Annotated in this window: 51 protein-coding genes and 1 pseudogene (2 of these 52 only partly in view); 27 read left to right on the forward strand and 25 right to left on the reverse strand. The window is 75.6% G+C overall.

The window, feature by feature from the left end:
- Positions 1-316, reverse strand: the 5' portion of a protein-coding gene (locus ACI790_RS05915) for a MarR family winged helix-turn-helix transcriptional regulator (RefSeq protein WP_456568859.1). It extends 161 nt beyond the left edge of the window; 316 of the gene's 477 nt are visible here — the first part of the coding sequence; it begins with the start codon at positions 314-316; its stop codon lies off the left edge, out of view.
- Between the two features lie 76 nt (positions 317-392).
- Between ACI790_RS05915 and ACI790_RS05920 the strand changes: the two genes are divergently transcribed.
- Positions 393-2,522: an MMPL family transporter gene (locus tag ACI790_RS05920; RefSeq protein ID WP_456568860.1), complete on the forward strand. Its 2,130-nt coding sequence runs from the start codon at positions 393-395 to the stop codon at positions 2,520-2,522.
- Between the two features lie 76 nt (positions 2,523-2,598).
- Entirely contained in the window at positions 2,599-3,486 is an 888-nt protein-coding gene (locus ACI790_RS05925) for a ketopantoate reductase family protein (RefSeq protein ID WP_456568918.1), read from the forward strand.
- 104 nt (positions 3,487-3,590) lie between these two features.
- Here ACI790_RS05925 and pheA read toward each other — a convergent pair whose 3' ends face one another.
- Positions 3,591-4,538, reverse strand: a complete 948-nt coding sequence (gene pheA, locus ACI790_RS05930) for a prephenate dehydratase (protein WP_456568861.1) — start codon at positions 4,536-4,538, stop codon at positions 3,591-3,593.
- Positions 4,539-4,648: 110 nt separating this feature from the next.
- On the opposite strand from pheA, the gene ACI790_RS05935 reads away from it, so the two are divergent.
- On the forward strand, positions 4,649-6,328 hold the full coding sequence (locus tag ACI790_RS05935; RefSeq protein WP_456568862.1) for a GGDEF domain-containing protein: 1,680 nt from the start codon (positions 4,649-4,651) through the stop codon (positions 6,326-6,328).
- A gap of 101 nt (positions 6,329-6,429) precedes the next feature.
- Positions 6,430-9,192, forward strand: coding sequence for a diguanylate cyclase domain-containing protein (locus tag ACI790_RS05940; RefSeq protein WP_456568863.1), 2,763 nt, complete (start codon positions 6,430-6,432; stop codon positions 9,190-9,192).
- A 15-nt stretch (positions 9,193-9,207) separates the two neighbouring features.
- Here ACI790_RS05940 and ACI790_RS05945 read toward each other — a convergent pair whose 3' ends face one another.
- Positions 9,208-10,272: an MFS transporter gene (locus ACI790_RS05945; RefSeq protein ID WP_456568864.1), complete on the reverse strand. Its 1,065-nt coding sequence runs from the start codon at positions 10,270-10,272 to the stop codon at positions 9,208-9,210.
- A gap of 265 nt (positions 10,273-10,537) precedes the next feature.
- Between ACI790_RS05945 and ACI790_RS05950 the strand changes: the two genes are divergently transcribed.
- Both ACI790_RS05950 and ACI790_RS05955 read left to right on the forward strand, forming a co-directional pair.
- On the forward strand, positions 10,538-12,013 hold the full coding sequence (locus ACI790_RS05950) for a diguanylate cyclase domain-containing protein (protein ID WP_456568865.1): 1,476 nt from the start codon (positions 10,538-10,540) through the stop codon (positions 12,011-12,013).
- Between the two features lie 106 nt (positions 12,014-12,119).
- Positions 12,120-12,716 (forward strand): TMEM165/GDT1 family protein, encoded by a 597-nt coding sequence (locus tag ACI790_RS05955; RefSeq protein WP_456568866.1) that lies wholly within the window; start codon positions 12,120-12,122, stop codon positions 12,714-12,716.
- A 39-nt stretch (positions 12,717-12,755) separates the two neighbouring features.
- Here ACI790_RS05955 and ACI790_RS05960 read toward each other — a convergent pair whose 3' ends face one another.
- Positions 12,756-13,643 (reverse strand): haloalkane dehalogenase, encoded by an 888-nt coding sequence (locus ACI790_RS05960; protein WP_456568867.1) that lies wholly within the window; start codon positions 13,641-13,643, stop codon positions 12,756-12,758.
- A 145-nt stretch (positions 13,644-13,788) separates the two neighbouring features.
- On the opposite strand from ACI790_RS05960, the pseudogene ACI790_RS05965 reads away from it, so the two are divergent.
- A pseudogene (locus ACI790_RS05965) lies at positions 13,789-14,540 on the forward strand (MerR family transcriptional regulator).
- A 42-nt stretch (positions 14,541-14,582) separates the two neighbouring features.
- On the opposite strand, the gene ACI790_RS05970 reads toward ACI790_RS05965, so the two are convergent.
- From ACI790_RS05970 to ACI790_RS05985, 4 genes are read right to left on the reverse strand one after another with little or no spacing between them, the layout of a single operon-like run.
- The gene (locus tag ACI790_RS05970; protein WP_456568868.1) at positions 14,583-15,560 is read right to left on the reverse strand and encodes a glycine betaine ABC transporter substrate-binding protein; all 978 of its coding nucleotides are present in this window, start codon (positions 15,558-15,560) and stop codon (positions 14,583-14,585) included.
- On the reverse strand, positions 15,560-16,375 hold the full coding sequence (locus tag ACI790_RS05975) for an ABC transporter permease (RefSeq protein WP_456568869.1): 816 nt from the start codon (positions 16,373-16,375) through the stop codon (positions 15,560-15,562). The genes ACI790_RS05970 and ACI790_RS05975 overlap by 1 nt, the downstream gene beginning before the upstream one ends.
- Positions 16,372-17,559: an ABC transporter ATP-binding protein gene (locus ACI790_RS05980; RefSeq protein WP_456568870.1), complete on the reverse strand. Its 1,188-nt coding sequence runs from the start codon at positions 17,557-17,559 to the stop codon at positions 16,372-16,374. The genes ACI790_RS05975 and ACI790_RS05980 overlap by 4 nt, the downstream gene beginning before the upstream one ends.
- On the reverse strand, positions 17,552-18,181 hold the full coding sequence (locus ACI790_RS05985; protein ID WP_456568871.1) for an ABC transporter permease: 630 nt from the start codon (positions 18,179-18,181) through the stop codon (positions 17,552-17,554). The genes ACI790_RS05980 and ACI790_RS05985 overlap by 8 nt, the downstream gene beginning before the upstream one ends.
- Positions 18,182-18,435: 254 nt before the next feature.
- Here ACI790_RS05985 and ACI790_RS05990 point away from each other — a divergent pair, with 254 nt between their 5' ends.
- A complete protein-coding gene (locus ACI790_RS05990) occupies positions 18,436-19,518 on the forward strand; it encodes an FUSC family protein (RefSeq protein ID WP_456568872.1) in 1,083 nt (360 codons plus the stop codon).
- Between the two features lie 119 nt (positions 19,519-19,637).
- Here the strand turns inward: ACI790_RS05990 and ACI790_RS05995 are convergent, their stop codons facing one another.
- The gene (locus ACI790_RS05995) at positions 19,638-21,140 is read right to left on the reverse strand and encodes a glycerol-3-phosphate dehydrogenase/oxidase (RefSeq protein ID WP_456568873.1); all 1,503 of its coding nucleotides are present in this window, start codon (positions 21,138-21,140) and stop codon (positions 19,638-19,640) included.
- A gap of 41 nt (positions 21,141-21,181) precedes the next feature.
- On the opposite strand from ACI790_RS05995, the gene ACI790_RS06000 reads away from it, so the two are divergent.
- Positions 21,182-22,834: an FAD-binding oxidoreductase gene (locus ACI790_RS06000; RefSeq protein WP_456568874.1), complete on the forward strand. Its 1,653-nt coding sequence runs from the start codon at positions 21,182-21,184 to the stop codon at positions 22,832-22,834.
- Positions 22,835-22,855: 21 nt separating this feature from the next.
- Here ACI790_RS06000 and ACI790_RS06005 read toward each other — a convergent pair whose 3' ends face one another.
- Positions 22,856-23,623, reverse strand: a complete 768-nt coding sequence (locus tag ACI790_RS06005) for an SDR family oxidoreductase (RefSeq protein WP_456568875.1) — start codon at positions 23,621-23,623, stop codon at positions 22,856-22,858.
- Positions 23,624-23,730: 107 nt separating this feature from the next.
- Here ACI790_RS06005 and ACI790_RS06010 point away from each other — a divergent pair, with 107 nt between their 5' ends.
- The 3 genes from ACI790_RS06010 to ACI790_RS06020 all read left to right on the forward strand — a co-directional run bounded on the left by ACI790_RS06010 (position 23,731) and on the right by ACI790_RS06020 (position 27,009).
- Positions 23,731-24,954 carry an arginine deiminase gene (locus ACI790_RS06010; RefSeq protein WP_456568876.1) on the forward strand — a complete coding sequence of 408 codons (1,224 nt, stop codon included), beginning with the start codon at positions 23,731-23,733 and terminating at the stop codon, positions 24,952-24,954.
- Between the two features lie 196 nt (positions 24,955-25,150).
- Positions 25,151-25,579 carry a hypothetical protein gene (locus ACI790_RS06015; protein ID WP_456568877.1) on the forward strand — a complete coding sequence of 143 codons (429 nt, stop codon included), beginning with the start codon at positions 25,151-25,153 and terminating at the stop codon, positions 25,577-25,579.
- Entirely contained in the window at positions 25,576-27,009 is a 1,434-nt protein-coding gene (locus ACI790_RS06020; protein ID WP_456568878.1) for a M20/M25/M40 family metallo-hydrolase, read from the forward strand. Before ACI790_RS06015 ends, ACI790_RS06020 begins: the two co-directional genes overlap by 4 nt.
- A gap of 169 nt (positions 27,010-27,178) precedes the next feature.
- Here the strand turns inward: ACI790_RS06020 and ACI790_RS06025 are convergent, their stop codons facing one another.
- Together ACI790_RS06025 and ACI790_RS06030 are read right to left on the reverse strand one after the other, a co-directional pair.
- The gene (locus tag ACI790_RS06025; protein WP_456568879.1) at positions 27,179-27,451 is read right to left on the reverse strand and encodes a hypothetical protein; all 273 of its coding nucleotides are present in this window, start codon (positions 27,449-27,451) and stop codon (positions 27,179-27,181) included.
- Between the two features lie 72 nt (positions 27,452-27,523).
- Entirely contained in the window at positions 27,524-28,453 is a 930-nt protein-coding gene (locus tag ACI790_RS06030) for a DUF5926 family protein (protein ID WP_456568880.1), read from the reverse strand.
- 57 nt (positions 28,454-28,510) lie between these two features.
- Here ACI790_RS06030 and ACI790_RS06035 point away from each other — a divergent pair, with 57 nt between their 5' ends.
- On the forward strand, positions 28,511-29,719 hold the full coding sequence (locus ACI790_RS06035) for a cytochrome P450 (protein ID WP_456568881.1): 1,209 nt from the start codon (positions 28,511-28,513) through the stop codon (positions 29,717-29,719).
- 146 nt (positions 29,720-29,865) lie between these two features.
- Positions 29,866-31,482 carry a long-chain fatty acid--CoA ligase gene (locus ACI790_RS06040; protein ID WP_456568882.1) on the forward strand — a complete coding sequence of 539 codons (1,617 nt, stop codon included), beginning with the start codon at positions 29,866-29,868 and terminating at the stop codon, positions 31,480-31,482.
- Between the two features lie 72 nt (positions 31,483-31,554).
- Here ACI790_RS06040 and ACI790_RS06045 read toward each other — a convergent pair whose 3' ends face one another.
- Entirely contained in the window at positions 31,555-31,884 is a 330-nt protein-coding gene (locus ACI790_RS06045; protein WP_456568919.1) for a rhodanese-like domain-containing protein, read from the reverse strand.
- 100 nt (positions 31,885-31,984) lie between these two features.
- Here ACI790_RS06045 and ACI790_RS06050 point away from each other — a divergent pair, with 100 nt between their 5' ends.
- A complete protein-coding gene (locus tag ACI790_RS06050) occupies positions 31,985-32,521 on the forward strand; it encodes a PH domain-containing protein (RefSeq protein WP_456568883.1) in 537 nt (178 codons plus the stop codon).
- Complete coding sequence (locus ACI790_RS06055; RefSeq protein WP_456568884.1) at positions 32,518-33,969, forward strand: PH domain-containing protein; 1,452 nt, start codon at positions 32,518-32,520, stop codon at positions 33,967-33,969. The genes ACI790_RS06050 and ACI790_RS06055 overlap by 4 nt, the downstream gene beginning before the upstream one ends.
- 102 nt (positions 33,970-34,071) lie before the next feature.
- Here ACI790_RS06055 and ACI790_RS06060 read toward each other — a convergent pair whose 3' ends face one another.
- Complete coding sequence (locus ACI790_RS06060; protein ID WP_456568885.1) at positions 34,072-34,797, reverse strand: response regulator; 726 nt, start codon at positions 34,795-34,797, stop codon at positions 34,072-34,074.
- A 62-nt stretch (positions 34,798-34,859) separates the two neighbouring features.
- Here ACI790_RS06060 and ACI790_RS06065 point away from each other — a divergent pair, with 62 nt between their 5' ends.
- The 3 genes from ACI790_RS06065 to ACI790_RS06075 all read left to right on the forward strand — a co-directional run bounded on the left by ACI790_RS06065 (position 34,860) and on the right by ACI790_RS06075 (position 36,949).
- Positions 34,860-35,597: a sensor histidine kinase gene (locus ACI790_RS06065; protein WP_456568886.1), complete on the forward strand. Its 738-nt coding sequence runs from the start codon at positions 34,860-34,862 to the stop codon at positions 35,595-35,597.
- A gap of 108 nt (positions 35,598-35,705) precedes the next feature.
- The gene (locus ACI790_RS06070) at positions 35,706-36,566 is read left to right on the forward strand and encodes a manganese catalase family protein (protein ID WP_456568887.1); all 861 of its coding nucleotides are present in this window, start codon (positions 35,706-35,708) and stop codon (positions 36,564-36,566) included.
- 101 nt (positions 36,567-36,667) lie between these two features.
- Positions 36,668-36,949 (forward strand): hypothetical protein, encoded by a 282-nt coding sequence (locus tag ACI790_RS06075; RefSeq protein WP_456568888.1) that lies wholly within the window; start codon positions 36,668-36,670, stop codon positions 36,947-36,949.
- A 158-nt stretch (positions 36,950-37,107) separates the two neighbouring features.
- Here the strand turns inward: ACI790_RS06075 and ACI790_RS06080 are convergent, their stop codons facing one another.
- The 6 genes from ACI790_RS06080 to ACI790_RS06105 all read right to left on the reverse strand — a co-directional run bounded on the left by ACI790_RS06080 (position 37,108) and on the right by ACI790_RS06105 (position 43,240).
- Positions 37,108-38,718, reverse strand: a complete 1,611-nt coding sequence (locus tag ACI790_RS06080) for a solute symporter family protein (protein WP_456568889.1) — start codon at positions 38,716-38,718, stop codon at positions 37,108-37,110.
- On the reverse strand, positions 38,711-39,112 hold the full coding sequence (locus tag ACI790_RS06085) for a DUF485 domain-containing protein (protein ID WP_456568890.1): 402 nt from the start codon (positions 39,110-39,112) through the stop codon (positions 38,711-38,713). The genes ACI790_RS06080 and ACI790_RS06085 overlap by 8 nt, the downstream gene beginning before the upstream one ends.
- A 268-nt stretch (positions 39,113-39,380) precedes the next feature.
- Positions 39,381-40,901, reverse strand: coding sequence for a sodium/solute symporter (locus tag ACI790_RS06090; protein ID WP_456568891.1), 1,521 nt, complete (start codon positions 40,899-40,901; stop codon positions 39,381-39,383).
- Between the two features lie 24 nt (positions 40,902-40,925).
- Positions 40,926-41,300, reverse strand: a complete 375-nt coding sequence (locus tag ACI790_RS06095; RefSeq protein WP_456568892.1) for a hypothetical protein — start codon at positions 41,298-41,300, stop codon at positions 40,926-40,928.
- A gap of 3 nt (positions 41,301-41,303) precedes the next feature.
- Positions 41,304-42,047, reverse strand: a complete 744-nt coding sequence (locus tag ACI790_RS06100) for a LytR/AlgR family response regulator transcription factor (RefSeq protein ID WP_456568893.1) — start codon at positions 42,045-42,047, stop codon at positions 41,304-41,306.
- 68 nt (positions 42,048-42,115) lie between these two features.
- Positions 42,116-43,240: a sensor histidine kinase gene (locus ACI790_RS06105; RefSeq protein WP_456568894.1), complete on the reverse strand. Its 1,125-nt coding sequence runs from the start codon at positions 43,238-43,240 to the stop codon at positions 42,116-42,118.
- A gap of 223 nt (positions 43,241-43,463) precedes the next feature.
- Here ACI790_RS06105 and ACI790_RS06110 point away from each other — a divergent pair, with 223 nt between their 5' ends.
- A complete protein-coding gene (locus ACI790_RS06110) occupies positions 43,464-44,777 on the forward strand; it encodes a Rieske 2Fe-2S domain-containing protein (RefSeq protein WP_456568895.1) in 1,314 nt (437 codons plus the stop codon).
- A 5-nt stretch (positions 44,778-44,782) separates the two neighbouring features.
- Here ACI790_RS06110 and ACI790_RS06115 read toward each other — a convergent pair whose 3' ends face one another.
- Complete coding sequence (locus ACI790_RS06115) at positions 44,783-44,935, reverse strand: hypothetical protein (RefSeq protein ID WP_456568896.1); 153 nt, start codon at positions 44,933-44,935, stop codon at positions 44,783-44,785.
- 106 nt (positions 44,936-45,041) lie between these two features.
- Here ACI790_RS06115 and ACI790_RS06120 point away from each other — a divergent pair, with 106 nt between their 5' ends.
- The 6 genes from ACI790_RS06120 (at position 45,042) to ACI790_RS06145 (ending at position 52,333) form a co-directional block, all read left to right on the forward strand.
- Positions 45,042-45,632, forward strand: a complete 591-nt coding sequence (locus ACI790_RS06120; RefSeq protein ID WP_456568897.1) for a hypothetical protein — start codon at positions 45,042-45,044, stop codon at positions 45,630-45,632.
- A 75-nt stretch (positions 45,633-45,707) separates the two neighbouring features.
- Complete coding sequence (locus ACI790_RS06125; protein ID WP_456568898.1) at positions 45,708-46,895, forward strand: sensor histidine kinase; 1,188 nt, start codon at positions 45,708-45,710, stop codon at positions 46,893-46,895.
- A complete protein-coding gene (locus ACI790_RS06130; protein ID WP_456568899.1) occupies positions 46,892-47,587 on the forward strand; it encodes a response regulator in 696 nt (231 codons plus the stop codon). The genes ACI790_RS06125 and ACI790_RS06130 overlap by 4 nt, the downstream gene beginning before the upstream one ends.
- A 228-nt stretch (positions 47,588-47,815) precedes the next feature.
- Positions 47,816-48,589, forward strand: a complete 774-nt coding sequence (locus tag ACI790_RS06135) for an ABC transporter ATP-binding protein (protein WP_456568900.1) — start codon at positions 47,816-47,818, stop codon at positions 48,587-48,589.
- Between the two features lie 13 nt (positions 48,590-48,602).
- A complete protein-coding gene (locus tag ACI790_RS06140; protein ID WP_456568901.1) occupies positions 48,603-51,065 on the forward strand; it encodes an ABC transporter permease in 2,463 nt (820 codons plus the stop codon).
- 62 nt (positions 51,066-51,127) lie between these two features.
- On the forward strand, positions 51,128-52,333 hold the full coding sequence (locus ACI790_RS06145; RefSeq protein WP_456568902.1) for an MBL fold metallo-hydrolase: 1,206 nt from the start codon (positions 51,128-51,130) through the stop codon (positions 52,331-52,333).
- A 114-nt stretch (positions 52,334-52,447) separates the two neighbouring features.
- Here the strand turns inward: ACI790_RS06145 and ACI790_RS06150 are convergent, their stop codons facing one another.
- A complete protein-coding gene (locus tag ACI790_RS06150; RefSeq protein ID WP_456568903.1) occupies positions 52,448-53,302 on the reverse strand; it encodes an Fpg/Nei family DNA glycosylase in 855 nt (284 codons plus the stop codon).
- A gap of 210 nt (positions 53,303-53,512) precedes the next feature.
- Between ACI790_RS06150 and ACI790_RS06155 the strand changes: the two genes are divergently transcribed.
- Entirely contained in the window at positions 53,513-54,091 is a 579-nt protein-coding gene (locus tag ACI790_RS06155; protein ID WP_456568904.1) for an AMIN-like domain-containing (lipo)protein, read from the forward strand.
- Positions 54,092-54,152: 61 nt separating this feature from the next.
- On the opposite strand, the gene ACI790_RS06160 is transcribed toward ACI790_RS06155, so the two are convergent.
- The 3 genes in view from ACI790_RS06160 to ACI790_RS06170 are tightly spaced (at most 7 nt apart) and all read right to left on the reverse strand, a layout consistent with a single transcriptional unit that may run on beyond the window.
- Positions 54,153-55,259 (reverse strand): GerMN domain-containing protein, encoded by a 1,107-nt coding sequence (locus ACI790_RS06160; RefSeq protein ID WP_456568905.1) that lies wholly within the window; start codon positions 55,257-55,259, stop codon positions 54,153-54,155.
- The gene (locus tag ACI790_RS06165) at positions 55,256-56,629 is read right to left on the reverse strand and encodes a sensor histidine kinase (RefSeq protein ID WP_456568906.1); all 1,374 of its coding nucleotides are present in this window, start codon (positions 56,627-56,629) and stop codon (positions 55,256-55,258) included. Before ACI790_RS06165 ends, ACI790_RS06160 begins: the two co-directional genes overlap by 4 nt.
- 7 nt (positions 56,630-56,636) lie before the next feature.
- Positions 56,637-57,280: the 3' portion of a response regulator transcription factor gene (locus tag ACI790_RS06170; protein WP_456568907.1), read on the reverse strand. The gene runs 73 nt beyond the window's last position; 644 of the gene's 717 nt are visible here — the last part of the coding sequence; its start codon lies beyond the right edge, outside the window; its stop codon occupies positions 56,637-56,639.

Here is a 57,280-nt window from a genome sequence, read left to right on the forward strand (position 1 = left end):
CGGAGTGCGACATCTCCAGCACGACCCGCCGCCGGTCCTCGGTGTCGCGCACGCGTCGCAGGTGCCCGGCCTTCTCCAGGCGGTCCACCAGCGCCGTCACCGACGCCGAGCGCAGCTCCACCGCCTCGCCCAGCCGTCCGGCGGTGAGCTCCTCGCCGCGGCGGGCGGCGTCCATGATCGCGACCAGCGCCCGGACGTCGGTGCGGTTGAGCCCGTGCCGCTGGGCGAACCGCTGGCCGACTGCATCCAGTTCGACGGTCAGCCGGCGAAGGAGCAGTGCCAGCTCCTGCCGCGCGCGCACATCCTCCTCGGACACCGGTCCTCCGTTCGCGCTCGGCCGGTTCCCGACCTAATCTCTCGATGATCGAGACTTTCGACCACCGAAGGACATCGTGCCTCGCCGTACCCGCATCCTCCGCTGGCTGATCCCGGCACTGATCGCCGTGGCCTGGCTGGCCATCGCCGGCCCGCTGGGATCGTTCAGCGGCAAGCTGGGCGAGGTCTCCGAGAACGACTCCGCCGCCTTCCTCCCCGACAACGCCGAGTCCACCCGGGTCACCGAGCTCCAGCAGCAGTTCCGCACCGAGCGGACGCTGCCGGTGATCCTCCTCTGGGAGAGCGAGGACGGCGCGCTCGCCCCCGCCGCGCCGGCCGAGGCCCAGGAGCGGGTCGACCAGGCGGTCGCGATCGCCGAGGACGCCGGCGCGCTCGCGGGTGAGCCGTCACCGGCGATCCCGTCCGAGGACGGCGAGGCGGCGCAGGCGGTCCTGCCGTTCGACCCGGACCTGGGCGACACCCTGGGCGAGGTCATCGGGGAGCTGCGCGACCTGCCCGCCGTCGACGGCACCACGGCCTACGTCACCGGCCCCGGCGCCATCTTCTCCGACTTCGCCGAGGGCTTCTCCGGCATCGACGGGCTCCTGCTGATCGCGGCGTTCGGCGTCGTCCTGCTGATCCTGCTGGTCGTCTACCGCAGCCCGCTGCTGCCGCTGCTGGTGATCGGCACCGCCGGTCTGGCGCTGGTCGTCTCCCTCGCGGTGGCCTACTTCCTGGCCAGGCAGGGCTGGATCGCGGTGAACGGCCAGAGCCAGGGCATCGCCTCGATCCTCGTCGTCGGCGCGGCCACCGACTACGGCCTGCTGCTGGTCGCCCGCTACCGCGAGGAACTGCGCCACGAGGAGTCGAAGTACGCCGCGATGCGGGTCGCGCTCCGGCAGTCGTGGGAGCCGATCCTGGCCTCGGGCGGCACGGTGATCCTCGGCGTCCTCTGCCTGCTCTTCTCCGACCTCGGCTCCAACCGCGGGCTCGGCCCGATCTCCGCGGTGTGCATCGCCTTCGCCATGCTGGCCGCGCTCACCTTCCTGCCCGCGGTGCTCGTGCTGTTCGGCCGCACCGCCTTCTGGCCGTTCCGCCCGAAGTACGGCGAGGCGCACGCCTCCGAGCGGGGCTGGGAGCGGGTGTCGGCCTCGGTCGGCCGCCGTCCCGGCCGCTACCTGCTCGGCAGCGGCGGCGCGCTGGTCGTCCTCGCGCTGTTCGTCCCCACCTTCGACGCCGACGGGATCCCGCTCTCCGAGGCGGTGCGCGGCGGTTCGGAGTCCGGGGAGGGCCAGGAGGCGCTCGCCCGCCACTACGAGGCCGGCGCGTCGAGCCCGGCGGTGATCATCACCCCCGCCGACGGCTGGCAGGACGTCGCCGACGCCGCGTCCGGGGTGGACGGCGTCGCCGAGGTCGCCCCCTTCACCGGCGAGCAGTCCGGCCCGCCCGGAGCCGGGAGCGCCGAGCCGTTCGTGGCGGACGGACTGGTCCGGATCGACGCCACGCTCGCCGACGCCCCCGACAGCGAGGCCGCCCAGGACACCGTCCAGGCCCTGCGGACGGCGGTGGGCGACGTCGACCCCGACGCCCTCGTCGGCGGATCGAGCGCCGGCGACCTGGACACCCAGGAGACCGCCGCCCGCGACCTGGCGGTGATCGTGCCGCTGGTGCTGCTGGTGATCACGGTCGTGCTGGCCCTGTTGCTCCGCGCGATCCTGGCCCCGCTGCTGCTCGTCCTCACCGTCGCGCTGAGCACGGCGGCGACCGTCGGCGTCAGCGCGCTGGTGTTCGACCACCTGTTCCGGTTCCCGGGCAGCGACCCGCAGGTGCTGCTCATCGGGTTCGTGTTCCTCGTGGCCCTGGGGATCGACTACAACATCTTCCTGATGACCCGGGCCCGGGAGGAGTCCGTCCGGCACGGGGCCAGGACGGGCGTGCTCCGCTCGCTGGCGGTGACCGGCGGCGTGATCACCAGCGCCGGGCTGGTGCTGGCGGCCACGTTCGGCGCGCTGACCGTGCTGCCGCTGGTGATCCTCATCCAGCTCGGGTTCCTCGTCGGCTTCGGCGTCCTGCTCGACACCTTCGTCGTCCGGACCCTGCTCGTGCCGGCCGCCGTCCACCTCATCGGCGACAAGGTGTGGTGGCCGAGCGCGCTGGCGAAGGGGCCGACGGCCCCGGCGGAGGAGCGGGAGCTGGAGCGCGTCTGACCGGCCGGGGAGCGGCGGAACGTGCACGAACCGCCGCTCCCCGGCCGGTGTGGGGCAGGCTGGCCACGTGGAGACCATGCGTGTGGCGGTGCTCGGGCCCGGCGGCGTCGGCGGGCTGCTGGCCGCGCTGCTCGCGCGGGCGGGCCACGCGGTCACCTGCCTGGCCCGGCCGGAGACCGCCGCGCACCTCGACCGCGACGGCCTGCGGGTCGACAGCGACCGCTTCGGCCGGCTGACGGCGCCGGTCCGCGGGGCCGAGCGGCTGGCCGCGCCGGTCGACGTCCTGCTGGTGACGACGAAGGCGACCCAGCTGGACGGCGCGCTCGACCGCGTGCCCGCCGACGTGCTCGGCGACGCCGTGGTGGTGCCGCTGCTCAACGGGGTGGAGCACCTGGCCGCGCTGCGCGGGCGCTACCCGGCCGCGCGGGTGGTCGCCGGCACCATCCGCGTGTCCGCCGCCCGCCCCGCGCCGGGCGAGGTCCGGCACGAGGGGCAGCTGTGCGCCGTCCAGCTGGCGCCGGGCGCCGAGCCGCTGGCCGGCGCGCTGGCCGCGGCGGGGGTGGACGTCGCCGTCCGCCCGGACGAGGCCGGCCTGCTGTGGGACAAGCTGGCCTTCCTGGCCCCGATGGCGCTGCTGACGACGGCCGCGGCGGCGCCGCTGGGGCCGGTACGCGAGCAGCGGGGCGAGGAGCTGGCCGCGGTCATCGCCGAGGTGGCCGGGGTGGCGCGGGCCGAGGGCGCGGCCCCGGACGCCACCGCCACCCGCGACTTCACCTGGTCGCTGCCCGACGGGATGCGGTCGTCGTTGCAGCGCGACGCCGAGGCGGGCAACCCGACGGAGCTGGAGGCGATCGGCGGCGCGGTGCTGCGGGCGGCCGACCGGCACGGCGTCGAGGTCCCGGTCATCCGGCGGATCGTCGAGGAGCTCCGCGCCCGGCTGGGCCGGCCCCCGGGGAGCACCTGAGCCGGTGGCCCGAGTGCGCAGTTGCTGCCGCCGACACGTCCGGACGCGCCGACGCGAGCGACCGGAAGTGCCCACTCGGCGAGCGGGGCGACGAGCGACGAGCCTCAGACCGAGCCGGCGCGCACCCCGGCCAGCCACGACCGCGCCTCGGCGAACGCCGCGTCCGACGACTCGTCGGGCACCGCCCGGTTCTCCCGGCCGTCGGCACGCGGGTAGGAGCCGAGGAAGCGGACGTCGTCGCAGAGCCGGTGCAGCGCGGCCAGCGCCTCCCCCACCCGCGGATCGGCGACGTGGCCCTCGCAGTCGAGCGAGAAGGAGTAGACGCCGAGCCGCTGCCGGGTCGGGCGCGACTCGATGCGGGTCAGGTTGATGCCGCGGACGGCGAACTCCCGCAGCACGTCCAGCAGCGCACCGGTGCGGTCACCGACGACGACGGTCAGCGAGGTCTTGTCGTTGCCGGACGGTGCGGGCAGCGGGCCGGGGGGCTGCACGAGCACGAACCGGGTGACGGCACCCGCGTGGTCGGCGACGTCGTCGGCGAGGACCTCGAGCCCGTAGCGGTCGGCCGCGATCCCCGCGCACACCGCGGCGTCCACCTCCCCGGCGGCCACCGCGGCGGCGGCCCCGGCGGTCGACGCCGTCGGCAGCGGGGCGATGCCCGGGAGCAGCTCGGCGAGCCGCCCGACCGTCTGCGCCAGGGCGTGCGGGTGGCTGCCGACCGACCGGACGTCGGCGAGCGACGTCCCGGGGCGGACGGCGAGGACGAACGCCACGTCGAGGTAGACCTCGCGGGCGATCACCAGGGGGTCGCCGTCGGCCAGCCCGTCCATGGTCGCGGGCACCGAGCCCTCGACCGAGTTCTCCAGCGGGACCAGGGCGGCGTCGGCGTCACCCGACCGGACCGCGGCCAGCGCCGCGGCGACACTCGGGCGGGGGTAGCGCCGTCCCTCCGGAGTGGCAATCGCGCTGCTCAGGGCCGCTTCGGCGAAGGTACCCTCGGGCCCGAGATAGGCGAACCGCGTCGGAGACGGAGTGGATGGCATCCCGGGCATCCGACGAGGGTAGTGCGCACGGTACGAGGCGGTCGCCCCACCCCGAGAACGGGTGCGGGGGCCGGACAGCACCGGCCCGCGTGGGCCGCCTACCCGGAGTGGAGGGATGCGTGACCCCCGGCCCGGCCCGTGTCGCCCCCGGTGCGCTCCAGGCTGCGCTGTGGCGGCTGCTCGACGCAAGCGACCGGGAGGATCCCGCGCCCTTCCTCGCGCTCCTCGACGAGACCGACGGCGCCTTCGCCGCCGCCAGCGGGGAGCCCGTGTGGAGCGCGTGGCGGCACGCGCTGGACGCCCGGCGGGCCATGCTCGACGGCGACGAGGCGTCCCGGGCCGCCGGGGTCACCGCCGCCCGCGAGCTGCTGGACGAGTGCCCGGTGTCGTCGGAGACGGCCCTGCTGATGGCCTACCTCGCCCACATCGAGATGACCACCGACCACCTCGACCACGCGATGCTGCTGTCGGTCGACGCCAGCCTGCTCACCGACGGGCAGTCCGCGCAGCCGTCCCGCCCCCTGCTGCAGGCGCACCGCTGGCTGTCGATGACGCTGTCCGGCCTGGACCTGGAGGAGCTCGCCGTCTCGCACGCCGTCCGCGGGCACCAGGTGGCGGCCGCGCTGCCGGACGTCGGTGACCGCGGCCGGCTGCTGCTGCTCACCGCCCGCCAGCACGTCGAGCTCGCCCAGACGCTGCGCCGCCGGGGCGAGAACGACCGCGCCGCCGAGCTGGCCGGCGAGGCGATCGCCCGCGCCGCCGAGGCCCGGGCGCTGGACTGGGACGCCGAGCAGGACGACGCCGACCTGCTGGACGTGGTGCAGGGGTGGGCGCTCGTGTGCAGCGGGGACCTCGACGCCGCGCTGGGCCCGCTGCGCCGCGTCCGCCGCTCGCTGCAGCGCGACGGCGGGCTGTGGCTGCGCGGCTACACCGACCTCGTGCTCGCCCGGCTGCTCGCCGCCCTCGCCCGGCGGGACGGCGATACCGCCGCCGGCGAGGAGGCGATCGACCTGCTGGTCGACGCCTCGGGGGCCTTCGCGGCCGCCGGTGACCGCCGCCGCTACCGGCAGAGCCTGCTGGAGCTCGGCCAGGGCTACGCCGACCTCGGGCGCCCGGCCGAGGCGCTGTACTGGCTGGAGGCCTACCGCGCCGACACCGGCCGCGCACACGCCCGGGGCCGGGAGCTGTGGGCCGAGATGTTCGTCCGCCGCAGCCGGCTGCGCGAGGCCGAGCGCCAGGCCGCCCTGCTGCGCCGGCACGCCCTCGAGGACCCGCTCACCGGGCTGGGCAACCGGCGCAGCGCCGAGCGGCGGCTGGGCGCGCTGCGGCTCGGCGAGGAGCCGCTGTCGCTGGCCGTCGTCGACGTCGACCGGTTCAAGGAGGTCAACGACGACACCTCGCACACCCACGGGGACGCCGTGCTGCGCCGGGTCGCCGACCTGCTGCGCGAGCACAGCCGGACCGGCGACGAGGTGTACCGGTGGGCCGGCGACGAGTTCCTCGTCGTGCTGCCGACGGCGACCGAGACGCAGGCCGTCGTGGTGATGGAGCGTCTCCGGTCCGCCGTCGCGGAGGCCGACTGGACCGACCTGCGGCTCTCCGGGCCGGTGACGGTCAGCATCGGCGTGGCGACCGCGCCGGCGGTCGCCGAGGGGCAGCCGAGCACCGTGGTCGGCTGGCGGGCGCTGTTCGACACCGCGGACCTGCACCTGTTCTCGGCCAAGCGCCTGGGCCGCAACCGGGTGCGCGCCCACGGTCCCGCCGACGCGGCCCCCGCGGACCGCGGGGCGAGTGCGTGAGCTTTCCGCACGCGTGGGACGGGAGGGACGAGACGGACGGAGGACGGCGCGTTTCCAGTCACCTGCTCGACACTGTCGGTGACGACATGCACAGTGCGGTCGTGCCACCGGGAGCCCTGCACCACCGGGTGACCGCCGCCCTCAGCAACTGGCAGCTCGACGACGCCGAGCAGCTGCTCGCCGGGGTCGAGCGTGATCCTTCGCCCTACGTCGCCGCCGCTCCGGCCGCCGACGCGCCCGAGGGCGCCCCCGTCTCGCTGGGCCGCGCCTGGGCCGACACGCTGCGCGCCGAGCTGCTGGTGCGCCGGCTGCGCGTCGCCGGGTTCACGCTGGTCGGCGAGCCGGTGTCCGCCGACTCCCCCGGCTCGCCCCCCGAGCCCGCGCTCGACCTGCACGCCGGCGTCGCCGAGCTGATCGACGGCCCCGGCCCCAGCGACGGCGAGGAGACCGACCCGCGGTCGGAGTCGGCCTCCCGCGCGGCGCTCGCGATCGCGCTGGTCCGCTCGGCGAAGGCCGCGTTCGACGCCACCGACGACGGCCTGCAGCGGGCCGCGGGCCTGGCCCGGCACGCCCGCATCGAGCTGCTGTCCCGGCGCATCGACGCCGCGATGGACGAGGCCGTCGAGGCGGCGAGCCTGCTCGACCCGGCGCTGCCGCCGAGCACGCTGCTGGTCGAGACGCTGGGCACCCTGGCCGGCGTCCTCGCCGACCTCGAGCTCATGCCGCTCGCGCTGGACTACCAGCGGCGGGCGCACGAGACCGCGCAGGCGGCCGCCGCCGACCCGGACCTGCTCGCCCCGGACGGCACCGACCCCGACGTGCTGGTCGCCGTCGCCGCCACCCGGCTGGGCGAGCTGTGCGCCGAGCTCGGCGAGGGGCTGCTCGACGACGGCGCCCCCGAGTCGGCCGCCCCGTACTTCGCGGAGGCCCGGCAGCTGGCCGAGCAAGCGCTGGTGCAGCTGCCGCCGGACGCCGACGGCGTCGTCCCCGCCCAGGTCGTGCACGGCTGGGCGCTGGTCGGCATGGGCGAGCAGGCCGCCGCGACCGGGCCGCTGCGCGCCGCCGTCCGGCTGTCCGCGGCGGCCGCCGACCGGGACCGGCTGGCCTCGGCGCAGCTGGCCCTCGGCCGCGCGCTGCGCCGCCAGGGCGACGGCCGGGCCGCCGACGAGCACCTGGTGGCCGCGCTGGCCCTGGCCACCGAGCACGGCCTGCCCCGGCTGCGCCGGGCCGCCCTGCGCGAGCTGTGCACGCTGCACGCGGACCTCGACGACGCCGGCCGCGCGCTGCCCTACCTCCAGGCCTACCTCACCGACGAGCTGGACCGGGTCGACGAGCGGCGCACCCGCTGGGTGGAGCTGTTCGGCCGGCGCAAGAGCCTGCTGGAGACCGAGCGGGCCGCCGGGCAGCTGCGCCGGCAGGCCTACGAGGACCCGCTGACCCACCTGCCCAACCGGCGCTACGCCGAGGCGCGGCTGGACGGCCTGCTGGCCGCCGGCGACGTGCCGGCGCTGGCCGTCGTCGACGTCGACCGGTTCAAGTCGATCAACGACACCATCGGCCACCCCGGTGGCGACGCCGTGCTGCGCTCGATCGCCGAGCTGCTGGTCGCCGGGGTGCGCGACACCGACGAGGTGTGCCGCTGGGCCGGCGACGAGTTCGTGATCCTGCTGCCGGAGACGACCGCCGAGCAGGCCGAGCGGGCGCTGGAGCGCATCCGCGCCTCGGTCGCCCGCTACCCGTGGTCGGAGCTCGGGCTCGACGTGCCGGTGACGATCAGCGCGGGCATCGCGTCGGCCACCCGGGGCGACGACCGCAAGACGCTGTTCGCCGCCGCCGACGGCGTGCTCTACGACGCCAAGCGCAGCGGCCGCGACCGCGTGGTGCGGCTCTCCGCCCTGACCCAGACGCGGGCCGACCCGCTCGGGCCGCCGGCCGGCGGTGCCCCGGTGGCCGGCGCCCCGGTGGCCGCCGTCCCCGCCGCCGTCCCCGCCGCCGTCCCCGCCGCACCGGCCACTGCCGCGCCCGGCGCCGTGCTCGCCGATCCGGTGGACGACGTCGTCCGCGCCGTCACCGCCGTGCGCGAGGAGGCCGCCGGCTTCGCCGCGCTGCTGGGCGGCGCGTTCCCGCCGCTGGGCACCGCGCGCCCCGGTGAGCCCCTGCTCGCCCCGGTTCCCGCGGCCGCGGAGCCGGCCGGTGCCGAACCGGCCGGACCCGAGCCGACGGCGCTGCCCGTCCCGCCGGCGAGCGCCGCCGAGCCGGCGGTGGTCTGGGCTACGGGCCGGACGACCGAGCAGGTCCTCGCGCTGGTCCGCGAGGCCCGCCGTGCGCACCCCGACCGCCCGGCGCTGGTGCTGCGCGCCGCCGCCGACACCCTCGTCGCGCTCGCGACGGAGCACGAGTCGGCCACGACCATGGACGTCGCGGCCATGGCGGCGGCGGTCGGCCCGCTGCCCGCGCCGGTCGGCCGCACGACGGTGCTCTGCGCGGGCGGCGCCGACGCCCCGGTCGCCGCCGAGGCGGCGTTCGTGGCCCGGGTCGCCGGCACCGAGGCCGTGCGCGTGGACGACGTCGCCGGCCGGACGGGCACCCTGCTCGAGGACCGGTCGCTGCTCGACGGGATCGACTGCCTGGTCGTCGTCGCCGGGATGGACGCCTCGCTGGCGACGATCGCCGGCTCGCTCACCGACGTCCCGGTGATCGCCGTGCCCACCTCGGCCGCGCAGCCCAGCGCGCTCGGCGGGCTGGGCGCGCTGCTGACGATGCTCAACTCGTCCGCGCCCGGCGTGGCCGTCAGCAGCATCGACAACGGCTACGCGGCCGGGGTCTTCGCCGCGCGCGTGGCCCGCCGCGCCGGACACGGCTGACCGCCTCGATCCCCGTCACCGCCGGTCGCGGAGCCCGCCGGCCACCGCGGGGACGACGGCCAGCACCAGGAGGGCCACCGCGAACATCCTGCCCAGGGCCCACGCGAGGAAGACCAGCAGCGACGCCAGCTCCGTGCCGGCGCCGGCCACCGAGGTGAGCGTCGCGCGGTACGGGCCGCTGATCCGCCGCTGCAGCTCCGCCTCGGCGGCCACCAGCACGGCCACGTACAGACCGTAGGCCGCGGCGAGCAGGCCGAGCGCCACCGCCGGCGGCGCCACGGAGGTGAGCAGCAGCCCGGCGCCCGAGGCCGCGAGCAGGGCGGCGAGGGTCCGTGCCCGGGGCCGGCCCGCCCGTCCACCGAGCGCGGCACCGGCTGCCCCGCTGAGGGAGACGGCCAGCACGATCCCCGGGACGGCGGCCGTCGGCACCCCGCGCTCGGCCGCCAGCACCGGGAAGAACTCCTCCATCCCGTCCAGCCCGCCGACCAGCGCCACGGCGGCGAGAGCGGCGAGCAGGGCCGGCCGGCGCACCGCCAGGACCAGGCCGGTGCGCAGCGGCTCCTCCTCGGCATCGCCGTCGGGCCGCGGCTCCGGAAAGCGCAGCGCCAGCGCCGCCGCGGCCAGGCAGACGAGCACGCTGACCCAGCCGACGAGGCGGTAGCCACCGAGGGCGTGCAGCCCGGTCGCGGCGAGCGCCGTCGGCACCTGCACCAGCAGCTCGGCCGCCGTCATGGCGCCGTTGACCCGGGCGAAGGACTCCGCCGCCCCGACGTCGGCCAGCCCGTCGTGCACCAGCGCCTCGGCGGCGCCCGAGGTGCAGGCCCCGGCCACGCCCCAGATCGCGAAGCCGGCCAGGAACGCCGGGAACGAGGGCAGCGCCGTCCACAGCGCGAACGCCGCCGCCTGCAGGCACCCGCCGAGCACGAGCGAGCCCCGGCGCGACCACCGGTCGGCCAGCAGGCCGGCCGGCACCTCGGCCAGGAGCGCCGTCAACGACCAGGCGGCGAACAGCAGCGACAGCTGGGCGCCGGAGAGCCCGGTCTCGAGGAAGAGCAGCGCGTAGAGCGGGTAGAGAGGCACCAGCTCCGAGAGCGCGGCCCAGCCCACGGCCAGCCGGGCCAGGGCCCGGGCCGCGGGTGGTGCGGGGAGGGATCAATGTCGGTGCATGGCCGGGACGGTAGCCGCGCCCGGCGCCGTCCGCAGCAGGTCTCCCTGCGGAGCGGGAACGGCTCCCCTTGACCCGTGCGGGGGAAACTGTTCCGGTACCCCTCAACACAGCGGGGCATCGGGCCGTTGCCGAAAAGGTGGGACCGCCCGGTCCCGCCTGCCCCGGAGGGACGCATCGATGACCGGCACGACCGAACCGGGCCCCGAGGGGTCGGGGCCCGGTCTGCCGGCGTCCGGGTCCCCCCTGCCCGGCATGGACGCCGACCCGGAGCTCGACGGCCTGGTGCGGGTCGCCGCCGCGGTGCCCGGGCTGCGCTACGCCACGGTGATCACGATGGACAGCCCGGTGCTGCGCGCGGTGTCCCTCCACGGCCGCAGCCGCGTCTCCTGGCCCCGGGACGCCTCGGTGAGCGCGGTGCTGGCCGCCCGCGGCCCCGGCGTGCACACCGTCGACGACCTGTCGGCCGAGCCCGAGTTCGCCACCAGCGCCTGGGTGGACGGCGGCCGGGCCCGGTTGCGCGGTTTCGCGTACGCGCCGGTGGTGCAGGACGGCGCCACCGTCGCCGCTCTCGTCGTCTTCGACGAGGTGCCGCACCGGTTCACCGCCGACGAGCGCGACCGGCTGGCCGACCTCGCCGCCCTGGTCGCCTCGCTCTTCCGCGCCCGGCAGCAGGCCCGCGAGCTCGCCGACCTCGCCGCCGCCACGCATCTCGCGCACCAGGAGCTGGCCCGCTCCACCGCCTTCACCCGCGCGCTGCTCGAGGTCCTCCCGGTCGGCGTCGTCGGCAGTGACACCGCGGGGCGGGTGACCCTGTTCAACGCCGCGTCCCGCCGGTGGCACGGCATCGACGCCGATCCGGCCGTCGAGCCGGCGGACATGGCCACCGCCTTCCGGCTCACCGACCCCGGCGGCCGCCCCCTGGAGCCCGTCGAGGTGCCGCTGAGCCGCGTGCACGCCGAGGGCCGGATCGACGACGTGGAGATGGGCATCGCCGGGCCGGACGGGCTGCGGCGCATCTCGTCCTCGGGCGTGCAGGTGCGCGACGAGGCCGGCGAGCTGCTCGGCGCGGTCGTGACCCTCTCCGACGTCACCGAGCAGCGGGCCCTGGAGGACGCGCTGCGCGAGGCGGCCCTGCACGACCCGCTGACCGGCCTGCCCAACCGCAACCTGCTGCTGGACCGCCTGGAGCAGACGCTCGCCGCCGCGTCCCGCGCCCGGCAGGCCATGGCGGTGCTGTACTGCGACCTCGACGGCTTCAAGCCGGTCAACGACACCGCCGGTCACGCCGCCGGCGACGAGGTGCTCGTGGACGCCGCCCGGCGGCTGCAGTCCGCCGTCCGGCCCGGCGACACCGTGGCGCGGATCGGCGGCGACGAGTTCGTCGTCCTCTGCCCGGAGGTCGGGTCGGAGCGCGCGGCCGGGGTGATCGCCGACCGGATCGCCGGGGCGTTCGGCGCTCCCCTGCGGCGGTCGTCCGGGGACGAGCACCAGGTGGGCATCAGCATCGGGATCACGATGTGCGGCCCGGAGGACACCGCCGACTCCGCGCTGGCCGCCGCCGACGCCGCGATGTACCGGGTGAAGGCGACCCGGCGCACCGCGGAGGTCCCCGCGCCCCGCGCCGCCGTCCCGGCGGCCGCCGACCGCGGCTGAGCGCTCCGGCGCCCTGCACGGCGCCCCGACGGCGGTCGCTACGGTCTGACCGTCGACAGTGACTGCCCGAGCCCCGCCCGGCAGTGCCGAGCGAGGAGTGTCTTCCGTGATCTGGTCGGTCGTCCTGGCCGCGTTCGTCCTGGTGCTGCCGGTCGAGCTGCCCGACAAGACGCTGTTCGCCAGCCTCGTGCTCGCCACCCGGTTCCCGCCGCTGCCGGTCTTCGTCGGCGTCGGGACGGCGTTCGGCCTCCAGGTGGCGATCGCGGTCACCGCCGGGTCGCTGCTGTCGCTGCTGCCCGAGGCCCTGGTCACCGGCGTGGTGGCCGTGCTGTTCCTGGTCGGGGCGATCATCCTGTGGCGCAGCGCGACCAGCGGCGCCGAGGACGGCGGGGAGGCCGCCGGCACCCGCGAGCAGGTCTCGTTCCTCCGGGCCGCCGCGATCTCCTTCGGCGTGCTGTTCGCCGCCGAGTGGGGGGATCTCTCCCAGCTGGCGACGGCGGGGCTCGCGGCCCGCTACGACGCCCCGGTGTCGGTCTTCGTCGGCTCCTGGGCCGCGCTGCTCGTCGTCTCCGGGCTGGCGGTCTTCCTCGGCAAGAAGCTTGCCGACCGGCTGCCGATCGCGCTGATCCGGCGGATCGCCGCCGGCCTGTTCCTCGTGTTCGCCGGCGTCGCCCTCGTCGAGACCGTCCGCGCGCTCACCTGATCCGGCCGCTCGGCATCCGGGCGCTCCGCATCCGGGCGCTCAGCGGAGCGTCGGGATCCAGTCGGCCACCGCGCGGCCGATCTCGTGCGGCGAGTCCTCCGGGACGAAGTGGCTGCCCGGGACGGTGACCTCGGTGAGCGCGGGCCAGCCGCGCACCACCTCGCGCTGGCGGCCGATCAGGATCGAGCCGGGATCGGCGTCGAGGAACAGCTTCGGGACGTCGCTGCCCGCCAGCCACGCCCCGTACCGCTCCACCCGCTGCACCACGGCCGCCGGCTCCCCCTCGATGGGGAGCTGGCGCGGCCACTCGAGGGTCGGCCAGCGGTCCTCGCGCCGGGCGAACGGCGCGCGGTAGCGGTCGTGCGCCTCGGGGGTGAGCCCGCGGGCCACCGAGGCCGGCAGGATCTTCTCGACGAAGACGTTCTTGTCCAGCACCGCGGCCTCGCCGTCGGGGCCACGCATGAGCTGGAAGATGTTGCGGGCGCCGGCCGGCCAGTCGTCCCAGGTCACCGGCGTGACGATCGCCTCGGTGAACGCGATGCCGCGGACCGCCTCGGGATGGCGGGCGGCCCAGTCGAAGCCGAGTCCGGAGCCCCAGTCGTGCAGGACCAGCGTGACCCGCTCGGTCGCCCCCACCGCCGCGAGGAACGCCTCCAGGTAGGTGGCGTGGGTGGCGAAGTCGTAGGTGCCCGGGCCGGGATCGGGCAGCTTGTCCGACTGCCCCATGCCGATCAGGTCGGGCGCCAGGCAACGGCCGAGGTGCTGCAGGTGCGGGATGACGTTGCGCCACAGGTAGGACGACGTCGGGTTGCCGTGCAGGAGGACGATCGGATCCCCCTCGCCGGCCTCCACGTACGCCATCTCGGCGCCCTGCACCTGCACGCGGCGGCGGGGGAACGGGTCGTCGGGGGAGACGTCGTCGGCCATGTACCGATCCTCACACGGGGTACCGGCGGGGCGCCCGGTGGCGGGCGACACCGGGGCGAGGTTCCGTCGAGCGCTTGACCCTGACGCGGCGTCAGGCTGTTGCCTTCTCCTCGTCGGAGAAGGGAGGGGTCCGATGACCGGTGGGATGAGCGTCGGCGACACCGCCGCGCTGGCCGGCGTCACGGTGCGCACGCTGCACCACTACGACCGGATCGGCCTGCTGTCGCCGTCCGGGCGCACGCCGGCCGGGTACCGACAGTACTCGGCGGCCGATCTGGAGCGGCTGCACCGGGTGCTGCTCTACCGCGAGCTCGGGTTCCCCCTCGAGGAGGTCGCGACCCTGCTGGACGACCCGTCCGCCGACCCCGCCGAGCACCTGCGCCGGCAGCACCGGCTGCTGCGGGACCGGCTGGAGCGGACGTCGGCGATGGTCGCGGCCGTCGAGAAGGAGATGGAGGCACGGAACATGGGGATCTCACTGACCCCGGAGGAGCGCTTCGAGGTGTTCGGCGACTGGCTGCCGGAGGAGTACGCCGCCGAGGCCGAGGAGAAGTGGGGCGAGACCGAGGCCTGGGCGCAGTCCCAGCAGCGGACGCGCGCCATGTCCAAGGACGACTGGCTGCGGGTCAAGGGCGAGTCCGACGAGGTCGAGCGCCGGTTCGCCGAGGCGCTGCGGGCCGGCGTCCCGGCCGACTCGGAGCAGGCGATGGACGCCGCGGAGGAGCACCGGAGCAGATCAGCCGGAACTTCTACGACTGCTCCCCGGAGATGCACGCCGGCCTGGGCCGGATGTACGTCGAGGACGAGCGGTTCACCGCGTACTACGAGCGGATCGCGCCCGGCCTGGCGCAGTACGTGAGCACCGCCGTCCAGGCGAACGCCGCCCGCCAGGGCTGAGGCGCGGCGCCCCGGTGGCCGGGCGCCGGGGTGCCGCGGCGGTCAGCCGCGGGTGACCAGCCCCTCGGACACCAGCCAGTCCAGCGCGACGTCGGCGGGCTCCTCCCCGCCGACGTCGACGCGGCTGTTGAGCTCGATCATGACCTCGTCGGTGAGCCGCGGGCTGATCTGCGCGAAGACGTCGGCGATCTCCGGGTTCTCCTCGAGGACCTCGGTCAGCACCACCGGGGCGGCGTTGTAGGCGGGGAAGTAGCCCCGGTCGTCCTCGAGGACGGTGAGGTCGAGGGCCGCGATCCGGCCGTCGGTGGTGAAGACCTCGCCGAAGTTGCACGCCCCGTCGTCGGTGGCGGTGTAGACCGCCCCGGTGTCCAGGACGCTGACGTTGTCCCGCGGCACGCCCTGGGGATCGCCGAGCGGCATGCCGTACGCCTCGAGCATCGGCTCGAACCCGTCGCCGCGGGTGGCGAACTCCGACTCCACGCAGAACGTCCGTTCCTCCACCGGCAGGGCGGCGACGTCGGAGAGCGTGGCCACCCCGCCCAGCTCCTCGACCGCCTCGGAGCGGACGGCGAAGGCGTAGGTGTTGTTCAGCGGCGCCGGCGGCAGCCAGGTGAGCCCGTTGGCCGCGTCGGCGTCCCGCACCGCCTCGTACTGCTCCTCCCGGTCGGGGATCCCCTCGGGCATCCCCAGGTAGTTCAGCCACCCGGTGCCGGTGTACTCCCACTGCACCTCGACCTCGCCGTCGAGCATCGCGGCCCGTGCCGGAGCCGCGCCGGGGATGCCGCTGCGGTCGACGACGTCGTAGCCGGCGGTCTGCAGGGCGATGACGGCGATCTTGCCGAGGATCAGCGCCTCGGTGAAGTTCTTGGTGCCGACGACGACCTCCGCGCCCTCGTCGGCGATCGGCTCGATCGCGCCCGGCTCGGCCTCCGGGGTGAAGGTGTTGGCGCTCTCCAGGCCGCAGCCGGCCACCAGCGCGGTCGACACCAGGACCGCCGCAGCGGCGAGCGGGGTGCGCATCACAGCCCCTTCGGCCGGGCGACGTGCTCGACGACCCGGCCCAGCCAGTCCACGGCCAGCGCGAGCAGCGCCACGAGCACCGCCCCGCTGATCAGCAGCGAGTCCAGCGACAGGGTGATCCCGGTGTTGATCAGCACGCCGAGACCGCCACCGTTGATGAACGTGGCCAGCGTGGCCGTGCCGACGAGCAGGACCAGAGCGGTGCGCACGCCGGCGAGCAACACGGGCACGGCCAGCGGCAGTTCCACGCGCAGCAGCACCGGCAGGGCGCTCATCCCCATGCCGCGGCCGGCCTCCACGAGGCGCGCGTCGACGCCCTGGATGCCGACCAGGGTGTTGCGCAGCACCGGCAGCGCCGCGTAGACGACGAGCGCGATGACCGTCGTCCCGAAGCCGAACCCCAGCCAGGTGGCCAGCAGCACGAACAGCCCGATCGCGGGCGCGGCCTGCCCGGTGTTGGCGATCGCGACGACCAGCGGGCTGAACCGGCGCAGCGGCCGCCGGGTGAGCGCGATGCCGAGCGGGATGGCGATGAGCAGCACGATCACCGCGGCGGCGACGGTCAGGTACAGGTGCTCGCGGATGCTGTTCCCCAGCACGTTCCAGCCGAGCTGCCGGGCCTCGGTGTCGCTGAGGTCGGCGGTGAGCCGCCACACCAGGAACGCGGCGACGCCGAGGACCACCAGCAGCGGCTGCAGCAGCAGCGCGCGCCAGCCGGCGTCCCCGGACGCGGACGCGTCGGCCTGCCGGGCGGTCTCCTCCGGCGGGGCCGGCTCCGGTGCTCCGTCGGCACGCAGTTCGGTGGCGGCGGTCATCCGGCGGCCTCCGTACGGGTCCGCTGGATGGCGGCCATCACCGTCTCCACCGCCATGACCCCGGCCAGGGCCTCGCGCCGGCCGGTGACCACGACGCCGCCCTGGCTGGCCGCGAGCATGGTGTCCAGCGCGTCGTTGAGGGTGGATCGCAGGTTGACGACCGGCAGCCGCTCGTCCACCGCGTGCGGCACCGTCGCCGTCCGGGCGAGCTCCGCCACGGTCGGCCAGCTGATCGGCCGGCCCCGGTCGTCGACCACCACGACGAACCCGTCACCGGCGGCCTGCGCCGCGGCCACCGCCTCCGCCGACGGGGAGCCCGCGACCGCCGTCGTGACCTGCCTCAGGTCGACGTCGCCGACCCGGGTGAGGGTGAGCTGCTTGAGCGTGGCGCCCGCGCCGACGAAGTCGGCCACGTACTCCTCCGCCGGCTCGGCCAGGATCCGCTCGGGGGTGTCGTACTGCACCATCCGCGCCCCGACGTCGAAGACGACGATCTTGTCGCCGAGCTTCACCGCCTCGTCGAAGTCGTGGGTGACGAAGACGATCGTCTTCCCCAGCTCCTCCTGGATCCGCAGCAGCTCGTCCTGCAGCCGCTGGCGGGTGATGGGGTCGACGGCGCCGAACGGCTCGTCCATCAGGAGGACGGGCGGGTCGGCGGCCAGGGCGCGGGCCACGCCGACCCGCTGCTGCTGCCCTCCGGAGAGCTCCCGCGGGTAGCGGTCGCGGTAGACGGCCGGCTCCAGCCCCACCAGCTCCAGCAGCTCGTCGATCCGGGCGGCGGTGCGCTCCTTGCTCCACTTCAGCATCCGGGGGACCATCCCGACGTTCGTCCCGACGGTCATGTGCGGGAACAGCCCGCCGGCCTGGATGACGTAGCCGATCCGCCGGCGCAGCTGGTCGGCGTCCTGGTCGGTGACGTCCTCGTCGCCCAGGTGGATGCGCCCGCTGGTCGGCTCGATCAGCCGGTTGAGCATCTTCAGCAGGGTGGTCTTCCCGCAGCCGGACGGGCCGACGAACATCACCGTCTCGCCGGCGGCGATCTCCAGGGTCACGTCGTCGACGGCGGGCTGCTCCTGCCCGGGATAGCGCTTCGTGACGCCGTCCAGGCGGATCGCCACCCCGCTGATCTGCCGGTCGCCGCTGGTCACCGCCGGGGCCGAGGGTGCGGACGCTGTCTCAGGCACGGATCCCCCTGGGGGTGGTGAGCCGACCCGCCAGCACGAGCAGCAGGTCGAGGACGAGCGCGAGCAGGACGATCGCGATCGTCCCGGTGAGCGCGGAGTTGAGGGCGTTGGCGCCGCCCAGCCGGGACAGCCCGGAGAAGATGAAGCCGCCGAGTCCCGGCCCGAGCACGTAGGCGGCGATGGCGGCGATGCCCATGACCATCTGGGTGGAGACGCGGACCCCGGCGAGGATGACCGGCCAGGCCAGCGGCAGCTCCACCCGCAGCAGCGTGGCCGCGCGGGTCATCCCGATGCCCCGCGCCGACTCGACCGTGGCGCGGTCGACGCCGGCGAGGCCCACCACGGCGTTGCGCAGCACCGGCAGCGCCGCGTAGAAGGTCACCGCGATGACCGCGGGGGTGATGCCGAACCCGAACGGCGCGAGCAGGATGCCCAGCAGCGCGAAGGCGGGGATGGTCAGGCCCACCGCCGACAACCCGTTGGCCAGCGCGGTCGCCTTCGGGCTGCGGTACACCAGCACGGCCACCGCGACGCCGATCAGCGAGCCCAGCAGGACGCACTGGACGACGAGGCTGACGTGCTGGAGAGCCTGGAAGCCGATGAGATCGGCGCGCTCGCTCACGTACTCCCACATCCGGCAACGCCTCCCGCCCCACGCCGTCGTCGGGGTCTCGTCGTCGTCCGGCCACGGATCCTGCGCCCGGTGGAGCGCCGTGCGGCGGGCCCGCACCGGCGGCGGGCTGCGTCCGGACCACGGTAGCCGCTGATCCCCCCGGGGGCGCACCGGGAGACGGGCACCCCCCGTCCGGCGACGGCGCGCCCCGCCCCGGGACCCGGCGCACGCAGGGGGCGCGGCACCGGTCATCCTGGGACGGGATGAGGGCCATATGGGTGTGGCTGCACCGCCCGGCCGCACAGCGGGGGGTGCGAGCCGCCGTCGCGGCGGGACTGGCCTGGCAGGTGGCCGTCCTGCTGCCGCCGCTGCTGTCGGAGTACGCCTACTACGCCCCGCTCGGCGCGGTGCTCGCCGTGCACCCGACGATCGCCGACTCGGCGAGCGCGGCGTGGCGGAGCGTGCTCGCGATACTGATGGGCTTCGCCCTGGCCTACGCCGTCTACGAGCTGACCCCGTCGGTGCCGGACGCCCTGACGATCTCGCTCATCGTCGCCCTGGCGATCGGGGTCGAGCAGTGGCGACGGCTCCTGCGCGACCAGGCGTCCTGGGTCAGTTTCGCCGCGGTCCTCATGATCACCGTCGGGGCGGGCCAGCCGGGGCCCTACGTCCTGCGGTACGCCGGCCTCACCCTGCTCGGAGCGGCCATCGGCGTGCTGGTCACCGCGGTGCTCTTCCCGCCGCTGCAGCTCACCCAGGCCGTCGACCGGATCACCGGGACCCGCACCCTCCTCGCCGAGCACCTGCAGGACATGGCCGGGACCCTGCGCGACGGGCAGGTGCCCGACCCTGCCCGGTGGACCGAGCGCAACCGCCGGCTGGACCGCTCGCTGGACCGCATGCGCGCCGCCGAGACCCAGGTCGAGCGCGCCCGCCTGGCCAATCCGCGGGCCCGCCGCTGGAAGGGGCGCGCGGAGAGCATCCGGGAGGAGTCCCGCGCGGTCGACCGCGTCGCCGTCCTCGTCGACGACCTCACGTCGCTGGTCGTCGAGTTCCACCCGCACCGCCGGGGCATCGACCACGCCGATGCCGGCACCGGCTGGGTGCTCGCCGAGGCCCTGGACGGGCTGGCCGACGTGCTCCGCGCCGGGGAGGGGACGGCGCCCGACGAGCGCGACGCCCGGATCGCGCGGGCCGACGACGCGCTGCACCGGCTGGTCGGCCTCGTCCGGACCAGCACGGTCTCCGACGACGAGGGCTTCTTCGCCCTCGGCGCGGTCGTCGTCGGGGTCCGCCGCAGCCTGTCCGCGCTCGGCGCCCGGGAATGCCTGCGCGCCGCGGCGTGAGCCTCGGGCGTGGACGGCCAGCACGCCGAGCCACGGCTCTGGGGGTTCTGCTCGCCCTCTGCGGGTGCTGCAGCACCACCCGAGCACGAACAACACCCCCAGAGCGCCCGGAAGCCGGGTCAGCCCTCCTCGGCGAGGACCTGCTCGGCCACCGGCACCGCGCGCTCCCGGTCGCCGGGAACCAGCCCGATGCGGGTGCGCCGGTCCAGCAGGTCGGCCACGGTCCGCGCGCCCTCGTGCCGGACGGCGAACCGCAGCTCCCCCACCGTCTCCGGCCGGCCGGCCACCACCAGCGCGGGCCCCAGCTCCTCGACCAGCGGCGCCTCCGTGCCGTAGCGGGCGACCAGCCGCCCCGGCGCCGGGACCCGGTCCAGCGCGACCCGCGGCGCCGCGCCGACCAGGGGCAGCCGGGCCGTGCGCGACCGCGCCGCCCCCCGCCCGAGCCGGGCGCCCACCGCGTCGACGGCCTCCGCCGCCATCGCGCGGTAGGTGGTCAGCTTGCCGCCGACGACGGAGAGGACCGGTCCGTCCCACGCCAGCAGGTGCCTGCGGGAGAGGTCGGCCGTCGCGCCCCCCGGTCCCGTGCCCGCCGATTCGGGCAGCACCAGCGGGCGGTAGCCGGCGTAGGCGCCGACCAGGTCCGCGCGGGTCAGCGGCTCGCCGAGCACCTGGTTCACCGTGTCGAGCAGCTGCTGCACCTCGACGTCCGACGGCGTGGCGTCGTCGTCGGGCACCGGGCCCTCCACCGGCTCGTCGGTGAGCCCCAGGTAGACCAGCCCGTCGGGCTGCGGCAGCGCGAAGACGTACCGCGACCGCGATCCGGGCAGCGGCACGGTGAGCGCCGCCGCCGGCGAGCCCAGCCGCGTGGCGGGCACCACCAGGTGCGAGCCGCGCGAGGGCACCAGCCGGAGCCGCGGCGCCAGCCGCTGCGCCCACACCCCGGTCGCGTTCACCACCGCGCCGGCGCGCACGGTCAGCGGCCCCTCGGCGGTGGTCACGTGCACGTCGGCGCCGTCGACGCCGGCCACCGTCGCGCCGGTCAGCACCCGCGCCCCGTGCGCGGCCGCGGTCCGGGCCAGGGCGACGACGAGCCGCGCGTCGTCGGTCAGCTGCCCGTCCCAGAAGACGACGCCGGCGCGGCCGGGCCGCACCGCCGGGGTCAGCCGCCCGACGTCGGACGCCGTCACCCGCCGGGTCGAGGGCAGCGACCGGCGCCCGCCGGGCACCGAGGCGCGCACCGCGTCCCCGAGCCGGCCGCCCAGCTCCGCCAGCGCGGTGACGTCGCGACCGGCCTCGTCGGGGACCAGGAACGGCAGCGGGCGCACCAGGTGCGGCGCCGTCGCACCCATGAGGACGGCGCGCTCGCGGGCGCTCTCCCGCGCCAGCCCGATCTCCCCGTGGGCCAGGTAGCGCAGCCCGCCGTGCACGAGCTTGGAGGACCACCGGCTGGTCCCGGCGGCCAGGTCGGTGCGCTCGCACAGCAGCACCGACAGCCCGCGCGACGCGGCGTCCAGGGCGACCCCGGCGCCGGTGACGCCGCCGCCCACCACCACGACGTCGACGCCCGAACCGGCCGACTCCACCAGGTCCCGGGCGCGGCGCGCGGACGACAGCGAACCCATCACGTCGTCCCCCGGGGCTGCGGCACCGGCAGACTGTAGCCGTGCCCGAGCAGCCGGAACTGACGATTCAGGGCTGGGGTCCGCGCCCCGCCTCCCCGGGGGACGAGGGCCTCGACGGTGCCCTGCCCAAGGCCGCCCGCCGGTACCTGGGCCGGGAGCTGGGCTGGGAGCCGCGAGCCACGCCACCCGCCCCGGTGGACGAGATCCGGCTCGCGCCCTGCCGGCTGCCCGAGGAGGCACGCGCGGCGCTGGCCGGCCTGCTCGGCGAGGACAACGTGCACACCGACCGGAGCTCCCGGCTGCGCCACGCGGGCGGCAAGAGCTACCTGGACCTGCTCCGCCGGCGGGAGGGGGACGCCTCCGACGCCCCCGACGCCGTCGTCCGGCCCGGCACCACCGAGGAGACCGTTGCGCTGCTCGCCCTCTGCGGGGAGCGCGGGATCGCCGTCGTGCCGTTCGGCGGCGGGACGAGCGTCGTCGGCGGGCTGGCCGGCGTGGACCCCGACGACCGGCCGACGATCGCCGTCGACCTGGGCCGCATGGCGTCGGTGCAGTCCCTCGACGTGCCGTCGTCCCTGGTCACCGTCGGGCCCGGGATCCGCGGCCCGGCGCTGGAGCAGGCGCTCGGCCGGGAGGGCCTGACGTTCGGCCACCTGCCGCAGAGCTGGGAGTTCGCCACCCTCGGCGGCTACGCGGCGACCCGCTCGGCCGGCCAGTCCTCCACCGGGGTCGGCCGCTTCGACGACCTGGTCGCCGGCCTCACGCTGGCCACGCCGTCCGGGGTGCTGGAGCTGGGGCACCCGCCCGCGTCGGCCGCCGGCCCCGACCTGCTCGGCCTCGCGCTGGGTTCGGAGGGCACCCTCGGCGTCATCACCGAGCTGAGGCTGCGCGTCCGCCCGAAGCCCACGGCCAGCTCCTACGAGGGCTGGTCCTTCCGCACCTGGCCGGCCGGCCTGGCCGCGCTGCAGGCGCTGGCCCGGCACGACCTGCTGCCCGACGTCGTCCGGCTCTCCGACGCCGACGAGACCCGCGCCAACCTGCTCATGGCGTCCGGGGCCGGGGCGAAGGCGCTGCGCGGGAACCTGCGCGCCCGCGGGCACGGCGAGGGCTGCATGCTCGTGGTCGGCTGGGAGGGCGTGCCGGACCTGGTCCGGGCCCGGATGCGGGCGGCGGCCTCGGTGCTGCGCGACGGCGGTGCGATCCGGCTCGGCCGCCGGGTCGGCCAGTCCTGGCGCGCGCACCGCTTCGAGGCGCCGTACCTGCGCGACCGGCTGATGGACCACGGCCTGCTGGTGGAGACCCTGGAGACGGCGGCCACCTGGACGGCGCTGCCGACCGTCTACGACGCGACCCGCCGGGCGCTGCGCGAGTCGCTCAGCCGCGGCGGACACCGGCCGCTGGTGCTCAGCCACCTCTCGCACGGCTATCCGACCGGGGCCTCGCTGTACCTGACGGTGATCGCCGACCGGGACGACGCGCTGCCCATCCAGCAGTGGCTCGCCGCGAAGCGGGCGGCGACCGACGCGCTGCTGGCCGCCGGCGGCACGCTCACCCACCACCACGCCGTCGGCGCCGACCACCGCCCCTGGCTGGAGCGTGAGGTCGGGCCGCTCGGCGTCGAGGTGCTGCGCGCGGTGAAGCGGGAGCTGGACCCGCAGGGCATCTGCAACCCCGGCGTCCTGCTCCCCGACTGACCGACCGGCCGGCGGGTGGGGTCAGGCGGTGGTGGCGATGCCGCCGTCGACGGGGATGACCGCGCCGGTCACGTAGGCGCCGGCCCGCGACGAGAGGTAGACGACGACGCCGGCCATGTCGTCGGGGCGGCCGATGCGGCCCAGCGGTGACTTCGCGGCGATCTCGGCCCCGAAGGCGTCGAGCGTGGCGGCCATCATCTTCGACTCGAAGGGCCCGGGGGCGACGGCGTTGACGGTGATGCCCTTGGGCCCGAGCTCCTTGGCGAGCACCCGGGTGAGGTGGTGCAGCCCGGCCTTGCTGGCGGCGTAGGAGTAGGTCGGCATCGGGTTGACGTGCAGGCCGTCGATGCTGCCGACGTTGACGATGCGCGCCGGGTCCCCGTCGGCCGTCGCGGCCTCCAGCTTCGGCAGGAAGGCGCGGGTGAGGAAGAACGGCGACTTCAGGTTCAGGTCGAGCAGCTTGTCCCAGGCCGACTCGGGGAAGGTCTCCAGCGGCTCGCCCCAGGTGGCCCCGGCGTTGTTCACCAGGATGTGCACGCGCTCCTCGGCGCGGCCCACCTCCTCGGCGAGCCGGACGCACTCGGCCTCGGTGGAGAGGTCGGCCGGGATCGAGATCGCGGCGCCGAACTCCGCGAGCTCCGCGACGGCGGCGTCCCCGGCCTCGGCCTTGCGGGAGCTGATGTAGACCTTCGCCCCCGCCTGCAGCAGCCCGCGGGCCATCATCAGGCCGATGCCGCGGGTGCCACCGGTGACCACAGCCACCTTGCCGGTCAGGTCGAACAGGTCCACGGGTACCTCCGGTTCGGCGTCGCGGAACCGGGATCGGCACCGCCCCCGGCACCCTAACGAGGGTCGCGGCGGGCGGCGCCGCGGCCGGGTGTGCCAGCCTGGCAGCCGTGATCGAGCCCGCCGCGACGTCCGGTGTCACCAGCGAGGTCGGCCCGCTGCGCACCGTGCTGCTGCACCGGCCGGGCCCGGAGCTGCGCCGGCTGACCCCCCGCAACAACGACCAGCTGCTCTTCGACGGCGTCCCCTGGGTGGCCCGCGCGCAGGAGGAGCACGACGCGTTCGCCCAGGCGCTCACCGACCGCGGCGTCGAGGTGCTGCACCTGGCCACGCTGCTCGCCGAGGTCCTCGCCGTCCCGGCCGCCCGGACCGAGCTGATCGGCGCCGCCGTCGACGACCCCCGCCTGGGCGCGACCCTGCAGCGCAACGCCACCCGGCACCTGGCGGGCCTCTCTCCCGAGGACCTCGCCGCGGCGCTGATCGCCGGCGTCGCGCACGACGAGCTGCGCGGCTCCGGGCTGGCCTACCAGCTCATGGACCGGTCGGACTTCGTCGTCCCACCGCTGCCCAACCTGCTGTTCACCCGCGACTCCTCGGTGTGGATCGGCGACGAGGTGGCGGTGACGTCGCTGGCCATGCCCGCCCGGCACCGGGAGAGCACGATCACCGCCGCGATCTACACCCACCACCCCCGCTTCTCCGGGGCGGAGCAGCTGTACGGCGCCGCCCTGGAGCACCTCGAGGGCGGCGACGTCCTGCTGCTGGCCGAGGGCGTGGTGGCCGTCGGGGTCGGCGAGCGGACGACGCCCGGCGGCGCGGAGCGGCTGGCCCGGCGGCTGTTCGCCCGCGGGCTGGCGCACACCGTGCTGGTGGTCCCGATCGCGCAGGAGCGGGCCACCATGCACCTGGACACCATCGCCACGATGGTCGACGTCGACGCGATGGTCATGTACCCCGCGGTCGCCGACTCGCTGGTCGCCTGGACGGTGACCGCCCCGTCCGGGATCACGGACGACGCCGACACGACCGACCTCGCCGTCAGCGGGCCGCAGCCGTTCCTCACCGCCGCCGCGGCCGCGATGGGGATCGACAAGCTGCGTGTCATCGACACCGGCCTGGACCCGGTCACCGCCGAGCGCGAGCAGTGGGACGACGGCAACAACACGCTGGCCCTGGCGCCGCGGCTGACCGTCGCCTACGAGCGGAACACCGTCACCAACGCCGCGCTGGAGGCGGCCGGCATCGAGGTGGTGCGGATCGCCGGCTCCGAGCTCGGCAGCGGCCGCGGCGGCCCGCGCTGCATGTCCTGCCCCGTCTCCCGCGCCCCCCTCTAAGCCTTTCCGCGGAAAAGCACCGGAGGGTTTCCGCGGAAAAGCGCAGGAGGGTTTCCGCGGAGAAGCGGGCCGGGCCGCCGGGCCGGCGTTACGACCGGGGGACGGCCGGCGATGCCGCACCCGCGGAGGTGATCACGGCCACTACGCTGCCGACTTCCCGCGCCGGGCCCGGCGCCTCGGCGAAGGGACGCGCGCGGTGGCACGCACGGACACGGCACGGCGGACCGGCCGGATCGCGGGGATCGGCGGCGGGCTCGTCGGCCAGATGCTGGCCTGCATCGCGATCGCCGGGCTCGGGTCCGGCGCGCTCGTCGCCGCGCTCCCCGCGGCCGCGGTCGCGGCGGCCCCGGTGGGCCGCACCGCCGTGGCCACCGGTCTGACCAACACCACGAAGGTGCTCGGCGGGTCGTTCGCCTCCGCCGCCTTCGCCATCGCGCTGGCCTCCAACGTCCCCCTGCTCGCCGACGGGTCGGCGGGCACCGCGGGCTCGTTGTCCGGCTACATCACGGTGTGGGTGGTGTGCGGCACGGCCGCGCTGCTCGCGGCGCTGGCGCTGCTCGTCGTCCCGAAGCTCGCCTTCTCCGACCCGTCGGCCACCGCACCCGCTGAGGAGTTCCGAGCATGAAGCGCACCGTCGCGGTGGCGGCCGCCGCGGCGGCCGTCACCACCACGGCCCGGCGGGTGGCCCGGTTCCGCCCGGACGACCGTCCGGTCGCCCCGGTGGACCTCAGCGGTCTGGACGCCGACGCCGCGGCCGGGCGGCTGGCGGAGCTGATCCGCATCCCGACGGTCTCCTCGCGGAACCCCGCCGAGGTGGACCGGGCGGCGTTCGAGACCTACCGCGCCCGGCTGGCCGAGCTGTACCCGCGCACCCATGCCGCGCTGGAGCGGGAGGTGCTGGGCGACGGCGCCCTGCTCTACCGCTGGCGCGGGACCACCGGCGAGCCGCCGCTGGTGCTGATGGCGCACTACGACGTCGTCCCGGTGGCCGGGCAGGAGTGGGCGCGCGACCCGTTCTCCGGCTCGATCGAGGACGGCTGCGTGCACGGCCGGGGCGCGATCGACCACAAGGGCTCGATGGTCGCGATCCTGGAGGCGGTCGAGGCGCTGGTCGCCGACGGGTTCACCCCGCGGCGCGACGTCTACCTCTCGTTCGGCGACGACGAGGAGGTGGCCGGCGTGGGGGCGCGGCTGGCGGTCGAGGCGTTCACCTCCCGCGGCATCCGGCCCTGGGCGGTCATCGACGAGGGCGGCGCCGTGGTGAGCGGGATGTTCCCGGGCGTCCCCGGCCAGGTCGCCGTCGTCGGGCTGGCCGAGAAGGGCCTGCTCGACGTCGAGCTGGTGACCACCGACGCCGGCGGGCACGCCTCCTCGCCCACCCGCGGCGGCGCGCCCGCGCGGCTGGCGAAGGCGATCCTGGCGCTCGAGGAGGACCCGTTCCCGGCCCGGCTGCCCGACGTCGTCCTCGGCATGATCGACGCCGTCGGCCGGCGGGCGCCGCTGGGCTACCGCGCGCTGTTCGCGCACGCCGCCCAGCTGCGGCCGGTGCTGGCCGAGGTGCTGGCGCGGGCCGGCCGGGAAGCCGGCGCCATGGTGCGGACGACGGTCGCCGTCACCCGCCTGGAGGGCAGCCGGGCCAGCAACGTGCTGGCCACCCGGGCACTCGCCCACCTCAACATCCGGATCGCGCTGGGCGAGACGGTGCAGTCGACGGTGAACCGGCTGCGGCGCGTGATCGACGACCCCTCGGTGGAGCTGCGCGTGGTGTCCGGGAACGATCCGTCACCGGTGTCCCGCGCGGACAACGAGGCGTTCGCGCTGGTCAGCGCGGCGGCGCGGGCCACCTACCCCGACGCCGCCGTCGCGCCGTACGTGATGGTGCAGGCCAGCGACGCGCGGCACTTCAGCCAGATCTGCGACAGCGTCTACCGGTTCATGCCCTTCGACCTGAGCCGGGAGGAGCTGTCCGCGCTGCACGCCGCCGACGAGCGCATCTCGGTCGCCGCCCTGCACCGGGGCGCGGGCTTCTTCCGGCACCTGATCCGGAGCGTCTGAGGCCCCGGCCCGCCGGAGCCCCCGGCCCACACCGCGGCGGGGCCGAGGTGGCAGCCGGGCCGCGGGGTGTTGCACGGGCAGTCGGTCTCTGCCCACTCCTGCGGGGCAGAGTCCGACTGCGCAGGGAGCACACCTGCGCCGGCGCGGCAGACGGCGGTCTGCGAGGCGGTCAGCGGAGACCGCGCCGTCCGCGGCGGAGGTTGAGCACCAGGGCGACGGCGGCGAGCGCGGCGGCACCCAGCAGGAGCACCCGGTAGCCCCACGGCAGGTCGGTGAAGAAGGACAGCACCCCGGTGACGCCGCAGACGAGCAGCACCGTCGCGGCGAGGAAGGTCAGCACGCTCCGGCCGCCACCGGGCGGCGGCGCGAACGCGCCGGCCGCCGTGGCGTCGGCCGGGGGTCGCGGCTGCTCGTTCCGGGCGGCGTCGGATCGGTCCTCCATGACCGTCCGCGTACCCCTGCCGGAGCGCGGCATGCGCCGTCCCCGCGCCCCGGGGGCACGGGGACGGCCCGGTCAGCGCAGGGTGATCTGGCGGGAGAGCAGGCCGGCCCGCGCGCGACGCTCGTCGGCGTTCAGCGGGGCGGTCTCGGCCAGGGCCTGCTCCAGCCGTGCCTGGAACTCCGTCGCCGGCCCGGCCCAGTCCGCGGCCGGGGTGTCGGCGGGCAGGTCCCAGACCGGGACGACGAGCCCGTGCGCCCGGAAGGCGCCGGCGTACCGGGTGCCCTCCCCCAGCAGGATCTGCTCGGCCGCCGACAGGCGGGCCAGCGCGTCGAGCAGCTGCTCCTCCTTCTCCGGCCGCACCCAGCGCAGGTGCGCGCGCTCGTTGCCGGGGCGCACCCAGTAGGCGGCCTCCAGCCCCTCGAGCCGGACGGTCGGCAGGATCGACTCGTTGGCCTGCTGCAGGCCGGCCCGCGCGGCCGCCCCGGGCTCGGTGCCCTCGAGCCAGAAGTCGAAGGTGTCGTGCACCGTCACCTCGAGCGGGACGGTGACGTCGAGGACCTCCTGCAGCCGCGGGCCGGCCGAGCCGGCGCCGCCGATCGGGCCCGGGTCCACCGGGGCGCCGGCGGGGGCCTCCAGGGCGGCCGCGACGGCGGTGCCCAGGTCGCGGCTGACGTCGTCGGACGACGTCTGCAGCTGGGCGCCGACGAGGATCTCGCCGGTGGCGCGCACCAGCGCGGGGGCGCCGCCGGGCAGCACGCTGGCCAGGGTGATCTCGCGGCCGTCGGTCGTCCTCAGCGTCGCCGTCGCCGCCGGCACCAGCTCGCGCAGCGCGACCCAGTCCGCCTCGCCGGGCAGGCCCTCGAACGGGCGGGTGACGACGGGCGCGTAGCCGGAGCCGTGGCAGTGCTTGTAGCGGCGGCCGGACCCGCAGGGGCACGGAGCCTTCGGGTTGACGCCGTCCCCGGCGACGGCGGTGGTGGAGGAGCGCTTGCGGGAAGCCATGCGAGCAGCGTAGGTGGACCCGCCGACGGGCCGGGGCGCACGCCTTACGCTCGGCGCGTGACCCTGGCCGTCGAGCCCCTCGACCTCACCGCCCCGTCCTTCGTCGCCGACCCCTACCCGGCGTTCGCGCGGGCCCGGGCGCAGGCGCCGGTGCAGTGGCACGAGGGGCTGGGCCTGTGGCTGGCGTTCACCCACGCGGAGTCCAACGCGGTGCTGCGCGACCGCCGGCTGGGCCGCATCTGGGCCGACCGGGAGCCCGGCGACCGGTTCGCGAGCTTCAACCTGATCCACCGCAACGCCATCCTCGAAATGGAGCCCCCGAACCACACCCGGCTGCGGCGGCTGATCACCAGCGCCTTCGCCCGCGGGCACGTGGAGCGGCTGCGGCCCTGGGTGGAGGAGCTCGCCGGGCGGCTGGCCGGCGAGCTGGTCGAGCGCTCGGGCGGGTCCGAGCCGGTCGACCTGCTGACCGGGATGGCCGAGCAGCTGCCGGTCGCCGTCATCGCGGAGCTGCTGGGCGTGCCCGAGGCGGACCGCCCGCTGCTGCGGCCGTGGTCCAACGCGATCGTGAAGATGTACGAGTACGACCGCACCCGGCAGCGGGAGGACGACGCCGAGCGGGCCGCCGACGAGTTCGTCGCCTACCTGCGCGAGCTGGCCGCCGACCGCCGGCGGCACCCCGGCGAGGACCTGGTCAGCCACCTGGTGAGCGTCCGTGACACCGACGGCGACAAGCTCACCGAGGACGAACTGGTCACCACCTGCATCCTGCTGCTCAACGCCGGCCACGAGGCGACGGTGAACGTCACCGGCAACGGCATGCTCGCGCTGCTGCGCCACCCCCAGCAGCTGGCCCGGCTGCGCGCCGACCGCTCGCTGCTGCCCGCCGCGCTCGAGGAGCTGATGCGCTTCGACCCGCCGCTGCAGCTGTTCGAGCGCACCGCCACCGCCGACGTCGAGATCGGCGGCGTGACCGTGGCCGAGGGGCAGAAGATCGCCGCGCTGCTGGGCGCGGCCAACCACGACCCCGCCGTCTTCGCCGCGCCCGACACCCTCGACATCACCCGCACCGACAACCCGCACATCTCCTTCGGTGCCGGCATCCACTTCTGCATCGGCGCCCCGCTGGCCCGGGTGGAGCTGCAGGCCACGTTCGGCGCGCTGCTGGACCGGGCGTCGGAGCTGGAGCTGGGCGGGGAGCCGGTGCGCCGTCCCGAGTTCGTCATCCGCGGGCTGGAGACCCTGCCGGTCGTCCTGACGCCGTGACGTGACCGTCGACGAGGTGCTCACCGAGCACGCCTGACCCCCCACGCCGGCGGGTCGCCGTCCTCGCGCTGCAGCCCGAGGCCGGCGTGCCGGTGGTCCCGTTGCTACGGCTGGAAGGTGAGTGCGGTCACTGGCAGGATCCGGTCATGCGTGGCTTGATGCAGGACTACCCCCTCACGATCGACTCGATCTTCCGGCACGTCGAGCAGCACTACGGCGACGGCACGATCGTCACCAACAACCCCGGGGGCGTCACCCGCGCCACCTACGCGGAGTGGGCGCAACGCACCCGCAAGCTCGGCGGGGTCCTCGACACCCTCGGCATCAGCGCCGACGGCCGGGTGGGCACCTTCGGCTGGAACAGCCAGCGCCACCTGGAGCTCTACTTCGCCGCGCCGTGCACCGGCCGCGTGCTGCACACCCTCAACGTGCGGCTCTTCCCCGAGCAGCTGACCTACATCGCCAACCACGCGGAGGACGAGGTCATCTTCGTCGACCGCACCGTCCTGCCCCTGCTGTGGCCGCTGATCGACACCATGAAGACGGTCCGGCAGGTCGTGGTCATGGACGACGGCGGCGACAACGAGATCCCCGACGACGCCCGGATCCTCGACTACGAGGCGCTCCTGGCCGACGCGCAGCCGGTCGAGTTCTCCGTCACGGACGAGAACTCCGCGGCCTCCATGTGCTACACGAGCGGCACCACCGGCAACCCGAAGGGCGTCGTCTACTCGCACCGCTCGACGTTCCTGCACACCATGGGCGTGATGGCGCCGAACGCCTTCGGCCTGGGCATCCGCGACGTCGCGATGCCGGTCGTGCCGATGTTCCACGCCAACGCCTGGGGCATCGCGCAGGCCGCCCCCGCCGCCGGCGCCTCGCTGGTCATGCCGGGCGCGCTCATGCAGCCGGAGGCGATCGCCAAGCTGATCGTCGACGAGGGCGTGACGTTCACCGCCGGCGTCCCGACCATCTGGCAGGGCGTGCTCCCCCACCTGGCCGGCCGGCCGCACAAGCTGCGCGACATCGGCTGCGGTGGGTCCGCCGTCCCCAAGGCGCTGAGCGAGGCCTACCGCGAGCAGGTCGGCATCCCGATCCTGCAGGCGTGGGGCATGACCGAGACCCACCCGGTCGCCTCCTCCGGCGTGCTGCCCAGGCGCTACGAGGACGCCGACGACGAGACGAAGGCGGCGCAGCGCGCCCGCGCCGGCATCCCGTTCCTCGGCGTCGAGGCCCGCATCGTCGACTCCGACACCCTCGAGCCGCAGCCGTGGGACGACAAGGCCACCGGCGAGCTCCAGGTCCGCGGCCCGTGGTGCGCGCAGGACTACTACAACCCCGACGCCGGCGTGGAGCTCACGACGCCCGACGGCTGGATGAAGACCGGTGACGTCGCCGCGATGGACGAGTTCGGCTCCATCCGCATCGCCGACCGCACCAAGGACCTGATCAAGTCCGGCGGCGAGTGGATCTCCTCGGTCGACCTGGAGAACGCGATCATGAGCCACCCGGCGGTGAAGGAGGCCGCCGTCGTCGGCATCCCGCACCCCAAGTGGGACGAGCGCCCGCTGGCCTGCGTCGTCCTCAAGGAGGGCGAGAGCGCGACCGAGGAGGACATCCTCGAGCACCTCAAGCCGCTGGTGGCCAAGTGGTGGATGCCCGAGGCCGTCGAGTTCATCGACGAGGTGCCCAAGACCAGCGTCGGCAAGTTCTCGAAGAAGGACCTCCGCGCCAAGTTCGCGGAGTACGAACTCAAGAGCTGACGGCCCCACCGGCACAGGGGGCTCTGCCCACGTTCCGGCGGCCGAGCCGCAGGTGGGGCTTCCTGTGCCTGGTCAGCGCACGAAGGGGGGTTCGCCGGTCTCGCTCACCATGGGCTTGCCGGCGGCCTCCCACTCGCCCATGCCGCCGCCGACGTTGACCGCGTCGAAGCCGTTGGCGTTCAGCCACGCGGCCACCCGGGCCGAGCGGCCGCCGCCGCGGCAGGTGACGTAGAGCGGGTCGCCCTCGGGCAGCTCGTCGAGCTTGGCCGGGACGTCGCCCATCGGGATGTGGGTGGCGCCCTCGATGTGGCCGTGCACCCACTCGTCGTCCTCGCGGACGTCGAGGATCACGGCGTCCTCGGGCAGCTCGGAGGCGGGCACGGTCGGGACCTGCTGCGGCATCACGCCTCCCATGGTGCCAGTGCTCCCCGTTCCCGCGACCGGGCGACGGCTCCGCCACGGACGCCGCTGTCCGGGCCGGGCGCCTGCGAGGATGAGGGCGATGTCCCCGAGCCACCGGGCCGCCCCGCGGACCGCTCCCCCGTCGCCCGTGCGCGAGCCCGCCTGGGAGCTGCCCCGGTCGGCGATCGGGCTGTGGGTGACCGAGAGCGTGTTCAGCGCGATCCTCATGTGGCTGGCCGTCGGCGCCTTCCTGCTGTTCGCGCCCTCCGACGGCGGGCCGCTGCCGCTGCTGCACCGGGTGCTGCCGGTCGCCGCGGCCCTCTACGCGGTCGTCGCGATGGGCATCCGCCCGTGGTTCAAGCACCGGGTGTACCGCTGGGAGATCACCGCCGAGGCCGCCTACACCCGCACCGGCTGGCTCACCCAGACCTGGACCCTGGTGCCGATCTCGCGGATCCAGACCGTCGACGTCACCCGCGGCGTGCTCCAGCAGCTGTTCGGCCTGGCCACCGTCGCGGTGCTCACCGCCTCCAGCCAGGGCACCGTGCGGATCTCGCACCTGGAGCACGACGTCGCCCAGCGCGTCGCCGACGACCTCGCCCACCGCGCGGAGCAGGTCCGGGACCAGGCCACGTGACCGCTCCCCCACCCGCCCGGCGCACCTCCCCCCGAATCGTGCTCGTGCACACGATCACCTTCCGGCAGGCCCGGCAGTTCGTGCCGGTGCTCATCCCGGTCGGCGCCGCCACCGGGTTCGGCGGCGGACCGGCCACGGTCGTCGCCCTCGTCCTGGCCGTCACCCTGTTCTCCCTGGCCGCCGCGGCCGTGACCTGGTGGCGGTTCGGCTACACCGACGGCCCGACGGCGGTCGTCGTCACCCGCGGCCTGCTGTCCCGCTCGGTGCGCACCGTGCCCAACGACCGCATCCGCGGCGTGGAGGTGGAGGCGCCCGCGCTGCACCGCCTCTTCGGGCTGGTCCGGGTCCGCATCGACGCCGCCGCCGGCACCGCCGGGCAGGAGGAGGAGCTGGTCGTCGACGGCGTTCCGCGCGCCGAGGGCGACCGGCTCCGCGTGGCCGTCCTCACCCACCGCTCCACCCCGGTGGCGCAGCCCGACGGCGACGCCGCGGCGCCGCCGGAGGAGGAGCTCTCCCGCTGGGACAACCGGTGGCTGTTCTACGCGCCCCTGGTCGGCAGCTACCTCGCGCTGCCGCTCGCCGGGATCGGCGCGCTGTTCCGGCTGGGCGAGGAGCTGCCCGACGACCTGCTGGGCGACGTCCTGGACGTCGACGTCCCGTCCGGGTGGGTGGTCGGCGCGGTCGTGGTCGGCATGGTGCTGCTGGTGCTCGCCGGGTCGGTCATCGGCGCCGCGATCGTCAACTGGGGCTTCCGGCTGGTCCGGCGCGGCAGCACGCTGGTGGCGGTGCGCGGGCTGCTCACCCGGCGGCACACCGAGCTGGAGCTCGACCGCATCCGCGGCGTCGCCGTCTCCGAGGGGCTGGGCATGCGGCTGGTGGGCGCCGCCCGGGCCGGCGCGCTGGTCACCGGCCTCGGCGACGCCGAGCGGCGCGGGCAGCTGCTGCCGCTGGGCCCCCGCGACGACGCGTGGACGCTGACCCACCGGCTGGTCGACGACCCCGGCCCGCTCCGCGCCCACCCCTCGGCCGCGCTGCGCCGGCGGATCGTGCGGGCGCTCACCGTGGGGCTCGCGGTCGCCGCGGGCGGGGCGGTGCTGCTGGCCACCACCGGTCGCTGGGACGTGCTGGCGGCCGGCATCGCGCTCACCGTCCTCGGCGTTCCGCTGGCCTACGGCCTCTACGGGTCGCTCGGGCACGCGGCGGGCCCGCGCTCCTTCAGCGTGCGGCGCGGCTGGCTGGTGCGCGAGCAGGTGGTGCTCGAGCGGCGGGCGGTCGTCGGCTGGGAGATCCGGCAGTCGTTCTTCCAGCGGCGCGCGGGCCTGGCGACGGTCACCGCCTGCGTGGGCGCCGGCAGCGGCGGCTACGCCGCCGTCGACATGGCCGCCGGCGACGTCGCCGCGTTCACCCGCGCCGCCTCCGGGCGGTGGGCCGGCGCGCTGGAGCGGTAGCGGCGGGACTGCCGCCGGGCGGGAGGAAGGTGAACCTTTCCTGCCCCGCGGTTGGCGGTCGCGGCCCCGGGTAGCTGGCCGGTCGATGTCCCCTCGGCGAGCTCATCCCGCGAGCCCGCCGGGCTGCCCGCCCAGCCCGCGGCCGGACTCCTTCCCGATGCCCACCCGGCCGGCCAGCGCCGCCGCCTCCACCCGCGTCGCCACGTCCAGCCGCCGCAACAGGTGCGCCACCAGGCGCTTGGTCGTCCGCTCCGAGACGTGCAGCGTCGTCGCGATGTCCACGGTGCTCGTGCCGTTGGCGATCAGCCGCCACAGCCGCCGCTCGTCGGCGGTCAGCGTGTCGGCGATGCTCTGCTCGCCGGACGGCGTCGCCTCGTCGAGCAGCTGGCGCAGCACCGCCTCCGGCAGCACCGACCAGCCGTCGAGGACGGCGAGCAGCGGCCGCACCAGGGCGTCCGGGTCCGCGGTCTTGGGCAGGAAGCCCGACGCCCCGGCGCGCAGCGCCTCGATGGCGGCGTCGGCCTCGGCCAGCCCGGAGAGCGCGACCACCCGGACCAGCGGGTCGGCCCGGCGGATCGCCGCGATGGCCCTGGTCCCCCCGGGCGGCGGCATGTGCAGGTCGACGATCGCCACGTCGGCGTGGTGCCGGCGGACCAGCGCCGCGGCGGCCGACGCGTCCTCCGTCGTCCCCACCACCCGGACCCGGCCTCCGCTGAGCCCCGGCAGCAGCAGGCTCAGCCCACGCGTGAACAACGGGTGGTCGTCGACGACGACCACGTCCACCGGCGGCCTGCGGTCAGCAGCGGTCGCGTCGTCGGTCTCGCCCACATCGCTCCTGACGGTCGGTGCGTCTCCCGGCGCCTCCCGGCCGGACCTCCGAGGAGGTGCCCGTGACCCTGGCTGCCGACACGCAGGCGTCCACCCGTAGCCGCGGACTGCTCGACGATCTCGCCCGCGTGCTCCGCGCGCACCTCCCGCGCCGGCGCCGCGTCCGCGCTCCCGAATCGGAGGCGCCCAGCCCCGAGGACGCCGTCGTCCGGGCGCTCTGCCACGACATGCGCACCCCGCTGGCGTCGCTGGAGGCGGCGCTGGGCTCCCTGGACCGCGCCCCCGCCCAGGCCGCCGAGCTGCTCGCCCTCGCCCGGGCGCAGACGGCCCACCTCTCGTCGATGCTGCGCACGGCGGACGCGACCGGTGGCGCGGTGCGGCGGTCCCCGGCCACCCGCCGCCTCGGCGACGTCCTCCGGGCCTCGGTGGCCGCCTCGGGGCTGCCCCGGTCGCAGCTCGTGCTGGAGGTCGACGACGACGCCGGGGACGTCGGCGTCGCGGACGCCCGCGTGCAGCGCATCCTGATCAACCTGCTGGAGAACGCCCACCGCCACGGGAACGGCGCCCCGGTGCGGCTGCGGGTGACCACCCGGGCCGGCTGGGTGGACCTGGCGCTCAGCCAGACCGGCGTCCCGGTGGACCGGGTGGTCCAGCACCTGCAGACCTCCCGCCCGCCGGTGGACCTCACCGGCCTCGGGCTGTGGTCGGTGCAGCGGCAGGCCGGCGAGCTCGGGGGCCGGGTGCTGTGGTTCGAGGACGGCGAGACGTTCACCCTCCTGGTGCAGCTCCCCGACCGCTGACGAGGTTGGCACCGGCGGGCCACCGGACGGCACCGGTGGGCCACCCGGGGCGGGCAGATCCCCTGTGTCACCGCGATCGCGGGACGGCGACGACGCAGAGGAGACACCGTGTTCACGCACACCCAGGCGCTGCAGTACGAGGCCAAGCCCGACGGCCCGGACCCGGACTTCGCGCGCAAGCTCCAGGAGGTCCTCGGCGGTCAGTGGGGCGAGATGACCGTCGCCACCCAGTACCTGCTGCAGGGCTGGAACTGCCGGCTGCCCGGCAAGTACAAGGACATGCTCCTCTCGATCGGCACCGAGGAGCTCGCCCACGTCGAGATCCTGGTGACGATGATCGACCGGCTGCTGGACCACATGCCGCTCAAGCCGGACTCGTCCGACCGCACGAAGGAGGCCGCGGCGGGCTACGGCCAGCACAACCCGCAGCACCCGCTCGTCAACGGCGGTGGCGCGTCCTACATGGACAGCATGGGCAACCCGTGGACCGGTGCGTACGTGACCGCCAGCGGCAACCTGATGGCCGACTTCCACTACAACGCCACCGCCGAGATGCAGGGCCGGCTGCAGGTCTCCCGGCTCTACAACATGACCGACGACCCGGGCGTGAAGGAGACGCTGAAGTTCCTGATCGCCCGTGACCACATGCACCAGATGCAGTGGCTCGCCGCCATCGAGGAGCTCAAGGCCGACGGGCTGGAGGGCATCCCGGTGCCCGAGGCGTTCCCGATCGAGGAGGAGCCGGGCGACGCCGGCTACGCCTTCATCCTCGCCTCGGACGGCCCCGAGGCGGCCGCCGGCCGCTGGGCGCACGGCCCGACCCCGGACGGCCGCGGCGAGTTCACCGCCCGCCCGATCGAGGCCGCCGCCGACGCCCCGCAGCTGCCCCCGGGCGACCCGCGGCTGTTCCCGACGCCGCAGATGCCGGGCCAGTCGATGCTGCAGAAGGCCAAGGACCTGCTCACCTGAGGCCTGGCCTCACCCCGTTGCGCCGTCGCCGTGCCGGTGGCCCACCCTTCCCCGGGTGCGGCCGCCGGCCCGGCGGGCCACCCCCTCCAGGAGGTCCTGCCGTGCACCCCCACCTGCACCTGCCCCGCCTGCCGCTGGCCGCCGTCCTGCTCTCGGTGGTCTACCTCGCCGCCATCGCCGTCGCAGTCGGCGCCGCCGGCCAGCACACGGCCGCCGGCCTGGTCGTGCTCACCGGCCTGGTCGCCCGCTGGGCCGTCCGCGCCCGCCGCCCCGAGCGCGCGACCACCCCGGTGGCGCTCGCCGTCGCGGGTACGGCCACCGCGGTCGACGCCGCCCTCCCCGCCGAACCCGCTCCGGTGACCCCGGCCCGCGCCGCCGCCTGATCCCGCCGTCCGCGCCGCGCAGCAGCCGGCCGGCTCGAGGCCGCGGAACGCGCGAGGCGCGCGCCCCCCGCAGGGGACGCGCGCCTCGGCTGTGCCGGCCTGCCTCCAGGGGCCCGCACCGAGCGGAGCGAGGTGCGGGGAGGAGGCGGGTCCTTCTCTCAGTGCTGGACGGCCTTCTCCGCCCCGATGCCGGTGAAGGCGCGGACCTCGAGCTCGGCCCACTTCGCCTCGTTCGGCTTCTCCTTGGTGAGCACGGTGCCCAGGTACCCGAGGAGGAAGGACGCCGGGATCGACACCAGGCCCGGGTTGCGCAGCGGGAACCAGGCGAAGTCGACGTTCGGGAGCATCGACGTCTCGGCGCCGGAGACGACCGGCGAGAAGATGATCAGCCCGACGCAGATGATCAGACCGCCGTAGATCGACCACAGCGCGCCCTGGGTGGTGAAGCGCTTCCAGAACAGCGTGTAGAGGATCGTCGGGAGGTTCGCCGAGGCGGCCACCGCGAAGGCCAGCGCCACCAGGAAGGCGATGTTCAGCCCGGCGCGCAGCGCCAGGATGCCCAGCCCGATGGAGATCGCGCCGATGACGACGGCGGTGAGCCGGGCGACCTTGACCTCGCCGTTCGGCGGGACGTCGCCCTTCTTGATCACCGAGGCGTACACGTCGTGCGCGAAGGACGCCGACGCGGTGATCGTCAGGCCGGCCACCACCGCGAGGATGGTCGCGAACGCGACACCCGCGATGATGCCGAGCAGCACCGTGCCACCGAGCTCGAACGCCAGCAGCGGTGCGGCGGCGTTGACCCCGCCCGGTGCGGCGACGATGGTGTCGGCGCCGACCATGGCCCCGGCGCCGTAGCCGATGACCAGGCTGAACAGGTAGAAGATGCCGATCAGCCAGATCGCCCAGACCACCGACGTCCGGGCGGCCTTCGCCGTCGGCACGGTGTAGAAGCGCATCAGCACGTGCGGCAGCCCGGCGGTGCCGAGCACCAGGGCCAGCGCCAGGCTGATGAAGTCCAGCCGGGTCGTCTCGCTGACGCCGTACTGGGCACCCGGCCGCAGGACGACGTCGGTGCCGCTCTCCGCTGCGCCACCGAGCAGCGCCGACAGGTTGAAGCCGTAGTCGGCGAGCACCCAGATGGTCATCACGAGCGCGCCGGCGATGAGCAGCGAGGCCTTGATGATCTGCACCCAGGTGGTGCCGCGCATGCCGCCGACGAGGACGTAGAAGATCATCAGCGCGCCGACGATCGTGACGACCAGCGCCTCGGCCACCGGCCCGCTCACGCCCAGGAGCAGGGCGACCAGCCCGCCGGCCCCGGCCATCTGCGCCAGCAGGTAGAACAGCGAGACCGCCAGCGTGGAGATGGCGGCCGCGGTGCGCACCGGGCCCTGCCGCATCCGGAACGCCAGCACGTCGGCCATGGTGAACCGGGCGGTGTTGCGCATCAGCTCGGCGACCAGCAGCAGCGCGACCAGCCACGCCACCAGGAAACCGATGGAGTAGAGGAAGCCGTCGTAGCCGTAGATGGCGATGGCGCCGGCGATGCCGAGGAACGAGGCCGCCGACAGGTAGTCGCCGGCGATGGCCAGGCCGTTCTGCTGGCCGGTGATGGTGCGCCCGGCGGCGTAGTAGTCGGCCGCGCTCTTGTTGTTGCGGCTGGCCCGGAAGGTGATGGCCAGCGTGACGACGACGAACGCCCCGAAGATCGAGATGTTGATCGCCGGGTTGCCGATGGTGGCGTCGGCGGCGAGCACGTCAAGCACGGGTGGCCCCCTGGGTGTGGGTGTGGGTGTCCTCGCCGGCGGCCGTGCCGGGCGCGAACTCGTGGGCCTCGAGGCGCTCGCGCATCTCGTCGGCGATGGGGTCGGTGCGCCGGTTGGCGTGCGCGACGTAGAGGTGCGTGATCACGAAGGTGGTCACGAACTGGGCGAGGCCGAACAGCAGCCCCACGTTCACGTTGCCGAAGACCTCCGTCGACATGAAGTCGGTCGCGTAGGTCGAGAGCAGGACGTAGAGCAGGTACCAGACGATGAAGGCCACGGTCATCGGGAAGGCGAAGCTGCGGAACCGCTTCTTCAGCTCCACGAACTCGGGTGAGTCCTGCGCGGCGCGGTACTCCTCGGGCGTCAGCAGACGCCGTTCCTGTGGATCGGTCACGGTGCGAGCTCCTGGTTCGATCGAGCGGGGCGTCGACATGCGAACAGTCGGAATGTGAGCCCTGTCACGGTAGGGCGCACAGGCCGCGGAGAGCAGCGGTCGCGTCGCCGCTGCGCCGAGCGGTGAGCAGGAGTCGGCGTACGGCAGGTCCGGCGGGACGAGCGGTCGCGGGGTGCACCTCGGTGCGGCGGGAGCGCGCCCGGCTCGCCACGGTTCGTCCCCCCGGGGTCCGGTCCGTGCGCAGGATCTCCCTGGTCAGGGAGCCGGCTCACCGCGGCAGGATCCCGCGGTCGAGCTGCACCGCCTCGGGAGTGTGCAGCCGCACCATGGTGCGGGCGGCATGCCGCGGCACCCGTCGGGGCGTGGCCAGCGACACCGCCACCATGGTGAGGAACGCGAGCGGGACGGTCCAGGCCGCCGGCTGGGCGAGCAGCGCCCCCGGCCACCCGGCCGGGGCCGCGCCGAACAGGGTGGCCAGCACCGCGCCGCCGGCGCACCCGCCGCCGACCAGCATCCCGGCGATCGCACCGGCGTCGGTCAGCCGGCGCCACCAGATGCCGAGCACGAGCAGCGGGCAGAACGTGGAGGCGGCGAAGGCGAAGGCCAGCCCGACCGCCCGGGCGACGCCCACCCCCTCGGCCAGCAGAGCCAGGCCCAACGGGACGAGGACCGCGACGACGGCCCCGGCCTGGAAGGCGCGCACGCCGCCGAGCCGGCGGCCCAGACCGTCCTGGCTGATGACGCCGGCCACCGCGACGGTCAGCCCGGACGACGTGGACAGGAACGCCGCGAACGCCCCGGCGGTGGTCAGCGCCGACAGCAGGTCGCCCAACGTGCCGGCCAGCATCCGGGACGGCAGCTCCAGCACCAGGGAATCGGTGTCGCCGCTGGCGATGAGGTCCGGCGCGTAGAGCCGACCCAGCCCGCCGTACACCGGCGGCAGGAGGTAGAAGAGCCCCAGCAGTGCCAGCACGAACAGGGTCGTGCGCCGCGCCGCGGCCCCGTCGGGGTTGGTGTAGAAGCGCACCACGACGTGCGGGAGGCCCATCGTGCCGAGGAACGTGGCGACGATGATCGAGTACGTGGTGTAGAGCTGGTGCTCGCCGGTCCCGGCCAGCGGGGACTCCCAGGAGTCCCCGGGCGTCGTCCCGGTCGAGGCTGGGGACACCCCGCCGTCGCCCAGCCAGATGGTCACCATGAACAGCAGCGGGAACAGCAGCGCGGTGAGCTTGAGCCAGTACTGGAAGGCCTGGACGAAGGTGATGCTGCGCATGCCGCCGAAGAGCACGTTGACCAGCACCACCGTCGCGACGAGCACGCCGCCCAGCCAGGCCCCGGTCCCGGTGGTGGCGGCCAGCGCGATCCCGGCGCCCTGGAACTGCGGCATGAGGTACAGCCAGCCGATGGCCACGACGAGCAGCGCGGACAGCCGGCGCACCCCGCGCGACTCCAGCCGGCTCTCGGCGAAGTCGGGCAGCGTGTAGGCGCCGGAGCGGCGCAGCGGCGCGGCGACGAGGACCAGCAGGACGAGGTAGCCGGCCGTCCAGCCGACCGGATACCACAGCATCTCCGTGCCGAACGCCAGCACCAGACCGGCGACGCCGAGGAAGGACGCCGCGGAGAGGTACTCCCCACCGATGGCCGAGGCGTTCAACCCGGGCCGCACGGTGCGGGAGGCCACGAAGAAGTCGCTGGTGGTGCGGGAGAACCGCCAGCCGTAGGCGCCCACCGCCAACGTGGCCACGACGACGGCCGTGACCGCGACGACGCTGTAGCCCGCGGCGCTCACGAACGGTTCCTCATCGGCCGGGGGTCAGGAGCGGTCGAGCACGTCGGTGAAGGCGCGTTCGTTGCGCTCGGCGGCCCGTACGTAGAGCCAGCCGATCGCGAACAGGAACGGGTAGACGGCGAACGCCAGGAGGAACCACGGGAGCGGCACGGCGAGCACTTCCACCGTGGACAGATCCGGCGCGAGCCAGAACAGCAGGGGGATCCCGCCGACCACCACGACGAGGGTGGTGAGGGCGAGCAGCGCCAGCCTGAGCTGGGAGCGCAGCAGCGAGGACATGTACACCTCGCCCAGGGCGGTCTGGGCGTCGATCTCGCGGGCGACCGGGACCGGCTGCACGCGTGCGGCGCCGGTGCGCGGGCTGGTGACGCGCACCCGGCGGGGCGAGGTGTCCGGCACCGGTCAGCTCCGGCCCTGCGTGCCCGGTCGGGCGCGCCGCACCAGGAGGTCGCGCAGTTCCCGGGTGTGCCGCCGGCTCACGACCAGCTCGGTGCCGCCGACGACCACCGTGCACCGCCCGGCGTCCATCCGGACCTCCTGGACGTGCTGGAGCGCGACCAGCAGCGACCGGTGGATCCGCACGAAGCCGGCGTCCTTCCAGCTCTCCTCCAAGGTGGTCAGCGGCACGCGGACCAGGTGGCTGCCCGAAGCGGTGTGCAGCCTCGCGTAGTCACCCTGCGCCTCGACGTAACCGACGCTGGAACGCGGGACGAACCTCGTCACACCGCCCAGCTCCACGGCGATGTCGTCGTCCACCGGCACGGGTCCCCCGGCCCGCGCGCCGACCACCCGGCGGACCGCCTCGGCCAGCCGGTCGTCGCGGACCGGCTTGAGGACGTAGTCGACGGCGCCGAGCTCGAAGGCGTCCACCGCGTGGTCGTCGTACGCGGTCACGAAGACGACCGGCGGCGGCACCTTGAACCGGGACAGCACGCGCGCCAGGTCGACCCCGCCGAGCCCGGGCATCCGGATGTCGAGGAAGACGGCGTCGACCGACCGCTCCTGGAGCAGGCGGAGCGCCTCGGTGGCCGAGTCGCTGGTCAGCACGGTCGCGATCCGCCCGTCCCGCTCGAGCAGCCAGCGCAGCTCCTCGAGGGCCGGGCGTTCGTCGTCCACCACCAGGACGGTCAACCCGTCTGCGGTCACGACACCTCCTCGCCGGCGGTCGTCGACGTCACCTCGGCCCGTGCGCGTGCGGGACGCCGCCCACTCGGTCACGGGTGCACTCCGGGCGCGAACTTGGGAACCCGCACGATCACCTTGGTCCCCGCGCCAGGGGCGGTCTCGACGACCAGACCGTAGTCGTCGCCGAAGGCGGTGCGCAGCCGGGCGTCGACGTTCCCCAGCCCCACCGAGTCGACCGAGACGTCACCGGCGAGGGCCCGCCGCACCTTCTCCGGGTCCTCGCCGATCCCGTCGTCCTCGACCGAGATCAGGCACTCCCCGCCCTGGTCGGCGGCGATGATGGTCACCGTCCCGGTGCCCGGCTTGCGTTCCAGACCGTGCCGCACCGCGTTCTCCACCAGCGGCTGCAGGCAGAGGAACGGGACGGCGACCGGCAGCACCTCCTGCGCCACCCGGAGCGTGACCTGGAGCCGGTCACCGAACCGCGCCTTCTCCAGCACCAGGTACCGCTCGATGGACCGCAGCTCCTCGGCCAGGGTCGTGTACTCGCCGTGGTGGCTGAAGGAGTACCGGGTGAAGTCGGCGAACTCCAGCAGGAGCTCCCGTGCCCGCTCGGGATCGGTCCGGACGAACGAGGCGATCGCGGTCAGCGAGTTGTAGATGAAGTGGGGGCTGATCTGCGCCCGCAGCGCCCGGACCTCGGCCTCCATCAGCCGCGTCCTCGAGGCGTCGAGCTCGGCGAGTTCCAGGTTCCCCGACACCCACCGCGCGACCTCGGTCACGGCCCGGACGAGTCCGGCGGAGGCCGAGGAGGTGAACGCCTGCAGGGTGCCGACGACCCGGTCCTCCACCACGAGCGGGCTGACCACCACCTGCCGCAGCCCGCAGCCGGCGTCCGCGCAGGGGAAGTCCGCGCGGTCGCGGACCACGGTGTTGCCCGACTCCAGGACGATGGCAGCGAGAGCTGCCGCGTCCCGCTCGTGGTGGCCGAAGCGGCCGTCCCAGGCCAACGCCGTCACGGTGTCGGTCAGCGCGACGGCCGGAACCCCGAGCAGGTCCCGCAGGTGCCGGATCGCGCGTCCGGCGGAGCCGCTGGTCAGGCCCTCGCGCAGCTCCGGCGCCGTGAGGGAGGCCGAGTGGAGGGTCCGGAACGTCGCCTGCTCCGCCTCCGTGCCCAGGTGACCGGGGCGCAGCCAGCGCAGTGCGTCGCGCATCGACGGGGTCTCCCTCCAGGCGGGCCGACCGTCGGACGGTGAGCCAGCGAACCCTAGACCCTGACGGCCCGCGCAGGTCAGCGATCCCGGACGTGTCCCCGGGTCGGGGCACGACCCTCGACCCGTTCAATCCGCGGCCGCCGGGCACACGGTCGGGCCGAGACGTAGCCGGATCGCGCCATCGCCGTAACCCCGTGTGCACAGGGCACGGGTGCAATGGCTCATGGCCGCATCCAGTGCTGCGTCGTCGGGATGGTTCGCGGTGGCCCGCGCCGCCGAGGTGGGCACCACGCCGGTGCCGGTGGGCGCGGGGGGCCGCCCCTACGTCGTCGTCCGGCTGCGTCCCGGGGGTGAGGTGATCGCGTTCCCCGCCCGGTGCCCGCACCGGGCGGCGCCGCTCGCGACCGCCACGGTCAGCGGCGGGCGGTTGGAGTGCGCCCGGCACGGCTGGCGGTTCGACGCCGACGGCCGCTGCGTCGCCGCCCCCTCCCTCGGGCCGGGCGGCGTCCTCCCGCCGCGGGCGGACCTGCCGATGCCGTGGGCGGTGGAGGAGCGGCACGGGTGGGTGTGGCTGGCCCCCGACCGGACGGCGGCGGCGGTCCCGGCGCGGCCCGTCGGCCCCCCGCGCGCCGAGCCGGCACCCCCGCTGCCGCCGCCGCAGGGGCCGGTGTTCTCGAACCTCGACCCCTCGCTCGCCGCGGCCTGGCACCCGGTGGCGCTCTCCGGCGACCTCCGCCTCGGGGGCTGGCTGCAGGTCCGGCTGCTGGGGCGCACCTGGATGCTGCGGCGGGACGACGGCGGCCTGCGGGTGGATCCGCCGGCGTTCGGCGTCCGGGAGCGGCAGGGGGTGGTCGAGCTGGCCCCGGAGGAGCCGGCCGACGTCCCGCTCGACGTGCCGGAGGCCACCGACCGGCGGTTCGTCTCCCGCTGGCTGGCGCCCCGGCGCACCGCCGCGCCCGCGGCCGTCGTCGCCGACCTGCTGCTCGACGTCGCCCGGCTGCCGTTCGTGCACGGGGCGACGACCGGGGCCGCGGACCACCCGGAGGTCCCGCCGTACGAGGTGGTCCGGGAGGCCGGCGGGTTCACCAGCGTGCAGGAGCAGTGGTGCGACGACCCGCTGGACCCCGAGGTCGCCCTCGGCGGGCGCCCGCTGCGGCAGCGCCGGCGGGCCACCTACGCCTACCGGGCGCCGTTCCGGCTGCGGCTGCGCCGCGACCAGCTGGACTCCGGTTCGACGACGACGGTGCTCACGCTGCTCCAGCCGGAGGACCCGGACTCCACGCGCGTGCTCACCCGGCTGCTGCTGTCGGCGGGCCCGGGCCGCCCGCTCCCCTCCCGCGCGATGCTGGCCGACGCCGTCGCCGCGGAGCAGCGGGCGCTGGACGCCGACCTCGCGCTGCTGGCCGGCACCGGTCTCCCCGGCCTGCCCCTGGACCGCCGCGAGGAGCTGCACCTGCCCGCCGACCGGCTGGGGCTCGCGCTGCGCGACGCGCTCTGCGACTTCCGGACGATCGGGCGGCCGCGGCTGGCCGCCTGAAGCGCTCACCCCGCCGGCAGCGGCTCCCCGCAGCGGGGGCAGGTGGTCGGCGGGTCCTCGTCGGCCAGCCCACCGCACGCCGGGCACACCCGGCGCAGCCAGCAGGCCGGGTCGCCGCCGTCGTCGTCGGGCACCCGCCGCGCCCGGTCGTCCTCCACGCGGCCTCCTGAATGCGACAACTCTGTTGCGGTCCGCCGACCGGAGGGTTCCGGCGACCGGCCGGGGTAGCCCTGGACGGTCGCACGCCACTCCGGGAGGACCAGCATGACCCGCCGCCGCACGCGCACGCACCCGCTCGCCGCCCTGCTCTTCGCCGCGGCCCTGCCCCTGGCCGCCTGCGGTGGGGGCGAGGACGGCGGGGACGTGGGCGTGGACGACATGGACAACCCGCTCGACGTCCCCGGCGACGAGGTGATCGGCGGGAACCCCGGCCCCGACGAAGCGGTGACGGAGGACATCAAGATCACCGCCCTGCAGCTCGCCTACCCCGAGGACGGCGTGTGGGAGCAGGGCGAGGAGGTGCCGCTGTACGCGGCCATCGCCAACACCGGCGTGACCGGTGACCGGTTGATCGAGGTGCGCGGCGCGGACTTCGCCGGCGCCGAGCTGACCGGGCTCGAGGGAACCGCCGGCGCGATCGAGGTGACCGAGGACGACAACGTCTACCTGGAGCCGGAGGGCCCGCCGTCGGTGGTGCTCACGGACCTGGACATGTCCCTGCGCTCCTCCCAGTCGATCCCGGTCACGTTCGTGTTCGAGCAGGCCGGCGAGGTGACGCTGGAGGCGCCGGTGGCCTCCTCGCCCCCCGGCCAGGGGGACTTCACCGCGCCGGAGGACCCGACGACCGAGAACTGATCGTCCTGGGGGAGGACGCGGAGATCCTCCCGCGGGGCGACGAGACCGGACGGCGGGCTCCCTAGGCTTCGGCTCATGGACCGGTCCGCGCCCGTCGAGCGCCTGACGGCGGCGCTGCGCGAGCGGCCGTTCCGCGTCGACCTGGCGCTGGCGGCGGCGATCGGCCTGGTCACCGTCGTCCTCCCCGCCGGCGCCTACTGGCCGGGCGAGGCGGCGGCGTTCGTCGTCGGCGTGCTGCTCGTGGCGCCGTTGGCGTGGCGGCGCCGGGCGCCGGTCCACGCCGCGGCGGCCGTCGTCGCGGCCGGCCTGCTCGAGCTGGTCGTCGTCGACCAGTTCCTCGCCGCCAACGTCGCGGCCCTGGTGATGGTGTACTCGCTGGCCGGCTACGCCCCGCGCTGGGCGAGCCAGGCCGGGCTGGGCATCGGCCTGGCCGGCGCGCTCCTCGCCGCCCTGCGGTACCTCGGAGAGAACCTCGTCTACAGCGCGATCCCCACCGCGGGCGCGATCGGCGTCTCGGTGGTCGCCGCCTGGGCGCTGGGCGACCTGCGGCGGGCACGGCTCCAGCGGTTGGCCGCGCTCGAGGAGCGCGCGCAGCTGCTGGAGCTCGAGCGCGACCAGGAGATGCGGCTGGCCGCCACGGCCGAGCGCGCCCGCATCGCCCGCGAGATGCACGACGTCGTCGCGCACTCCCTGTCGGTCGTCGTCGCGCAGGCCGACGGCGGGCGCTACGCCGGGAAGGCGGATCCGCAGGCGGCCACCGACGCGCTGGAGGCGATCGCCGCCACCGGCCGGCAGGCGCTCACCGACATGCGCGCGCTGCTCGGCGTGCTCCGCGACGGTGGCGGCGAGGAGTACGCCCCGCAGCCCGACGTCGCCGCGATCCCGGCCCTGGTCGAGGACGTGCGCGCCAGCGGCCTCGACGTCGACCTCATCGTGGAGGGGACGCCGCAGCCGATGCCCGCCGGACCGCAGCTGGCCGCCTACCGGATCGTGCAGGAGTCGCTCACCAACGTGCTCAAGCACGCGGGCCCCGCCGGCCGCGCCTGGGTGCGCCTGCAGTGGCGGCCGGACGCCCTCGAGCTCTCCGTGCTCGACGACGGCCGGGGCGCCGCGGCGGCGGTGACCGGCTCCGACGGGAGAGGCCAGGGGCTGCGCGGCATGCGCGAGCGGGCCCAGCTGCACGGCGGGCGGCTCGAGGCCGGCCCGCGCCACGGCGGAGGGTTCGGCGTGCACGGGGCGCTGCCCTACCGTCCGTCCCGATGAGCGCGATCCGGGTCGTCCTGGTGGACGACCAGCAGATGGTCCGGGCCGGGTTCCGCATGGTGATCGACTCCCAGCCCGACCTCACCGTGGTGGGGGAGGCCGGCGACGGCGGGGCGGCGGTCGAACTGCTGGCGCGCACGCCCGCCGACGTCGTCCTGATGGACATCCGGATGCCGGGCACCGACGGGATCGAGGCCACCCGGCAGGTCACCGCGCTGCCCGAGCCACCGCGGGTGGTCGTGCTGACCACGTTCGACCTCGACGAGTACGTGGTGGCCGCGATCGGCGCCGGGGCCAGCGGCTTCCTGCTCAAGGACGCCGCCCCCGAGGAGATGCTGGCCGCCGTCCGCACCGTGTACGCGGGCGACTCGGTCATCGCGGCCAGCTCCACCCGCCGGCTGCTGCAGCACGTCGCCCCCATGCTGCGCGGCGGGGCCCCGGTCCGGCCGGCCGGCGAGGCCGACCCCGGCCTGGCGGAGCTGACCCCGCGCGAGCGCGAGGTGCTCGAGCAGATGGCCTACGGAGCCACCAACAGCGAGATCGCCGCGCACTTCTTCGTCAGCGAGGCGACGGTGAAGACCCACGTCGGCCGCGTGCTGGCCAAGACCGGCTCGCGCGACCGGGTGCAGGCCGTCGTGCTCGCCTATCGCAGCGGCCTGGTCGCCCCCGCGGACCTGCTCCGCAACGCCTGACGCTCGCCGGGCGGCCGCCGGGAGCGATGTGCGCCGGCGGCGGGTTCGGCGGACCGGAACGCGCCGCCGGCGCACATCGCCGCCCCTTCTCCACCCCCGGGATGACGGCGGGATCCGTCCGCGGGCCCATCCGCGGCGGCCGGAAGATCGCTCCGGGCTCCGACGCGGGAGGACGCCGCGGAACGGCAGCGTGATCACCGTCGAAGATCACTGCCTCCGGAGGTCCGCATGTCCGTCCCCGTCATGACCGTCCCGGGCGAGCCGCCCGCCTCGCTGTCCACCGCCGCCGTGCGCGCCTCCGGGCTCCGCAAGACCTACGGCACGGGCGAGACCGCCGTGCACGCGCTCGCCGGCGTCGACGTCGCCTTCGCCGCGGGCGAGTTCACCGCGATCATGGGCCCGTCCGGCTCGGGCAAGTCCACCCTCATGCACTGCCTGGCGGGGCTGGACGCCGCCACCGCCGGCGAGGTGTGGCTCGGCGGCACGGAGCTGACCCGGCTGCCGGACGACGAGCTGACGAAGCTGCGCCGCTCCCGGATCGGGTTCGTCTTCCAGTCCTTCAACCTGCTCCCGGTGCTCGACGCCCGCGACAACATCGCGCTGCCCATGCAGCTGGCCGGGCAGCGCCCCGACAAGGCCTGGCTGGACTCGGTCATCGCCCGGCTGGGGCTGCGCGAGCGGCTCGGCCACCGCCCGCACGAGCTGTCGGGCGGCCAGCAGCAGCGGGTGGCGATCGCCCGCGCGCTGCTCCCCCGCCCGGACGTCGTCTTCGCCGACGAGCCCACCGGCAACCTGGACTCGCGCTCCGGCGCCGAGGTCCTCGGCCTGCTGCGGTCGAGCGTGAAGGAGACCGGCCAGACCGTCGTCATGGTCACCCACGACCCAGTCGCCGCCGCCTACGCCGACCGCGTCGTGCTGCTGGCCGACGGCCGGCTCGCCGGCGACATCGACGCCCCGACGGCGGAGTCCGTGCTGGACGCGCTCCGCGGGCTGGGGGCCTGACGTCATGCGCGCAATGTCCACCGTGACCCGGGCGAGCATCCGGGCCCATCTCCCCCGCCTGATCGCCTCCACCCTCGCGATCGTCATCGCCGTGGGCTTCGTGGTCGCCACCCTGGTGCTCAACGAGACCACCCGGGCCACCGTGCTGACGGCCGCCGGCGCCCAGTACGTGGACACCGACGTGGTGGTCACCTCCGACAGCGGCACCGGGCTGGCCGGGCACGTCGACACCCTCACCGGGCTGGGCGGCGTGCAGGCCGTCGACCCGACCTGGCAGACCTCCGTGCAGGCGGTCACCCCCGGGCGCACCGGCGCCCAGTACCTGCTGGTCGAGTCGGTGGCCGCCGACCCGCAGCTGCGCTGGCAGCAGCTCACCGACGGCGCACTGCCCGTACGGCCGGGCGAGATCGCGGTCAGCGAGCGCGTCGGCGCCGCGGTCGGCGACGTCGTCCCCGTCTCCAGCTTCGACGCCGAGGGCACCGAGATCACCACGGACACCACCGTGACCGGCGTGGTCGACCTGGGCGGGGACCCCACCGCCGGGATCTACGGCAAGGCCTACGTGGTCGCCGACCAGGCCCGGGCCTGGGGCGCGATCGAGCCGACCGAGCTGCGGATCGCCGGGACCGCCGACGCCGAGGTCCTGGCCGGCGAGGTGCGCGCGGCCCTGTCCGACGCCGACGCCGACGTCACCGTCCGTACCGGCACGGAGCAGGCCGAGCAGTCCGTGGCGGCCCTGACCGGCGACGCCACCTGGCTGACCACCGCGCTGCTGGTGTTCGCCACGATCGCCGTCGTCGTCGCCGGGCTGGTCATCGCCAACACCTTCGCAGTCCTGCTGGCCCAGCGCACCCGCGACCTGGCGTTGCTGCGCTGCGTCGGCGCCACCGCCCGGCAGGTGCGCCGCAGCGTGCTCGGCGAGGCCCTGCTCACCGGGCTGGCCGCCTCGGTGATCGGCGTGCTCGCCGGCATCGGGCTCTCCGCCGCGGTCTCCGCGGTGGTGTCGGGGATCGACTCCCCCGTCCCGCTCTCCGGGGTGTCGGTGCCGCTGTACGCCGTGCTGGTCGGCCTCGCCGTCGGCACGGCGACCACGCTGATCGCCGCGCTGACCCCGGCCCGCGCCGCCACCCGGGTCGCCCCGCTCGCCGCGCTGCGGCCCACCGACCCGGCGCCGCTGCGCTCCCGCGGGGGCGTCGCCCGGCTGGTCACCGGGTTGCTGCTCGCCGTCCCCGGCGTCGGGCTCATGGCCCTCGGCGTGGGAACCGCGCAGATCCTCGTCTCGCTGGCCGGCGGGGTGCTCAGCGCGCTGGGTCTCCTGCTGCTGGCGCAGCGGGCCGTGCCACCGATCGTGGCCGCGGCGGGCCGCCTGCTCGGCCGGCTCGGCGGGCTCCCGGCGCGCCTGGCCACCGGCAACGCCACCCGCAACCCCCGCCGGACGGCGGCCACCGCCACCGCCCTGCTCATCGGGGTCACCCTGACCACCGCGATGGTGGTGGGCGCGAGCTCGACCCGGGCCACCGCCCAGGCCGGTCTCGCCGCGGCCTACCCGACCGACGTGGTCGTCAGCGGCTCGGGCGACGAGCTGACCAGCTCCCTGCAGGGCCGACTGGCATCGGTGGACGGCGTGGTCGCCGCCACTGCGCTGACCGGGGCGGAGGTCACCGGGCCGGGCGACACCCCCACCCTGGCCGCCGGCGTCGACGCGGCGGAGGCGCTGCCGGTGCTGCGCTCGACGGCCGACACGACGCTGCCCGAGCCGGGGCAGGTCGTGCTCGGCCGCTGGAGCGCCGAGTACTGGGGGGTGCAGGCCGGCGACCCGGTGACCGTGACCGCCGACGACCGGTCCCGCACGCTGACCGTGGTGGCCGGCGAGACCGACTACCCGCTGCTGACCGCGGCCGACCTGGAGGCGCTGGTGCCCGGAGCGCCGGTGGACACCATGTGGCTGCGGCTGGCCGACACCGCCGACCAGACCGCGGCGATCGACGAGATCACCGACCTCGCCGGCAACGCGCTGCCCGCCTCGTTCGTCACCGGGCTGGCCAGCGAGCGGGCCGCGATCGACGAGGCGGTCGACGTCCTGCTGCTGGTGGTCACCGGGCTGCTCGGCGTGGCGGTGCTCATCGCGCTCATCGGCGTCGGCAACACCCTGGCGCTGTCGGTGGTCGAACGGCGCCAGGAGAACGGCCTGCTGCGGGCCCTGGGGCTGACCCGGCGCCAGCTCCGCGCCCTGCTGGCCTGGGAGGCGGTGCTCGTCGCCGGCGTGGCCGCGGTGCTGGGCGTGCTGGTCGGCGGCGCCTACGGGCTGGTCGGGGCCGCCTCGGCGCTGGGCGAGATGGGCGAGGTGGTGATCAGCGTGCCGTGGCTGCAGGTCGGGGCGATCGTGCTGGTCGCGACGGGAGCCGGGCTGCTCGCCTCGCTGCTGCCGGCCCGCCGGGCGGCGCGGACCTCCCCCGTGGCCGCCATCGCCGGCTGACCGCCACGGAGACGTCGCCCGGTTCACAGCCATCTCGAGGCTCCGGCTGGGATGCTGGGACCGTGCCGTCCCGCCTCGCTCGCCGCACCGCCCTGACCGCCGCCGTCCTCGCGGGCCCCGTCGGCTGGTTGACGGCGGCCGCCTGGGGGCTGCCGACCGCGCTCGGCGCCCACCGCCGCCGGCTGCGCCCCGTCGTCTCCCGGTCGGCGCAGTTCTCCGACGGCACCTTCCACAACCGGATGCCGACGCCGGCGCTCTCCCCCGCCAACACCCGCGACGGGCTGCTGCGGCAGTGGCACGAGGAGCGGCACGTGGGCCTGCCGGGCGGGCCGATCCCGCTGGCGTCCGCCGAGCTGCCGGCCGATGCGGCCGAGCTCGCGGTCACCTGGTTCGGGCACGCCAGCGCGCTGCTCGAGGTCGACGGTCAGCGCGTCCTGGTGGACCCGGTGTGGGGCTACCGGGTCTCGCCGTCACCGGTGTTCGGGCCCACCCGCCTGCACGAGCCGCCGGTGGCGATCGAGGACCTGCCCCCGGTCGACGCCGTCCTCATCTCGCACGACCACTACGACCACCTGGACCTGCCGACCGTCCGGGCGCTGCTCGCCACGCAGACGGCGCCCTTCGTCGTCCCCCTGGGCATCGGCGAGCACCTGCGCAAGTGGCGCGTGCCGGAGGCCCGGATCGTCGAGCTGGACTGGGACGAGACGCACGTCGTCGGCGGGGTGACGCTCACCTGCACCGAGGCGCGGCACTTCTCCGGCCGGTACTTCCACCGCGACACCACCCTGTGGGCGTCGTGGGCGATCACCGGGCCGCGGCACCGGGTCTTCTTCGGCGGCGACACCGGGTACACGCCCGCGTTCGCCGGGATAGGCGCCCGGTTCGGGCCGTTCGACCTGACGCTGCTGCCGATCGGCGCCTACAACGACGCGTGGCACGCCATCCACATGGACCCCGAGGAGGCGGTGCGCGCGCACGGCGACCTCGGCGGGCGGGTGCTGCTGCCGATCCACTGGGCCACGTTCAACCTCGCCTTCCACCGCTGGGCCGAGCCGGTGCAGCGGCTGCTGGCCGCCGCCGGGCGGACCGGCGCGGACGTCGTCGTCCCGCAGCCGGGCGAGCGGATCGACCTCCTCTCCCCGCCACCGCTGCGCGACTGGTGGACGGCGGTCGGCTCCGCGGCGCCCGAGTCGCAGGCGGACGCCGGGGTCGGCTCGTCGGTGCTCGCGCGGACGGTGACCCGGCTGCTGTCCCTGCTGCCGGGCTGAGCTCCCGGGCCTCCGCGGGCGGTGCCGGTCGTCCTCCCCCACCGCGCGGCGTCCTCCCGCACCGCCGACCGCGTGGGAGGACGCGCCACGGATCAGCTCACCTGATCGTCGCCCTCAGCGCAGGAGTTTGGACATCCGGCGGTCGGCCAGCGGCTTGCCGCCGGTCTGGCACGTCGGGCAGTACTGCAGGGAGGTGTCCGCGAAGCTCACCTCGCGGACCGTGTCCCCGCACACCGGGCACGGCAGGCCGGTCCGCGCGTGCACCTGCAGGCCGGACCGCTTCTCGCCCTTCATCGTGGCTGCCCGCTGCCCCAGCTGGCGGTCGAGGGCGTCGCCGAGCGTCGCCCGCACCGCGTCGAAGAGACGGACCAGTTCGTCGTCGGTGAGCTTGTCGGCCATCTTGAACGGCGAGAGCCGCGCGGCGTGCAGGATCTCGTCGGAGTAGGCGTTGCCGATGCCGGCGACCAGCGTCTGGTCGGTCAGCGCGCCCTTGAGCTGGCCGGAGCGGCCGGCCATCAGCCGGGCGAAGGTCTCGCGGTCCACCGCCAGCGCGTCGGGGCCGAGCCGGGCGATGCCGGGCACCTCGGCCGGGGACCGGACGACGTAGATCGCCAGCCCCTTGCGGGTGCCCTGCTCGGTGAGGTCGAAGCCGTCCCCGTCATCGAGGTGCACCCGTAGCGCCAGCGGCCCCTTGCCCGGCTTCGGCGGCGCGGTCGGCAGGCCGGTGCGCCAGTGCAGCCACCCGGCCCGCGCGAGGTGGACGACGAGGTGGAGCCCGCTGACGTCGAGGTCGAGGAACTTGCCGTGCCGGGCGGCGCCGGTGATCTCCAGCCCGGCCAGCGACGACAGCGGCGGGTCGAAGGTCTTGATCGCCTGGACCGCGGCCAGGTCGGCGCGCGCCAGCACGTGGCCGACGGCGTTCTCGCGCAGGAACGCCGCCAGCGCCTCCACCTCGGGCAACTCGGGCACCCGACCATGATCGCGCGGATCGCGGCGTCCCGCCCTCCCCGATCCGGGCGGTTTCCGGACGCCGGCGTTGCGACGGTGCGACGACCTCATGACGGCCACGACGAGTCGGTGGAGACCTCGTTGCGGCGGCTCCGAGCGCCCTCGCCGGCGAGTACACCTCCGGCTGGAGGCCCGTCGCACCGGGCACGGGCCCGACAGTTGGAGGCTCTCGTGAACAGGATCCGACTCGGTTCCCTGGCGGTCATCGCCGGTGTGCTCACGCTGCTGCTCGGCGTCCTCGCCCCGGCGTCGGCCGGGGCTTCGACCCGCGCCCCGTACTGCGGGCTGGTGTGGGGCTCGCTGCCGGAGAGCAGCGCCGCCGCCACCGCCGGCCTGACCGTGACCGACGTGCGCGCCGGCCGGCACGCCTGCTTCGACCGCCTGGTCGTCGACCTGCGCGGTCCCGCTGCGGCGACCGGCTACTCGGTGCGCTACGTCGGCACGGTGCACGAGCAGGGCTCCGGCGCCGTCGTCCCGCTGGCGGGCGGGGCGGCGCTCCGGGTGACCGTCGACGCCCCGGCCTACGACGCGGACGGGCGGGCCACCTACCTGCCGCCCAGCCGCGGCCAGGTCGTGGACGTGGACGGCTTCCGGACGTTCGAGCAGGTGGCGTGGGCCGGTTCGTACGAAGGAACCACCACGCTGGGGATCGGCACCCGCGCCCGGCTGCCGTTCCGCACCTTCACCCTGCTCGACGCCCCGGGGGACGACGCGGTGCGCCTGGTGATCGACGTCGCCCACCGCTGGTGAGCCGAGCCGTCCACCGGCGAGCTGCGCACCGGGCACGCTCCGGTGTGCAGCTCTCCGCCCCTCAGCCCTGGGAGAGCACCTCGACCACGACCCGGTTCGGGTCCTGCAGCCGGTAGACGCGGAACGGGCGTTCGGCCGCGGTGCCGACGAAGGACGTCAGCCGCCCCTCGACGATCGCGTCGAGCACGACCTCGCGGACGGCCGGACCTGCGGCGGGCAGCGGATCGGGCCCCGCGTACGGCGGGATCCCGGTGTCCCCGGGCAGCCCCACCCCGGTGAGCACCAGCTGGAGGACCGCCTCCCCCGCGACGTCCACCGGCAGCCCGCTGCCCGCCGACCGCGCCTCGGGCACGTAGCGGGCGTCCCACCCGGGCAGCCCTGCGCCGGCCACCTCGAGGACGATCCGGTCGAAGCCCTCCGCGCGGCCGACGCGGACGTCGGTCACGGTCACGGCGGCCCCGGGTGACGCCGCGGCCGTGTCCGGCCGGGTGTCGGCGACGAAGGGCGGCGCCGCCGTGGGCGACACCCGCGGCGCGGTCGTGGTGGGCTGCGGCGCGGGGGTGGCGGGCGCAAGCGGTGGCGGCGAGAGGAAGGCGGCGTAGTCGGCCGGCAGCAACGGCCCGTCCGTGAGCGCCCCGGAGGGGAGCGGGGCCTCCACCGGGTCGCCTCCGCTGGTCAGGAGCACCGCCTCCACCCCCGGCAGGCTCGTCGCGGTGAGCACGATCTGCGCCACGGCCCGGCGGCTGGACGGGATGGGCGCGGTCCCGGCCAGGTCGATCGTCGCCGTGCCCCCCTCGACGCCGGTCACCGACAGCGTCACCCCGGGGGTCAGCGCCGTGGCCAGCCCCTCGGCCCGCTCCTCCTCGGTCGGGCCGGCGGCCAGCGCGGACAGCAGTTCGCCCAGCCGCTCCTCGGTGGGGCCCGTGCCGCTGTCCCGGGTCCTGGGGACGAGCGCCTCGTCGGCGCCGACGAGGTAGGCCCAGCCGGTCTCACCGGGGACTGCCGACGTCGCGGCCGACGGCGTGGGCGCCGGTGCGGCCAGCCCGTACGGGACGTCGGACGGCGCGATCGTCGAGGCACCCTCCCCGGTGGGGACGCCGCACGCCGCCGTTCCGGTGAGGACGGCGAGCAGCGTGCCGACGGCGCGCAGCCGGCGCGGGCGGATCACGTCCGCGCCGCCGGCAGCGAGAGGACGAAGCGGGCGCCGCCGCTCGGACCGGGGGCGCACCAGGCGGCGCCGCCGTGCTGCGCGGTGGTCTCGGCCACGATGGCCAGCCCCAGCCCGGCTCCGGGTACCGAGCGGCGCGCCGAGCCGGGCGCCCGGGCGAAGCGCTCGAAGATCCGTTCCCGGTCCAGCGGGGCCACGCCCGGGCCGGCGTCGTCCACCGTCACCACCACCGAGCCCTCGCAGCGCCGGACCCCCACGCACTCCGGCCCGCCCCCGTAGCGGTCGGCGTTGTCCAGGAGGTTGCGCACGGCCCGCTCCAGCCGCGACTTGTCCCCGAGCACGGTGGTCTCCGGCTCGGGGGCGGCGTCCAGCAGGGCGGCGGGCCGGCCGGTCCGCTCCAGCACCTCCCGGACGAGGGCCGTCATGGACACCGGGACGGCGTCGGGCACCTGCCCCGCGCCGTCGAACCAGGCCAGCTCCAGCAGGTCGTCCAGCGTCCCGCGCAGCCGCGCGACCTCGCCCTCCACCAGCGCTAGGGCCTGCTGGGCCCGCGGCGGGAGCTCCTGCCGCCGGGTGGCCAGCACCTCGACGCTGGTGGTGAGGCTGGTCAGCGGGCTGCGCAGCTCGTGGCTGACGTCCCCGACGAAGCGGGCGTCCCGCGAGATCCGCGCGGCCAGGGCGTCGACCATGCTGTTGAACGCCGCCACGATCCCCACCAGGTCCGGGTCGTCGGTCGCCGGGAGCCGGGTGGAGAGCTCGCCGCCGGCGATCCTCGTCGCTGCGCCGGCGACCTGCTCCAGCGGGAGCACCGCCCGCCGGCTGGCCCACGCCCCGAACCCGGCCCCCGCCAGGGTCGCCACGCCCGCACCGGCGCCGAGGACGATCGCCAGCGTGCGCAGCAGCGTCGCCAGGTCGTCGAGCGGCGCCACCTCGTAGAACTCCACCCCCGCGCTGACCACCGGGACGGCGACGACGAGCCGCGGCCCGTCCGCCGCGTCCACCCGCACCGAGCCCGCCGCGCCGGTGGCCACGATCCCCTGCAGCTCCGCCGGCACGTCCCGCCGCCCGACGTCCAGGCTCGAGGAGTACCAGTCGTCCCCCCTCCGGACGACGACCTCGGCGTCGCCGAATGGCACGAGCTCGCCCAGCACCCGGCCGACGTCGTCCCCGGCGCCGGACAGCCGGTTGCGGAGCACGTCGGCGTCGGCGAACGCCTGCTGGGTGAGCGCCTGCTCGCGCTGCTCCACCACGAAGCTGCGGGCCAGCAGCCAGGTGGTGGTCACGAGCACGGCCGAGACCAGCAGCGTGCTGGCCGCGAAACCCAGCACGATCCGTCGCCGCAGCCCGCGACGCCCCGGAACCCGGCTCACCCGCGGCTCACTGCGGGTCCAGGCGGTAGCCCAGCCCCCGGACGGTGACCACGAGCCGGGGGGCGCTCGGATCCCGCTCGACCTTCGTCCGCAGCCGCCGCACGTGCACGTCGACGATCCGCTCGTCGCCGAAGAAGCCGTGCTCCCACACCCGTTCGAGCAGCGCCTGCCGGCTGAGGACCCGCCCCGCCGCACCGGCCAGCTCGCACAGCACCCGGTACTCGGTCAGCGTCAGCGGGACCAGCTCGGTGCCGCGGTAGACCGTGCCGCTGGCCTCCCGCAGGACCAACGGGGCCCGCGGATCGTGGTCGAGGACGACGCCCGCCCGGGCGCCGTCGGCCGGGGAGCCGGCCGACGCCGGGGCGGTCCGGCGGCGGAGGGCCCGCAGCCGGGCGGTGATCTCCTTGATCTGGAACGGCTTGGTCACGTAGTCGTCGGCGCCCACCTCGAGCGCCGCGACGATGTCCTGGGTGTCCGCGCGGGCGCTGACGACGACGACCGGCAGGTCGTGGTCGCGGCGCACCTCGCGGATGACGGCGAAGCCGTCCATCGAGCCGAGCATCAGGTCGACGATCATCATGTCCGGCGCGGCGATGCCCACCATGCGGACGGCCTCTTCCCCCGAGGCCGCCTCGGCGACGTCGTACCGCT

It is taken from the genome of Blastococcus sp. SYSU DS0539, from assembly GCF_054050855.1.

Bases quoted from the DNA above. Each gene is read 5' to 3' on its own strand.
- ACI790_RS05925 (WP_456568918.1), top strand. From the start codon at position 2,599: ATGCGTGTGGCGGTGCTCGGGCCCGGCGGCGTCGGCGGGCTGCTGGCC.
- pheA (WP_456568861.1), bottom strand. From the start codon at position 4,538: ATGCCCGGGATGCCATCCACTCCGTCTCCGACGCGGTTCGCCTATCTC.
- ACI790_RS05950 (WP_456568865.1), top strand. From the start codon at position 10,538: ATGACCGGCACGACCGAACCGGGCCCCGAGGGGTCGGGGCCCGGTCTG.
- ACI790_RS05960 (WP_456568867.1), bottom strand. From the start codon at position 13,643: ATGGCCGACGACGTCTCCCCCGACGACCCGTTCCCCCGCCGCCGCGTG.
- ACI790_RS05970 (WP_456568868.1), bottom strand. From the start codon at position 15,560: ATGCGCACCCCGCTCGCCGCTGCGGCGGTCCTGGTGTCGACCGCGCTG.
- ACI790_RS05975 (WP_456568869.1), bottom strand. From the start codon at position 16,375: ATGACCGCCGCCACCGAACTGCGTGCCGACGGAGCACCGGAGCCGGCC.
- ACI790_RS05990 (WP_456568872.1), top strand. From the start codon at position 18,436: ATGAGGGCCATATGGGTGTGGCTGCACCGCCCGGCCGCACAGCGGGGG.
- ACI790_RS05995 (WP_456568873.1), bottom strand. From the start codon at position 21,140: ATGGGTTCGCTGTCGTCCGCGCGCCGCGCCCGGGACCTGGTGGAGTCG.
- ACI790_RS06020 (WP_456568878.1), top strand. From the start codon at position 25,576: ATGAAGCGCACCGTCGCGGTGGCGGCCGCCGCGGCGGCCGTCACCACC.
- ACI790_RS06025 (WP_456568879.1), bottom strand. From the start codon at position 27,451: ATGGAGGACCGATCCGACGCCGCCCGGAACGAGCAGCCGCGACCCCCG.
- ACI790_RS06030 (WP_456568880.1), bottom strand. From the start codon at position 28,453: ATGGCTTCCCGCAAGCGCTCCTCCACCACCGCCGTCGCCGGGGACGGC.
- ACI790_RS06040 (WP_456568882.1), top strand. From the start codon at position 29,866: ATGCGTGGCTTGATGCAGGACTACCCCCTCACGATCGACTCGATCTTC.
- ACI790_RS06045 (WP_456568919.1), bottom strand. From the start codon at position 31,884: ATGCCGCAGCAGGTCCCGACCGTGCCCGCCTCCGAGCTGCCCGAGGAC.
- ACI790_RS06050 (WP_456568883.1), top strand. From the start codon at position 31,985: ATGTCCCCGAGCCACCGGGCCGCCCCGCGGACCGCTCCCCCGTCGCCC.
- ACI790_RS06105 (WP_456568894.1), bottom strand. From the start codon at position 43,240: ATGCGCGACGCACTGCGCTGGCTGCGCCCCGGTCACCTGGGCACGGAG.
- ACI790_RS06110 (WP_456568895.1), top strand. From the start codon at position 43,464: ATGGCCGCATCCAGTGCTGCGTCGTCGGGATGGTTCGCGGTGGCCCGC.
- ACI790_RS06120 (WP_456568897.1), top strand. From the start codon at position 45,042: ATGACCCGCCGCCGCACGCGCACGCACCCGCTCGCCGCCCTGCTCTTC.
- ACI790_RS06125 (WP_456568898.1), top strand. From the start codon at position 45,708: ATGGACCGGTCCGCGCCCGTCGAGCGCCTGACGGCGGCGCTGCGCGAG.
- ACI790_RS06130 (WP_456568899.1), top strand. From the start codon at position 46,892: ATGAGCGCGATCCGGGTCGTCCTGGTGGACGACCAGCAGATGGTCCGG.
- ACI790_RS06135 (WP_456568900.1), top strand. From the start codon at position 47,816: ATGTCCGTCCCCGTCATGACCGTCCCGGGCGAGCCGCCCGCCTCGCTG.
- ACI790_RS06140 (WP_456568901.1), top strand. From the start codon at position 48,603: ATGTCCACCGTGACCCGGGCGAGCATCCGGGCCCATCTCCCCCGCCTG.